This window comes from Acinetobacter geminorum (assembly GCF_013009345.1).
Classification (GTDB): Bacteria; Pseudomonadota; Gammaproteobacteria; order Pseudomonadales; family Moraxellaceae; genus Acinetobacter; species Acinetobacter geminorum.
This window is the reverse complement of record NZ_JABELE010000001.1, coordinates 288,356-346,026: the sequence shown is the minus strand read 5'-3', so window position 1 is coordinate 346,026 and position 57,671 is coordinate 288,356. Positions and strand designations below refer to the sequence as shown.

At 38.6% G+C, this 57,671-nt stretch carries 60 protein-coding genes (2 of these 60 running past the window's edge); 25 read left to right on the top strand and 35 right to left on the bottom strand.

The features are described from left to right. The 5 genes in view from HJG58_RS01620 to ppx are tightly spaced (at most 21 nt apart) and all read right to left on the bottom strand, a layout consistent with a single transcriptional unit that may run on beyond the window. Positions 1-46: the beginning of a YggT family protein gene (locus tag HJG58_RS01620; protein ID WP_003655065.1), read on the bottom strand. The gene continues 524 nt to the left of window position 1, outside the view; only the first 46 of its 570 coding nucleotides appear in the window; its start codon is at positions 44-46; its stop codon lies beyond the left edge, outside the window. Between the two features lie 21 nt (positions 47-67). Beyond that, complete coding sequence (gene proC / locus HJG58_RS01615; protein ID WP_170247688.1) at positions 68-904, bottom strand: pyrroline-5-carboxylate reductase; 837 nt, start codon at positions 902-904, stop codon at positions 68-70. Further along, complete coding sequence (tilS, locus tag HJG58_RS01610; protein WP_170247687.1) at positions 879-2,279, bottom strand: tRNA lysidine(34) synthetase TilS; 1,401 nt, start codon at positions 2,277-2,279, stop codon at positions 879-881. The genes proC and tilS overlap by 26 nt, the downstream gene beginning before the upstream one ends. Beyond that, positions 2,216-3,037, bottom strand: coding sequence for an acetyl-CoA carboxylase carboxyltransferase subunit alpha (locus HJG58_RS01605; RefSeq protein ID WP_005066304.1), 822 nt, complete (start codon positions 3,035-3,037; stop codon positions 2,216-2,218). Before HJG58_RS01605 ends, tilS begins: the two co-directional genes overlap by 64 nt. A gap of 18 nt (positions 3,038-3,055) precedes the next feature. After that, positions 3,056-4,576, bottom strand: a complete 1,521-nt coding sequence (ppx, locus tag HJG58_RS01600) for an exopolyphosphatase (protein ID WP_170247686.1) — start codon at positions 4,574-4,576, stop codon at positions 3,056-3,058. Positions 4,577-4,852: 276 nt separating this feature from the next. On the opposite strand from ppx, the gene trxA reads away from it, so the two are divergent. Together trxA and rho are read left to right on the top strand one after the other, a co-directional pair. Then, complete coding sequence (gene trxA, locus HJG58_RS01595) at positions 4,853-5,179, top strand: thioredoxin (protein ID WP_002054512.1); 327 nt, start codon at positions 4,853-4,855, stop codon at positions 5,177-5,179. Positions 5,180-5,501: 322 nt separating this feature from the next. After that, the gene (gene rho / locus HJG58_RS01590) at positions 5,502-6,770 is read left to right on the top strand and encodes a transcription termination factor Rho (protein ID WP_002117304.1); all 1,269 of its coding nucleotides are present in this window, start codon (positions 5,502-5,504) and stop codon (positions 6,768-6,770) included. A 190-nt stretch (positions 6,771-6,960) separates the two neighbouring features. Here the strand turns inward: rho and HJG58_RS01585 are convergent, their stop codons facing one another. Then, on the bottom strand, positions 6,961-7,086 hold the full coding sequence (locus HJG58_RS01585; protein ID WP_170247685.1) for a hypothetical protein: 126 nt from the start codon (positions 7,084-7,086) through the stop codon (positions 6,961-6,963). 94 nt (positions 7,087-7,180) lie between these two features. Here HJG58_RS01585 and HJG58_RS01580 point away from each other — a divergent pair, with 94 nt between their 5' ends. After that, positions 7,181-7,420: a hypothetical protein gene (locus tag HJG58_RS01580; protein ID WP_086264983.1), complete on the top strand. Its 240-nt coding sequence runs from the start codon at positions 7,181-7,183 to the stop codon at positions 7,418-7,420. Positions 7,421-7,560: 140 nt separating this feature from the next. Here HJG58_RS01580 and HJG58_RS01575 read toward each other — a convergent pair whose 3' ends face one another. The 3 genes from HJG58_RS01575 to pheS are packed head-to-tail and all read right to left on the bottom strand — an operon-like array spanning position 7,561 to position 11,248. Continuing rightward, positions 7,561-7,857, bottom strand: a complete 297-nt coding sequence (locus tag HJG58_RS01575; RefSeq protein ID WP_000126166.1) for an integration host factor subunit alpha — start codon at positions 7,855-7,857, stop codon at positions 7,561-7,563. After that, entirely contained in the window at positions 7,854-10,235 is a 2,382-nt protein-coding gene (gene pheT / locus HJG58_RS01570) for a phenylalanine--tRNA ligase subunit beta (RefSeq protein WP_170247684.1), read from the bottom strand. The genes HJG58_RS01575 and pheT overlap by 4 nt, the downstream gene beginning before the upstream one ends. A gap of 32 nt (positions 10,236-10,267) precedes the next feature. Continuing rightward, positions 10,268-11,248, bottom strand: a complete 981-nt coding sequence (pheS, locus tag HJG58_RS01565) for a phenylalanine--tRNA ligase subunit alpha (RefSeq protein WP_002117277.1) — start codon at positions 11,246-11,248, stop codon at positions 10,268-10,270. A 158-nt stretch (positions 11,249-11,406) separates the two neighbouring features. Here pheS and HJG58_RS01560 point away from each other — a divergent pair, with 158 nt between their 5' ends. Beyond that, entirely contained in the window at positions 11,407-12,399 is a 993-nt protein-coding gene (locus HJG58_RS01560) for a hypothetical protein (protein ID WP_170247708.1), read from the top strand. Positions 12,400-12,402: 3 nt separating this feature from the next. Here the strand turns inward: HJG58_RS01560 and HJG58_RS01555 are convergent, their stop codons facing one another. The 5 genes from HJG58_RS01555 to HJG58_RS01535 all read right to left on the bottom strand — a co-directional run bounded on the left by HJG58_RS01555 (position 12,403) and on the right by HJG58_RS01535 (position 14,378). Further along, positions 12,403-12,906, bottom strand: coding sequence for a GNAT family N-acetyltransferase (locus tag HJG58_RS01555; RefSeq protein WP_170247683.1), 504 nt, complete (start codon positions 12,904-12,906; stop codon positions 12,403-12,405). A 57-nt stretch (positions 12,907-12,963) separates the two neighbouring features. Next, entirely contained in the window at positions 12,964-13,521 is a 558-nt protein-coding gene (locus HJG58_RS01550) for an NADAR family protein (protein WP_170247682.1), read from the bottom strand. Between the two features lie 91 nt (positions 13,522-13,612). Continuing rightward, positions 13,613-13,972 carry a 50S ribosomal protein L20 gene (rplT, locus tag HJG58_RS01545; protein ID WP_000124858.1) on the bottom strand — a complete coding sequence of 120 codons (360 nt, stop codon included), beginning with the start codon at positions 13,970-13,972 and terminating at the stop codon, positions 13,613-13,615. Positions 13,973-13,983: 11 nt separating this feature from the next. Then, positions 13,984-14,178: a 50S ribosomal protein L35 gene (gene rpmI, locus HJG58_RS01540; RefSeq protein ID WP_002054552.1), complete on the bottom strand. Its 195-nt coding sequence runs from the start codon at positions 14,176-14,178 to the stop codon at positions 13,984-13,986. Continuing rightward, on the bottom strand, positions 14,166-14,378 hold the full coding sequence (locus HJG58_RS01535; protein WP_032062463.1) for a hypothetical protein: 213 nt from the start codon (positions 14,376-14,378) through the stop codon (positions 14,166-14,168). The genes rpmI and HJG58_RS01535 overlap by 13 nt, the downstream gene beginning before the upstream one ends. Before the next feature lie 38 nt (positions 14,379-14,416). Here HJG58_RS01535 and nreB point away from each other — a divergent pair, with 38 nt between their 5' ends. After that, positions 14,417-15,667, top strand: a complete 1,251-nt coding sequence (nreB, locus tag HJG58_RS01530) for a nickel resistance MFS transporter NreB (protein ID WP_032062465.1) — start codon at positions 14,417-14,419, stop codon at positions 15,665-15,667. A 40-nt stretch (positions 15,668-15,707) separates the two neighbouring features. Here nreB and HJG58_RS01525 read toward each other — a convergent pair whose 3' ends face one another. From HJG58_RS01525 to thrS, 4 genes are all read right to left on the bottom strand, one after another. Next, positions 15,708-16,136, bottom strand: coding sequence for a YqaA family protein (locus tag HJG58_RS01525; protein ID WP_170247681.1), 429 nt, complete (start codon positions 16,134-16,136; stop codon positions 15,708-15,710). Positions 16,137-16,189: 53 nt separating this feature from the next. Next, positions 16,190-16,810: a glutathione S-transferase N-terminal domain-containing protein gene (locus HJG58_RS01520; RefSeq protein WP_170247680.1), complete on the bottom strand. Its 621-nt coding sequence runs from the start codon at positions 16,808-16,810 to the stop codon at positions 16,190-16,192. Between the two features lie 227 nt (positions 16,811-17,037). Then, entirely contained in the window at positions 17,038-17,589 is a 552-nt protein-coding gene (gene infC, locus HJG58_RS01515) for a translation initiation factor IF-3 (protein WP_075383312.1), read from the bottom strand. Between the two features lie 5 nt (positions 17,590-17,594). Next, the gene (gene thrS / locus HJG58_RS01510) at positions 17,595-19,517 is read right to left on the bottom strand and encodes a threonine--tRNA ligase (RefSeq protein WP_002117224.1); all 1,923 of its coding nucleotides are present in this window, start codon (positions 19,515-19,517) and stop codon (positions 17,595-17,597) included. Positions 19,518-19,911: 394 nt separating this feature from the next. Between thrS and HJG58_RS01505 the strand changes: the two genes are divergently transcribed. Then, positions 19,912-21,549, top strand: a complete 1,638-nt coding sequence (locus HJG58_RS01505; protein ID WP_170247679.1) for an acyl-CoA synthetase — start codon at positions 19,912-19,914, stop codon at positions 21,547-21,549. Between the two features lie 43 nt (positions 21,550-21,592). Here the strand turns inward: HJG58_RS01505 and yjgA are convergent, their stop codons facing one another. The 9 genes from yjgA to mazG all read right to left on the bottom strand — a co-directional run bounded on the left by yjgA (position 21,593) and on the right by mazG (position 28,227). Next, positions 21,593-22,129 carry a ribosome biogenesis factor YjgA gene (yjgA, locus tag HJG58_RS01500; RefSeq protein WP_002117241.1) on the bottom strand — a complete coding sequence of 179 codons (537 nt, stop codon included), beginning with the start codon at positions 22,127-22,129 and terminating at the stop codon, positions 21,593-21,595. Positions 22,130-22,131: 2 nt separating this feature from the next. Next, positions 22,132-22,401 carry an HPr family phosphocarrier protein gene (locus HJG58_RS01495; protein WP_000567533.1) on the bottom strand — a complete coding sequence of 90 codons (270 nt, stop codon included), beginning with the start codon at positions 22,399-22,401 and terminating at the stop codon, positions 22,132-22,134. Then, on the bottom strand, positions 22,398-23,249 hold the full coding sequence (gene rapZ, locus HJG58_RS01490; RefSeq protein WP_002117179.1) for an RNase adapter RapZ: 852 nt from the start codon (positions 23,247-23,249) through the stop codon (positions 22,398-22,400). The genes HJG58_RS01495 and rapZ overlap by 4 nt, the downstream gene beginning before the upstream one ends. Positions 23,250-23,272: 23 nt before the next feature. Further along, complete coding sequence (gene panC / locus HJG58_RS01485; RefSeq protein WP_170247678.1) at positions 23,273-24,121, bottom strand: pantoate--beta-alanine ligase; 849 nt, start codon at positions 24,119-24,121, stop codon at positions 23,273-23,275. Positions 24,122-24,124: 3 nt separating this feature from the next. Then, positions 24,125-24,934: a 3-methyl-2-oxobutanoate hydroxymethyltransferase gene (gene panB / locus HJG58_RS01480; protein WP_002117298.1), complete on the bottom strand. Its 810-nt coding sequence runs from the start codon at positions 24,932-24,934 to the stop codon at positions 24,125-24,127. A 45-nt stretch (positions 24,935-24,979) separates the two neighbouring features. Further along, a complete protein-coding gene (gene folK / locus HJG58_RS01475; protein ID WP_086264972.1) occupies positions 24,980-25,462 on the bottom strand; it encodes a 2-amino-4-hydroxy-6-hydroxymethyldihydropteridine diphosphokinase in 483 nt (160 codons plus the stop codon). Beyond that, a complete protein-coding gene (gene pcnB / locus HJG58_RS01470; RefSeq protein WP_086264971.1) occupies positions 25,459-26,922 on the bottom strand; it encodes a polynucleotide adenylyltransferase PcnB in 1,464 nt (487 codons plus the stop codon). The genes folK and pcnB overlap by 4 nt, the downstream gene beginning before the upstream one ends. A gap of 125 nt (positions 26,923-27,047) precedes the next feature. After that, entirely contained in the window at positions 27,048-27,452 is a 405-nt protein-coding gene (locus tag HJG58_RS01465) for a ComEA family DNA-binding protein (protein WP_170247677.1), read from the bottom strand. Further along, entirely contained in the window at positions 27,421-28,227 is an 807-nt protein-coding gene (gene mazG / locus HJG58_RS01460) for a nucleoside triphosphate pyrophosphohydrolase (RefSeq protein ID WP_170247676.1), read from the bottom strand. The genes HJG58_RS01465 and mazG overlap by 32 nt, the downstream gene beginning before the upstream one ends. 112 nt (positions 28,228-28,339) lie before the next feature. On the opposite strand from mazG, the gene HJG58_RS01455 reads away from it, so the two are divergent. The 5 genes from HJG58_RS01455 to HJG58_RS01435 all read left to right on the top strand — a co-directional run bounded on the left by HJG58_RS01455 (position 28,340) and on the right by HJG58_RS01435 (position 33,107). Next, positions 28,340-29,113: an SDR family oxidoreductase gene (locus HJG58_RS01455; protein WP_170247675.1), complete on the top strand. Its 774-nt coding sequence runs from the start codon at positions 28,340-28,342 to the stop codon at positions 29,111-29,113. A gap of 468 nt (positions 29,114-29,581) precedes the next feature. Next, positions 29,582-30,946: a COG3014 family protein gene (locus tag HJG58_RS01450; protein ID WP_133480842.1), complete on the top strand. Its 1,365-nt coding sequence runs from the start codon at positions 29,582-29,584 to the stop codon at positions 30,944-30,946. A 19-nt stretch (positions 30,947-30,965) separates the two neighbouring features. After that, positions 30,966-31,376: a YcfL family putative periplasmic lipoprotein gene (locus tag HJG58_RS01445; protein WP_170247674.1), complete on the top strand. Its 411-nt coding sequence runs from the start codon at positions 30,966-30,968 to the stop codon at positions 31,374-31,376. A 53-nt stretch (positions 31,377-31,429) separates the two neighbouring features. Further along, complete coding sequence (lpoB, locus tag HJG58_RS01440; RefSeq protein WP_046812598.1) at positions 31,430-32,032, top strand: penicillin-binding protein activator LpoB; 603 nt, start codon at positions 31,430-31,432, stop codon at positions 32,030-32,032. 70 nt (positions 32,033-32,102) lie between these two features. Further along, the gene (locus tag HJG58_RS01435; protein ID WP_170247673.1) at positions 32,103-33,107 is read left to right on the top strand and encodes a CsgG/HfaB family protein; all 1,005 of its coding nucleotides are present in this window, start codon (positions 32,103-32,105) and stop codon (positions 33,105-33,107) included. A 40-nt stretch (positions 33,108-33,147) separates the two neighbouring features. Here the strand turns inward: HJG58_RS01435 and HJG58_RS01430 are convergent, their stop codons facing one another. The 4 genes from HJG58_RS01430 to cysM are packed head-to-tail and all read right to left on the bottom strand — an operon-like array spanning position 33,148 to position 38,649. Further along, positions 33,148-35,454 carry a RelA/SpoT family protein gene (locus HJG58_RS01430; protein ID WP_002117181.1) on the bottom strand — a complete coding sequence of 769 codons (2,307 nt, stop codon included), beginning with the start codon at positions 35,452-35,454 and terminating at the stop codon, positions 33,148-33,150. Positions 35,455-35,484: 30 nt separating this feature from the next. Next, the gene (gene rlmD, locus HJG58_RS01425) at positions 35,485-36,876 is read right to left on the bottom strand and encodes a 23S rRNA (uracil(1939)-C(5))-methyltransferase RlmD (RefSeq protein ID WP_170247672.1); all 1,392 of its coding nucleotides are present in this window, start codon (positions 36,874-36,876) and stop codon (positions 35,485-35,487) included. Between the two features lie 9 nt (positions 36,877-36,885). Next, a complete protein-coding gene (locus HJG58_RS01420) occupies positions 36,886-37,704 on the bottom strand; it encodes a 3'-5' exonuclease (protein WP_005066255.1) in 819 nt (272 codons plus the stop codon). Positions 37,705-37,716: 12 nt separating this feature from the next. After that, positions 37,717-38,649, bottom strand: a complete 933-nt coding sequence (gene cysM / locus HJG58_RS01415; protein ID WP_002117176.1) for a cysteine synthase CysM — start codon at positions 38,647-38,649, stop codon at positions 37,717-37,719. A 172-nt stretch (positions 38,650-38,821) separates the two neighbouring features. Between cysM and HJG58_RS01410 the strand changes: the two genes are divergently transcribed. From HJG58_RS01410 to HJG58_RS01385, 6 genes are all read left to right on the top strand, one after another. Continuing rightward, entirely contained in the window at positions 38,822-41,629 is a 2,808-nt protein-coding gene (locus tag HJG58_RS01410) for a GacS-like sensor histidine kinase (protein ID WP_086264969.1), read from the top strand. A gap of 93 nt (positions 41,630-41,722) precedes the next feature. After that, the gene (locus tag HJG58_RS01405) at positions 41,723-42,511 is read left to right on the top strand and encodes a crotonase/enoyl-CoA hydratase family protein (RefSeq protein WP_019767978.1); all 789 of its coding nucleotides are present in this window, start codon (positions 41,723-41,725) and stop codon (positions 42,509-42,511) included. 12 nt (positions 42,512-42,523) lie between these two features. Next, positions 42,524-43,390: an NAD(P)-dependent oxidoreductase gene (locus HJG58_RS01400; RefSeq protein WP_170247671.1), complete on the top strand. Its 867-nt coding sequence runs from the start codon at positions 42,524-42,526 to the stop codon at positions 43,388-43,390. A 16-nt stretch (positions 43,391-43,406) separates the two neighbouring features. Further along, positions 43,407-44,201 (top strand): hydroxypyruvate isomerase family protein, encoded by a 795-nt coding sequence (locus HJG58_RS01395; protein ID WP_033849301.1) that lies wholly within the window; start codon positions 43,407-43,409, stop codon positions 44,199-44,201. An 81-nt stretch (positions 44,202-44,282) separates the two neighbouring features. Then, positions 44,283-44,684, top strand: a complete 402-nt coding sequence (rsfS, locus tag HJG58_RS01390) for a ribosome silencing factor (RefSeq protein ID WP_001047580.1) — start codon at positions 44,283-44,285, stop codon at positions 44,682-44,684. 208 nt (positions 44,685-44,892) lie between these two features. Next, positions 44,893-45,714, top strand: a complete 822-nt coding sequence (locus tag HJG58_RS01385) for an SDR family NAD(P)-dependent oxidoreductase (RefSeq protein WP_170247670.1) — start codon at positions 44,893-44,895, stop codon at positions 45,712-45,714. A 54-nt stretch (positions 45,715-45,768) separates the two neighbouring features. On the opposite strand, the gene HJG58_RS01380 is transcribed toward HJG58_RS01385, so the two are convergent. Genes HJG58_RS01380 through HJG58_RS01370 form a run of 3 tightly spaced genes read right to left on the bottom strand, consistent with a single transcriptional unit; the run spans position 45,769 to position 48,689 of the window. Further along, positions 45,769-47,223, bottom strand: coding sequence for an NAD(P)(+) transhydrogenase (Re/Si-specific) subunit beta (locus HJG58_RS01380; RefSeq protein ID WP_170247669.1), 1,455 nt, complete (start codon positions 47,221-47,223; stop codon positions 45,769-45,771). A 12-nt stretch (positions 47,224-47,235) separates the two neighbouring features. Next, positions 47,236-47,550 (bottom strand): proton-translocating transhydrogenase family protein, encoded by a 315-nt coding sequence (locus HJG58_RS01375; protein ID WP_000230434.1) that lies wholly within the window; start codon positions 47,548-47,550, stop codon positions 47,236-47,238. Positions 47,551-47,561: 11 nt separating this feature from the next. Continuing rightward, the gene (locus HJG58_RS01370) at positions 47,562-48,689 is read right to left on the bottom strand and encodes a Re/Si-specific NAD(P)(+) transhydrogenase subunit alpha (RefSeq protein WP_032052909.1); all 1,128 of its coding nucleotides are present in this window, start codon (positions 48,687-48,689) and stop codon (positions 47,562-47,564) included. Positions 48,690-48,929: 240 nt separating this feature from the next. On the opposite strand from HJG58_RS01370, the gene HJG58_RS01365 reads away from it, so the two are divergent. The 6 genes from HJG58_RS01365 (at position 48,930) to ptuB (ending at position 55,258) form a co-directional block, all read left to right on the top strand. Next, the gene (locus HJG58_RS01365; protein ID WP_170247668.1) at positions 48,930-49,856 is read left to right on the top strand and encodes a DMT family transporter; all 927 of its coding nucleotides are present in this window, start codon (positions 48,930-48,932) and stop codon (positions 49,854-49,856) included. 68 nt (positions 49,857-49,924) lie between these two features. Further along, on the top strand, positions 49,925-50,335 hold the full coding sequence (locus tag HJG58_RS01360; RefSeq protein WP_170247667.1) for a RidA family protein: 411 nt from the start codon (positions 49,925-49,927) through the stop codon (positions 50,333-50,335). A gap of 15 nt (positions 50,336-50,350) precedes the next feature. Beyond that, positions 50,351-51,541: an MFS transporter gene (locus HJG58_RS01355; RefSeq protein ID WP_170247666.1), complete on the top strand. Its 1,191-nt coding sequence runs from the start codon at positions 50,351-50,353 to the stop codon at positions 51,539-51,541. A gap of 510 nt (positions 51,542-52,051) precedes the next feature. Continuing rightward, positions 52,052-52,990, top strand: coding sequence for a retron St85 family RNA-directed DNA polymerase (locus HJG58_RS01350; RefSeq protein ID WP_038405439.1), 939 nt, complete (start codon positions 52,052-52,054; stop codon positions 52,988-52,990). Next, positions 52,987-54,594, top strand: coding sequence for a retron Ec78 anti-phage system effector ATPase PtuA (ptuA, locus tag HJG58_RS01345; protein ID WP_170247665.1), 1,608 nt, complete (start codon positions 52,987-52,989; stop codon positions 54,592-54,594). Before HJG58_RS01350 ends, ptuA begins: the two co-directional genes overlap by 4 nt. A gap of 4 nt (positions 54,595-54,598) precedes the next feature. Continuing rightward, positions 54,599-55,258 carry a retron Ec78 anti-phage system effector HNH endonuclease PtuB gene (gene ptuB / locus HJG58_RS01340; protein WP_170247664.1) on the top strand — a complete coding sequence of 220 codons (660 nt, stop codon included), beginning with the start codon at positions 54,599-54,601 and terminating at the stop codon, positions 55,256-55,258. A 5-nt stretch (positions 55,259-55,263) separates the two neighbouring features. On the opposite strand, the gene HJG58_RS01335 is transcribed toward ptuB, so the two are convergent. Continuing rightward, on the bottom strand, positions 55,264-55,665 hold the full coding sequence (locus HJG58_RS01335) for a hypothetical protein (protein WP_170247663.1): 402 nt from the start codon (positions 55,663-55,665) through the stop codon (positions 55,264-55,266). Between the two features lie 632 nt (positions 55,666-56,297). Here HJG58_RS01335 and dusA point away from each other — a divergent pair. After that, positions 56,298-57,335, top strand: coding sequence for a tRNA dihydrouridine(20/20a) synthase DusA (gene dusA / locus HJG58_RS01330; RefSeq protein WP_170247662.1), 1,038 nt, complete (start codon positions 56,298-56,300; stop codon positions 57,333-57,335). Between the two features lie 335 nt (positions 57,336-57,670). Continuing rightward, position 57,671: a 1-nt sliver of a hypothetical protein gene (locus HJG58_RS01325; protein WP_170247661.1), read on the top strand. The gene runs 509 nt beyond the window's last position; just 1 of its 510 coding nucleotides falls inside the window; only part of the start codon is in view: it crosses the right edge, with 1 base visible at position 57,671; its stop codon lies off the right edge, out of view.

The following is a 57,671-nucleotide window of genomic DNA, read 5'->3' as shown; positions in this document are numbered from 1 at the left end:
CGACATTAATTAAAATTCCAAAAATTAGCGCAGAATTTGCACCCATAGTTGTCTTATCCTATTTAAGCTATTTCGCACTGTCACTCAATTCTTGAGCCAATTCTTGACTACGCTTCTGTGCAGCAGCCAATGCAGATTGAATATTTTGGGAGATTTGTGCACGGTCAAAAACTTCAAGTGCAGCTTGAGTTGTGCCATTTGGCGATGTCACATTCTTACGAAGTTCAGAAGGAGTATTTGAACTCGTAATTGCCATTTGAGCTGCACCTAATGCCGTTTGAAGAGTCAACGCAGTTGCAACTTTTTCATCAAGTCCTAAATTTTTACCCGCACGGATCATACTTTCCATGAGATAGAAGAAATATGCAGGACCTGAGCCAGAAACTGCTGTTACCGCATCAATTTGAGCTTCGGAGTTTACCCAAATTGTTAAGCCTGTGGCTGCTAAAATCTGACTTGTTAATTCACGATCCGAAGTACCTACTACATCATTTGCATAGATACCATGCGCACCCGTCTGAACTAGAGCTGGCGTATTTGGCATAACTCGAACAATTCGATTGCTATCAATTAAGTTTGATATCGTTTGGATTTCAGCACCAGCAATAATTGAAATAACCAATTTATCTGATAACAGTCCTTTTAAAGGACGTAAAACAGTCGCCAAAACTTGTGGTTTTACTGCCAGTACAACGACATCAGCATTTTTAATTGCAGCTAGATTATCTTGTGTCACATGGACTTCTTTTTCTTGCAATAATTGACGTATTTGCTCAACAGGATCTGAAACGGTAATACGTGTTGGCGGTAAACCTCTTGAAATGAGCCCGCCAATCAAAGCTTGGGCCATATTACCACCACCAATAAAACAGATATTACTATTTACTGCACTTGTCATAACCATCTTCGCCATTTACCAGATTACAAGAATAAGAAATTAAATCTGGTTGCCATCCTCCTTGCTCACAATACGGAGACTGAGCCAACCAAAATCCTTTCGGTGTAAAAACCCCAAGCATAACATTATCTATGACTAATATTTGAATTGTATGACGAAGCCAAGGCAAAATATGTGCTTCTTGAATTGCTTTTTTTAATGGCCATTGCCCAACACGACCATATAAATGGACCTTTTCACCACCTTGGCGTCGAATTATTTTTAAATTTTTATTTAATAGAAATGCAGCCAAACCCATATTTTTTTGAGTAATTTGAAAATTTCCTGAAGCGCAATCCACTATTTCCCCTAGTTGAAAATGATGCTCTGTCTCGGTTTCAACTGGGTTTAATTTTTCAGCAAGAAAAACTTGTCGACTCAATCTATAAAGATGGTGTTGATAACGGACATAGTAAAACTGGTTCCAGTGTAATGCTGCTTGTGCATCAGACTTGGAATCGATTACTTCATTTTTTAACCGTTCAACCATTTCAAAGGCGGGCCGATATTGCCCATCGCCTTTCATCCAAACCGAAAGTAATTGACGCTGTCGAGCAGAAGATAGTTTTAATAGCTGAGTTAAGTCCAAACATTCTTTCGTACCACAATTTTGCAAATCAACTTTTAAAACTTCTTCTAAAATTTCAGAAGCATCTTGCATCAAGTAACTAGTACGACTAAGTGCTTGCTGCATTTTTGGAAATCGTTTTTGTAAAAATGGCCAAAGTTCTTCACGCGACCATGCCCGATCATAATGAATATCATAATTTGTAGGGTCAACTACATACTCAATCTCAAGTTGAGTAGTCCACTCGGCAATCTGCTCACGGGTTAAATCCAAAAAAGGTCGCCAAATTGTCATATCTACACGATGATCAATAGACTGCATAGCAGCAAGCCCATCAACACCTGCACCTGACAATAAACGCAATATTACCGTTTCAGCCTGATCTTGCTGATGATGAGCGAGCACTAAAATTTCGTTGGCTTGCAAATGTTGTAGATAAGCGTGATAACGTGCCTGACGTGCTTGAGCTTCCAAATTACCCTCAGTAACTTGAACTTTTTGAATGGTATAAGGAATATTTAAACGAGTCGCTTGTTTAGCAACGAGTTCGCCCCACTCTGCACTTTTTGATTGCAGTTGATGATCTATATAAATTACTCGGATCTTATGAGGGAAAATTTGAGACATCAAATGTAGTAGCAGCATTGAATCCATGCCGCCACTACATCCAATAAGAAAAGTACTATTTTCTGAAAACTCTTGAGCCTGTTTTAAGACGCAATGCCTAAATTTTCGCTGCCAAACTTCATTAAACGTTGATAACGTGCTTCGCATCGTTCATTTGCATCCATTGGTAGCAACTCATCCAAAGCTTGCTTCAAAACTACTTTTAGATTTTGCATGACTTGCTCAGGGTCTAAATGAGCCCCTTCGCCTTCATCTACTACATATTCAACAATACCTAGAGATTGTAATTTATCTGCTGTCAAACCTAAAGCTTCACTTGCTTGAGCCGCTTTTTCAGCAGTTTTCCACAAAATAGATGCACATCCTTCTGGTGAAATCACAGAATAAATACTATGTGACAACATAATTACTCGGTCAGCAACACCAATACCTAAAGCACCACCAGAACCGCCTTCACCGAGTACTGTTGCAACAACAGGAACTTTCAAACTTGAAAGTTGAGCAAGGCTAGTTGCAATTGCTTCAGCCTGTCCACGCTCTTCAGCACCAACACCTGGATAAGCACCCATAGTATCAATAAATGTGAAGACCGGAAGGTTAAAGCGCTCAGCCATATCTAATAGGCGTTGAGATTTACGGTAACCTTCTGGATTAGCCATACCGAAGTTGTGCTTTAATTTTTCACGGGTACTACGACCACGGTGTTGGCCAATAACCATTACAGGCTGACCATCAAAACGAGCAAGACCACCTACCATCGCACCATCGTCACCAAACAAACGATCACCATGCAAGGCATCAAACTCTGTAAAGATTTCACCGACATAATCTAGAAACTGCGGACGATCAGGATGACGTGCAATTTGAACCGTTGTCCATGCTTTGGACTGAGTAGCTTTTTTCATAGGTCGAATATTATCCCTTTAATCGATAAATTTTTCCGACTGAATATTCAATTCAATGTCCCAATGCTTAAACTGCTCTTGCTCATCATGCAAGTCGGCAACTAACAATGGCCATTGTTTGGCATCACCAGAAACACTAAGTTGCCATTGTTGATCATTTATGATGGTCAGTTCAATGGCAGGAAGCATCTGATCACTTCGACTATGGTTGAGTAAAACTGCTAGGCGAAGTAATAAACATAGATAAAGTAATTTATTACCACCAGCCTTCAAAATTTCATTTTTTACATCATTTCGCAATTTACGACGGTGGTGAGCGACCAAATGTGAAAGGTGATTTTGATCAATTTGTGAGAAGCCCGGAATATCAGAATGCTGCAATAAATAAGCACCATGACGGTGATAACCACCATGACTAATTGCTAAACCAATTTCATGCAAATAGGCGGCTCGACGCAGTAAGTCACTGTCTTCACTCGTTAAATTAAGGGAATCTGCAACACCATCAAATAATTGTTGTGCTGTATTTACAACTCGTTCTGCCTGTTTCGGATCTGCGTTATAACGCCCCATTAAAGCCTGTACACTGCGATCACGGATATCTTCATGTTTAAAACGACCTAACAGGTCATACATGACTCCTTCACGTAATGCACCATCAGAATATGCCAAACGATCAATTTCCAAAACTTCGAAAACTGCGTACAAAATTGCCAATCCGGCTGGCAAAACTGCTCGTCGATCTTCTCTTAACCCTTCAAAATCAATTTCAGAAATATTTTTAAACTTAAGTAATTTATCTTTGAGTTTATATAAACCTTCTCGAGTAACGTTTTCTTGTTCATCGCTCAAGCCCATATTCACCATAATTTGACGGCAAGCTTTAATCGTTCCACTAGAACCAACGACAGTATCCCAACCTTCCATTTTATACGTTGTTGCAATAGCTGAAAGTTCTTTACGCGCAGCAACTACTGCTTTATCAAAGGCTTTTTGTGTGATTTCGCCATCAGCAAAGTAGGCTTTTGTATAAGCCACACATCCCATTTGCAATGACTCAGTGTAAATAGGTTCAAACTCTTCACCAATAATGAACTCAGTAGAACCACCACCAATATCTACAACCAAACGTCGACCACCATTTGCCATGGTATGCGATACGCCAAGATAAATCAGACGCGCTTCTTCTCGCCCAGCAATAATTTCAATAGGTTTAGGCAAAATTTCTGCTGCTTTTTGAATAAATTCATGACCATTTTTTGCCTGACGCAAAGCATTGGTCGCCACAATTCGTAAGCGATTCGGTTGAACAGAACTTAATCTTCCCACAAAACGAGCCAAGCAGGCTAAGCCTCGTTGCTGAGCGGCTTCTGTTAGGTTTTTATTCTCATCTAAACCAGCTGCAAGCTGTACTTTTTCTGACATCGAAGCAACTTTTTTAACTTCGCCATGATCTACCCGTGCAATTGCAAGGTGAAAACTGTTCGACCCCATATCAATGGCGGCAAGTAATTCTTCATCAATCAGAAAATCAGACATTATTGAACTAAACCCATAACAATTCACGCCTAGAGTAATTCACAAGAATGCAATTGAAAAGCCATTTTCATCAACAATTAGCTGTCATTTAAATTTTTCTATTTATAAGTTGATTGTACAAGTCGATGATGGATATCGTGAGCATCCATTAGACAAATTTAGTTAAGCCTTGAATAATAGCATCAAACCCTTACATTGAACTAAGTAGCTATGTAATACTTATAGAGATAATTTTCTCCTGTAATAGCACTTTTTTCTAAAAATTGGAGCCGTACCATGTCTGCGACTATTGTAAATACAACTGATGATAACTTCCAAGCAGATGTTTTAGATGCTGAAACCCCTGTACTTGTTGACTTCTGGGCAGGATGGTGTGCACCTTGTAAAGCGATCGCGCCTGTGCTTGAAGACCTATCAAGTGAATATGCTGGTAAAGTAAAAATTGTTAAAGTTGATGTGACTTCTTGCGAAGATACAGCAGTGAAATACAACATCCGTAACATTCCTGCTTTACTACTTTTCAAAAATGGTGAAGTTGTAGCTCAACAAATTGGTGCTGTACCTCGCTCTAAACTTGTTAGCTTTATTGATGAAAATGTTTAAGTCAAAATGCTAAAAAAGAAAATACGCTATACTTTTTTATAGCGTATTTTTTTCGCCTATAAATTGACAAATTAGCTAGGCTGGCTTATATTGCATGCTCAAGAGGCACTGAAGGGAATCATCTTCGTCCGGCTTCTTACAAGACACAAACATAAAGATCGCCACTCGGCAACAGAAATTGTTTTTTCACATTTCTCTTCGAAACAATTAATCAGACTTCTGAATTGTTATTGTGTAAATACAATTGCGATAATCTTTTTTGTATGCGAGCGATTTTTCTCCTTTTTAAACCACACTCTACTCTTTCCTAATTCTGACCCTTATGAATTTAACTGAACTCAAGAAAAAACCAATCGGCGAACTAATTAAAATTGCTGAATTTATGGGCCTGGAAGGTATGGCTCGTAACAGAAAGCAAGATATTATCTTTGCCATTTTGAAACGCCATGCGATGAATGGCGAAGAAATTTTTGGTGATGGCGTTCTCGAAATTCTCTCTGATGGTTTTGGTTTTTTGCGTTCTGCCGCAGGTTCGTATTTAGCAGGTCCGGATGATATTTATGTGAGTCCTTCACAGATCCGACGCTTTAACTTGCGTACAGGTGATACCATCACAGGTACTATTCGCCCTCCAAAAGAAGGTGAGCGTTATTTTGCGTTGCTCAAAGTTAACCAGATTAACTACGACACGCCAGAAAATTCTCGTAATAAAATTTTATTTGAAAACTTAACTCCCCTTTTCCCGACCGAACAATTGGTTATGGAATTAGGTAATGGTACGACAGAAGACTTAACTGCTCGTGTCGTTGATTTAGTTGCGCCAATTGGTAAAGGCCAACGTTCTATTATTGTTGCACCGCCGAAAGCGGGTAAAACAATGTTACTTCAAAATATTGCTCAATCGATTGTTAGAAACAATCCAGAAGTATTCTTGATTGTTCTACTCATTGACGAACGTCCAGAAGAAGTAACTGAAATGGAGCGTACTGTTCGCGGTGAAGTTATTGCCTCAACATTTGATGAAGCACCAGCTCGCCATGTACAAGTTGCAGAAATGGTCATTGAAAAAGCTAAACGTCTTGTTGAACATAAAAAAGATGTTGTGATTCTTCTTGACTCTATTACTCGTCTTGCACGTGCTTATAACACAGTAATCCCATCATCAGGCAAAGTGTTAACTGGTGGTGTAGACGCTCATGCATTAGAGCGCCCTAAACGTTTCTTCGGTGCTGCACGTAATATCGAAGAAGGTGGTTCACTTACGATCATCTCTACTGCTTTGATTGAAACAGGCAGTAAAATGGATGATGTAATTTATGAAGAATTCAAAGGTACAGGTAACCAAGAGATTACGCTTGATCGCCGTATTGCTGAAAAACGCGTCTTCCCTGCTATGAATATCAAAAAATCTGGCACACGTCGTGAAGAGCGTTTAATGGATGAAGATAAATTACGCAAAGTATGGATCCTCCGTAAGCTACTTCACCCTATGGATGAATTGGCAGCAATGGAATTCTTACTTGACCGTATGAAAGAAACCAAAACAAATGATGATTTCTTTGATCAAATGAAACGTAAAGCTTCAACTTAAGTAATTAAGCCTTCAAAAAAGCCACTCTTTTGAGTGGCTTTTTATTTGGTTGACAAGCTTTACACAAAAATACATTTTGCTTATTTTTATGTAAAATTATTTATAAGCTTTTGATAATAAATATTTTTGCATAAAAAAGCTTAGTTTTTTTAGTAGCTTACCTCTACCTTTTCCAATATATAGTAGTCAGTTAATTGTTTTTTTCTGTTAAAAAACAGTCTGTTTTTCTCTTTTTCATACGTTTTTTTGACAAGCGACAGTAGTATTTCAGCATGTGCAGTGATAGCATAGCGGCAGACCAGTTAGACTGCTCCATGCGTTGTTACCTAGCTACGTTTTAGGAATAATAAAAGCAAAACAGTCCAACTTAGGTTTTTTTAATCTCAAATCTTTTTTGTGAGAGTGATGCCATGTTATTCAAAAAATTCGCTGTTGCTGCTGCTGTTGCTGCTACTTTAGCTTTCGTTGGTTGTTCTAAGAAAGAAGAAGCGCCTGCTGCTGCTTCTGAAGCTGTAGCTGCTGCTTCTGAAGCTACTGCTGCTGCTTCTGAAGCTGCTGTAGCTGTTGACGCTGCTGCTTCTGACGTTGCTGCTGCTGCTTCTGACGTTGCTGCTGCTGCTTCTGACGTTGCTGCTTCTGCTGCACACTAATCTATAATTTAGATTAGATAAAAAAGAGGACATTTTGTCCTCTTTTTTTATGTTTAAAGTTTAATTTTCTAAGATTAAGCGACCCTATATTGCTGCCCAATAAAATTATGTAAAGCTATCTAAAATATAAAAAAAGCAGATCAATCGATCTGCTCATTTCCAACGCGTTGTCTAAACTTCTGACCCGCTCTGAATGTAACTACACGGCGCGCAGAAATTGGAATTTCCTCACCTGTCTTAGGGTTACGTCCTGGACGTTCGCGTTTATCTCTTAACTCGAAATTACCAAAACCAGAAAGCTTAACCTGCTCCCCTGCAATAAGCGCTTGGCTAATCTCGTCGAAGAACAACTCGACCATTTGTTTTGCTTCACGGCGATTTAAGCTGGTTAACTCACTTAAATGATCAGCCATGTCTGCTTTAGTTAATGCTGTCATGAGGCCCTCAATGTCGCTTGATAAGTGTTTTCCAACACTTGGATTATATTGTCCATACCAGATTTAATTTCAGCATCTTCAAGCGTACGTGAAGGATGTTGCCATAATAGTGCAAACGCCAATGAGCGCTTACCTTCTTCGACACCCTGCCCCGTATACACATCGAATAACCATGTAGAGTCTAAAAGCTCTCCACCAGTTTTTTCGATTAACTGCTGAATATCTCTAACATTTATATTATCAGAGATTAAAAGCGCAATATCACGTCTAATCGAAGGAAAACGTGATAATTCTGTAAAATTAGATACATAAGATTGCAAAACGGCTGTTTGATCAAGCTCAGCAACCCACGTTGTTGTTAAATCAAGCTCATTTTCTAAAGATGGATGCAGATGGCCTAAGTAACCAATTGATTGTCCATCAACTAAAATTTCAGCAGACTGCCCCGGATGCAACCATGCACGCTCAGAACGTACATATTCAACTTTGACACGACCAGCAGCCAAAATCTCTTCTATCTCTCCTTTGAAGTCAAAGAAATCCATTGATTGAGGCTTCACATGCCAAGATTCAGGTTGTTGCGAGCCAACTGCCACTAGAGCTAAAGTCGGAATCTGTTTTAGATCTGCAATACTTTTAGCATTTTGATAATCAAAACGAAGTCCTAATTCAAAGAAACGAACACGACTTTGTTGACGGTTGAGATTATATTGTACGCAAGGGATTAAACTTGAAAGTAGAGTACTACGCATTGCAGCCAAATCACTTGAAATTGGATTTGCTAGCATTAACGGATTTACTTGCGGGTTCAATTGCTTTTCAAGTTTTGCATCAGCAAAACTAAAACTAATTGCTTCTTGATAGCCTAAAGTCACGATAGTTTGGCGTAACTCTGCAATTTCAAAACGGTCTTGATATTTAGCTAATTGAACATCCATGCTTGGTAAGCTAATTTGGATATTGTCATAACCATCAATACGTGCCACTTCTTCAATTAGGTCTTGATAAATAGCCATGTCATAGCGATGTGATGGAGGTACTACACTCCATTCACCTTCAGCTTTAACAGTTACTTCACACCCTAGTCGAGTTAAAGCATCTGCAATGAAATCAGCCGTCACTTGATATCCCAACAATTGGTCTACCTGAGCTTGTTTCAGTTCAATTGCTTCACGTTTTGGTAAAATTTCAGTTTTTTCAGCAACAGTAATTGGACCAAATTCACCACCTGCCAACTCTTGAATAAGCTGCGAAGCACGGTTCATCGCAATTAACGGCAATTCAAAATCTACACCACGTTCATAACGCTGTGAAGAATCGGTATGCAAGCCAAAACGACGAGCACGTCCAGCAATAGCAAGTGGTGCGAAGAAAGCACTTTCTAGGAAAATGTCAGTTGTATCATCAGTTACACTTGATGCTAAACCACCCATAATTCCAGCAATTGCCAAAGCTTTCTGGTCATCAGCAATCACCATGATATCTTCTTGCAATTCAACTTCTTGATCATTAAGGAGTTGTAATTTTTCTTGTGGCTGAGCTTGACGCACTTGTATAGTCCCTTCGATTTTAGCTAAATCGAAAGCATGCATTGGCTGACCCAATTCCATGAGGACATAGTTCGTCACATCAACCAAAATACTGTGCGTGCGAATTCCTGAACGTGCTAAAGCCTGCTCCATCCACTCAGGAGTAGCAGCTTTTACATTAACGTTTTTAATTACACGCCCTAAGTAGCGTGGCGCACCTTCAGTGCTGATCACTACTTTCTTCTCATCAGCAATTGTCGCATCAACTGATTTGATTTCAGGTTCATTCATTTGCAGTTGGTTAATTACTGCAATCTCACGTGCGATACCACGGATACTGAAACAATCACCACGGTTTGGTGTAATACTGATATCGATGACGTTATCATCAAGTTTTAAGTATTCACGGATGTTTACTCCTACTGGAGCATCAGCTGGTAGTTCGAGTAAACCATCGATCTTATCTTCAAGATCAATTTCAGAAGCGCCGCACAGCATACCTTGTGACTCAACGCCGCGAAGCTTACCTTTTTTGATTTTAAAATCACCTGGTAATACGGCACCAATGGTTGCCACAGGTGCTTTCATTCCAGCACGGACATTAGGAGCACCACATACAATTTGCAGAGATTCACCTGTACCAATATTCACTGTTGTTACACGCAGACGGTCTGCATCTGGATGCTGCTCAACTGTTAAAACTTCGCCAACCACGACACCTGTAAATGGTTTAGCCACAGGTGCTAATTCATCAACTTCAAGCCCAAGCATAGTTAACTGATCAGACAATGTCTCACTATCAATTGCTGGATTAACCCATGTACGTAACCAATTTTCGCTAATCTTCATCTTTATAAACCTTTTTTAATCCTGAAAAATTGTTAGGCAAATTGGCGTAAGAAACGCACATCATTTTGATAGAACATACGCAAATCATTAATGCCATAACGCAACATTGCAAAACGCTCTACCCCTAAACCAAAAGCAAAGCCTTTGTATTTATCAGGATCAATACCCGCAGCACGCAATACATTTGGATGTACCATGCCACAGCCTAAAACTTCTAACCAACGTCCACGCTCATCCATGATATCTACTTCTGCACTAGGCTCTGTAAACGGGAAATATGATGGGCGGAAACGTACTTTTAAATCTTTCTCAAAAAATTCATTCAGTAGGTTAATCAATAAACCTTTTAATTCAGCAAAGCTTGTATTCTCAGCCACATATAAGCCTTCGATCTGGTGGAACATTGGCGAATGCGTTTGATCCGAATCACAACGGTAAACACGGCCAGGGCATACGATACGAATTGGCGGCTCACTCGTCTCCATTGTACGAATCTGTACCCCAGAGGTATGCGTACGTAGCAAGTGAGTGGCATCAAAGTAGAAAGTATCGTGCATAGCACGTGCTGGATGGTGACCAGGAATATTTAATGCTTCGAAATTGTGATAGTCATCTTCAACTTCTGGACCGGTTGCAACTGTAAAACCAGCTTTAGTAAAGAACTGGCAAATTCGCTCTTGTACCTGAGTAACAGGGTGGACTGTACCAATACGTTGACCACGGCCCGGCAATGTAATATCAATCGTTTCACTTGCTAGCTTTTGTGCAAGTGCTGCCTGTTGTAGTGCCGCTTGACGTTCTGTTAATGCAGTATTAATTGTTTCTCGAACAGCATGAATCGCAGCACCTTGTACTTTGCGTTCTTCAGGGTCCATTTTCCCTAATGCTTTCGATTGTTCTGCAAGCTGGCTTTTTTTCCCTGTAAATTGCACACGCACCTGATCAAGTGCAACAAGGTCTTGAGCTGCTGCAATGGCAGCAAGCGCTTCTGTGGTCAGGGCTTCCAGTGACATATTAACTCTCAAAGCAACAAATTTAAAAAATATAATAAAACACTGCATTCTAACAGTTTTTCATCGAATTGATGAAGTTTATCCATCATGAAAAATGTATTAGGCAACAAAAAGACAAAACGTATAAGATAATAGCATCGTCAATGAGATCAACTATTATGGCGCTTAATCAGATTTGGAAACAACAACTTACGCTTGTGACATATGGTAATGAATACCTCCGTCAGAATTTAAGCTTTAACCAATGGCGACAACATCATATTTTCGACCATCATAGTTTTCAGTTTCGTGACTTAACTTCTCAGCATTTATTGGCTCAACACTTCCAAGTTTGGCTAGAAGCATTAAAAAAACAAGGCACCTCGAAGCTTAGCTTACATTTATCAAGCCTTCTCAATGAAGAGCAAAATCCGAATAGCAATGTCGAGCTCTTACCTTATACTCATTTTATTGTGAGTCATCAAAACGATAAGAAGTTTGCATGGATTTTTGGCCATGAGCTTGCCGAATGGTATAACAATGATAATGAATTCGAAGCCCCTGCCTCACAAACCTGTGAGCTTCGTTTAGAAACTTTCTGGCGTTTTGAACTCAATGAAAAATTATCAAAAAAAATTGAAGTTGATTTAAAAAATCCGCCATGGCAAGAAATCGCCGATTTTATGGATAGTGAATTATTCCAGAGTAAGTACGCAGCAGGCTTTGAGGAACCAGAATTTCAAAATGCTCTTTTTGATGGTACAAATATTAAAAGCTTAGAACCAAGACTTGCTTTAATTCCAGAAAATTATCCCGCAGATTATGCCCATCAACTTTTATCTCATACTCAAGCATTAGCTGATTATTTAGAACAAAAGAAACGCCTTGCAAATGATCCTTTAGGGGAAGACTTAGACCAAGAGCAACTCATCAATTTAAGAAACTTTACACAAAAAACTGATGATTTGTTTGCCAAGCTTATTGTAAAAGTTGCCAACCATTATCAGACAGCTCAGATGGTGCCTATAGTTAAAGCATCTCCATTTGAGCAATCAAATGAAAATTCACAGCATCTTAAGTCTCACCACCATAAAGGCAATGGTTTAGGCGTTATTAAGCTGATTGTTTTGACGATTATTATTTGTGCTTTGGCTTATTATTTTGGTCTTTAAAGATTAGAGTTTCCATTGATAAAGTAACTCTGTTATTTCGGGGCCGAACTCAGGTAGTTCGGTTTCCCCAATTAATTTAGCTCCCATTTTTTCGTAGAAGAAACGACTTGGATTTTTATTAAAGACTTCTAAGCGAATAAAACTGTATCCTTGATTTAAAGCACATTGGTAGAACTTTTGAAATAACTCACGTCCAATGCTTTGCTTTTGAACTTCTTTTAAAAGATAAAAAGCCATAATTTCAGCAATATTATTCTCTGGATTTAAATGACCATCGAGAAAGCCTTTCACTACTCCATTTTCAGTATAGATAAATAACTTATGATCAGGACTTCTGCTTATCTCTTTCCATAACTGTTCTTTATCTAGTACGTTAAGCTCATTCAATATTTCTTGCTTAATCATACCTGTATAGGTTTCTTTCCAACTCTGTACATGTACTTCTGCAATAGATAATGCATCCTTAAGTGATGCTATACGAATATCCATGTCATTTAATGATTTCAATTCACTTCCCTCACGCCACTACTTTTAAAGTGAAGTATTGATTGGTCTCACACCAACCTACTCAGGTAAAAGTAGTCCTCGAACATGCATTAAAGCAAAACCTAATAAGTTTAGTCCTTGCCATAGAGATGGATCTTGAATATGTGGATGGTCTTGCGCCATACCAATTCCCCAAATTTTATCGACTGGAGATGCTTCAACTAAAATACGATCTTTCGTTGCTAATAAGAATTTTTTCAATTCCGAATGCTGAGAGAATTTAGCAGAGTTTGCTCGCACCACAATGTCAAAACGCTTTTCTTGCCATACTTGTTCATCATAATTACGCACTTTACGACCTAGCTGTTTCGCTTCATTAGGATGTTTAACTTGCAAAATTCGTGCAAAAATTTCTTCATCATTAAATAATTTTGCTTTTTGCGCCATCATATAGTGTTCAGCAGTAAAGTATTCAATACCCTCTACTTCAAATTGCGCAGGAAACCACTGACTAAAACAACTCTTATCAACAACACCAGCTTTCTTAGGAATATGCCCCCAGAAATATAAATATTTGACCTGATGACCTTGCTGTACTTTTTGAATTAAATCATTTAGAAATTTTTCGTCTTTCATCTTTTATCTCTGATTGTTATCTCTTTTTAAAATAGAACCACTAAAAATAAAAAAGACCGCTAAAAAGCGGTCTTTCTTTGAATCTCTAAGCTTATGCAGCTAATGCGCCTTTAGCTTTTTCAGCTAAAGCAGCAAATGCTACTGCATCATGCATAGCGATGTCAGCTAATACGCGACGGTCGATGATCACTTGAGCTTTTTTCAAGCCATCGATCATACGGCTGTAAGACAAACCGTTTTGACGAGCACCAGCATTGATACGCGCAATCCATAGAGCACGGAATTGACGTTTCTTTTGACGGCGGTCACGGTAAGCGTATTGACCAGCTTTGATTACCGCTTGGAACGCTACGCGGTAAACGCGTGAACGAGCACCGTAGTAACCTTTAGCGCGAGCAAGAATTTTTTTGTGACGACGATGAGCCACTACACCACGTTTTACACGAGCCATTTATAATCTCCTTAGATGTATGGGCACATACGACGAACTGAATTCATGTCAGAAACATGAACCATTACACAGCCGCGTAATTGACGGATACGTTTAGCAGATTTTTTGGTCAAAATGTGGCGCTTGAATGCTTGTTTGCGCTTAAAACCGTTTGCAGTCGCTTTGAAGCGTTTAGCTGCACCACGGCGAGTTTTTAACTTAGCCATAGTAACCTCTTTTGGGCACCTGTTCGGCACGATCGCACCATTGCAAAATCGACCTGCAGGTAAGGAAGCGCGTATTTTATAGTATGCTGACTAAAATTAAAACTATTAGTTACTGTTTTTATGATGCAAAGAAAGACTTTTTCGCCTTCCACGGTGTTAGCAATATCAATAATAAATAAAGCACCTGCGCTTTTTTCCATTTATAATACGATCAAATTATCAACATACGATATTCCTAATGCAGAAACATGATGCATTTGCTGCCTTACGCTACAGAGATTTCTCAATTGTTACGATTAATCAATTTTGCTTAACTTTAGCAATTCTGATTCAAGAAATTATTGTTGCTTACTCACTCTATCAAATCACCAAAGATCCTCTGACTCTAGGTTTAATAGGACTTGCAGAAGCCATTCCTTTTATTGCTCTTTCTCTTTGGGGTGGCTATTTTGCAGATCGGTTTAATAAACAGATTATTATGAAAATCTGTTTATTTTTCTCGGTTCCTCTTCCTTTAGTACTATGGTCGCTGTTCCATCTGCATGGTCTAGGTCATATCAGCGTAAATTTCCTTTCATGGGGTATTTATGCTGTTATTTTTGGTTTGGGTACAATTCGTGGCTTTTACAATCCTTCTGCAACGTCTTTAAAACCATTTTTGATACCTCGTGAACTGTATGCAAATGGTGCAACATGGACGACAATCGGTTGGCAAAGTGGTGTAATTATCGGGCCAATGCTTGGTGGTTTCATGCTTGCCTATTTAGGCCGAGAAACAAGCCTATTTAGTGTTGCGGTTTTACTTGCTATTTGTTTTATCTTAATTAACCTATTGCATAAGCGTACTTTCCCTAAAATTGAAACTGCTAATGTTTTAGAAAGTTTAGGAGATGGTTTCCGTTTTATCTGGAAAACCAAAATTGTTCTTTGGGCAATTTCTCTTGATTTAGCTTCTGTTTTATTTGGTGGAGTCATCGCATTATTACCAATTTTCGCAGAAGATATCTTGAAAGTCGGTCCAGAAGGGCTTGGATATTTGCGTGCGGCCCCCTCTATTGGAGCGCTCGTCACTATGATTGCTTTGACTCGCTTCCCGCCAACTCAACATGCATGGCGTAACATGCTACTTGCTGTTGCAGGATTTGGTGTTTTCACGATTCTTTTCGCATTCTCAAACAACATGTGGTTATCACTATTTGCGTTGGCTATGACAGGCGCTTGTGACAGTATTTCAGTTGTGGTTAGACAAACCATTTTGCAAATTTTTCCACCAGAAAATATGCGTGGTCGCGTTGCTGCTGTAAACGGAATGTTTGTTTCATCAAGTAATGAGCTGGGTGCATTTGAGTCAGGGTTGGCAGCTAAATATTTAGGAACGATTGCAGCGACTATTTTTGGTGGTTGTATGACACTTGCAGTGGTCACTTTCTGTTGGCTAAAAACCAATGATCTATTTAAAGTCGATATTACTAAAAGCTCAGAAGACTAATTAAATCGTTTTAATAGAAGCATCTTCGGATGCTTTTATCTTAAATAAAATCTGTAATCACCCAATAAATAAAAATATAGCGTCCTGCTTTAGCAATCAAAACTATAATTAAAAAACGCCAAAAATTTTCTTTGAATAAACCTGCAACTAAAGTAAGTGGGTCACCAATAATAGGTGTCCAACTTAAAAGCAGCGAATAAAACCCATACTTATGATAAAAGCTTTGAGCTTGCTCTAAACGCTTTTCAGAAACAGGAAACCACTTTTTGTGTTTAAACTGCTCTATTTTTAAACCAAGCCACCAGTTCACACACGAGCCCAGTACATTTCCGAAAGTGGCGATAGAAATGAGAAGAAAAGCAGAATATTCTTTTTTTAATAATAAGGTGGCGAGTACAGCTTCTGATTGTAACGGTAATAATGTAGCCGCCCCAAACGCGCTCAAAAAAAGTAAAAAGTAACTTAGCATATTAAATTAGACCAAATCACCTTTCACTTTATTCATTACGCTACCAATAAAAGTTAAATAACTTTAATTGATAGTGCTTTTTGTACCGCAGGACGTGCCGTCAAGCGAACAATATATTCTTGCACATAAGGATAATCCTCTAGCTGAATACCTTGCCATTCATAGCGCAAGATCCAAGGTAAAATTGCCATATCAGCAATCGAGTATTCACCTGCAACAAACTTCTGACCAATAAGCTGCTTATTCAGCACACCATATAAGCGCTTAGTTTCATTTACATAGCGGTCTATCGCGTATGGAATTTTTTCTGGTGCAAAGCGGTTAAAATGATGATTCTGCCCAAGCATAGGCCCTAGCCCACCCATTTGCCACATGAGCCATTGTTCAACTTCAACTCGCTCTTGCTCATCAGTTGGATAAAATAATTCAGTTTTTCGACCTAGATATTGCAGGATCGCACCTGATTCAAATATTGAAATTGGCTCACCACGAGGTCCATCTTGGTCAACAATTGCCGGAATTTTATTATTTGGAGAAATTCTCAGAAAGTCTGGTTGAAATTGATCATTTTCTAAAATATTGATGGGGTAAAGAGTATAATCCAGTCCCATTTCTTCTAAGGCAATTGTGATTTTATGTCCATTGGGAGTTCCCCAATAATAGAGATCAATCATTCTATTTCCTATTCATCGTTATCATGACTGCATCTTGCGTTATAGCATGTTTTAAGAGAAACGATGAGGTTTCCAACACTAAAAAATACATAAAATTCAAGAATTGAATTTCTTTTAAAAGATATAGCAATTGTCTTAAATAAAACTGAACAGAGAAAATTAAATCATCTTTTTTATTATGATAAGGATATAAAAAAGCACTGCTTTTGCAGTGCTTTTTTTGAGTATTACTTTTTCTTTTTAGGTCCAAGTAACATACCCATTTGACGGCCTTCCATTTTAGGTGCTTGTTCCACAACCCCAAACTCAGCGACATCTGCTTCAATTTTTTGTAATTGAGCTAAGCCAAGTTGTTGGTGAGCCATTTCACGACCACGGAAACGTAAAGTGATTTTCACTTTGTTTCCTTCTTCAAGGAATTTCAAAATAGCACGAAGCTTAACTTGATAATCACCAACATCAGTTGCAGGGCGCAGTTTGATTTCCTTCACTTGCACTTGATGCTGTTTTTTCTTCGCATCTTTTTGCTTCTGCTTAAGGTCAAACAAGTGCTTGTTGTAATCCATAATTTTACAAACAGGCGGCTCGGCGTTTGCAACGATCTCAACTAGGTCAAGATCTGCCTCTTCAGCAGCGCGCAGTGCTTCATTTAATGAAACAATTCCTTTTTGCTCACCGTCAGCACCAACGAGGCGTACTTCTTTTGCACGGATCTCGTCGTTAATTGCTGGACGGTTGCTTTTTGCACCTTGTTGTTGGTTACGGTCAGGCTGTTTAATCTTTCTTACTCCACAATATACCGGCCACGTTCGGCGACGGCAGACTTCACTAAGTCAATGAATGCATCTACTGACATAGTACCTAAATTTTTTCCTGAGCGGGTACGCACATTCACTGTACCTTCTTCAACTTCTCGATCACCAAGAACTAATAGGTAAGGAATACGCTCTAGAGTACGCTCACGAATCTTAAATCCGATTTTTTCATTTCTCAAGTCAGAAATAGCACGAAGGCCATTTTCTTTGAGTTTTGCTACGACTTTCTCACAAGCTTCAGCTTGTGAGTCGGTAATATTCATGACACATGCTTGTAACGGCGACAACCAAGGTGGCATGAAACCAGCGTAGTGTTCAATTAGTATACCAATAAAACGCTCAAAACTGCCAAGAATTGCACGATGCAACATCACAGGCTGATCACGATCATTGTCTTCAGTCACATAAGACGCATCTAAACGTTCTGGTAAGTTGAAGTCACACTGAATAGTACCACACTGCCATACACGACCGAGACAGTCTTTCAATGAGAATTCAATTTTCGGACCATAGAACGCGCCTTCACCAGGTTGCAATTCCCATTCCAGACCCGCTGCATCTAAAGCATCTGCTAAAGATTTTTCAGCCATATCCCAAAGCGCATCATCACCCACACGTTTTTCTGGACGTGTAGAAAGTTTCATTTGCACTTCTTCAAAGCCAAAATCTTTATAAACTTCTAAAGTCAGCTTAATAAAGTCAGCAACTTCTTGACCGATCTGTTCTTTAGTACAGAAGATGTGTGCGTCATCTTGTGTAAAGCCACGTACACGCATAATGCCGTGTAAAGAACCTGATGGTTCGTTACGATGACAAGAACCAAACTCTGCTAAACGAATCGGTAGATCACGGTAAGACTTCAAACCTTGGTTGAAAACTTGCACGTGACATGGGCAGTTCATTGGCTTAACGGCATAATTACGATTTTCAGAATGAGTCGTAAACATGTTGTCAGCGTAGTTCGCCGCATGACCTGATTTTTCCCACAATGTAAAGTCTACAATTTGTGGTGTTTTAATCTCAAGGTAACCGTTGTCTTGCTGAACTTTACGCATGTATTGTTCAAGAACTTGGTAAATCGTCCAACCGTTTGGATGCCAGAACACCATACCTGGTGCTTCTTCTTGCATATGGAACAAGTCTAAAGCTTTACCAATTTTACGATGGTCGCGCTTTTCAGCTTCTTCAATACGTTTGATGTATGCAGCAAGCTGTTTCTTATCAGCCCATGCTGTACCATAAATACGTTGAAGCTGTTCATTCTTCGCATCACCGCGCCAGTATGCACCAGAGATTTTAGTGAGCTTGAATGATTTTAAGAATTTGGTATTCGGTACGTGTGGACCACGACACATATCCAAATAATCTTGATGGTAGTACAAGCCCATTTGTGTTTCTTCAGGCATGTCTGCAATCAAGCGTAATTTATATTCTTCGCCACGCGCAGTAAATTCAGCAATAACTTCATCACGTGGTGTCATTTTTTTAACGACATCGTAATCTTGATCAATGAGCTTTTTCATACGCTCTTCGATAGCTGCCATATCATCCAAGGTAAAAGGACGTGGCATCCAGATGTCGTAGTAAAAACCTTCTTCAATGACTGGACCAATCACCATCTTGGCTTCTGGGAAAAGCTGTTTAACAGCATGTCCTACAAGGTGTGCACAAGAGTGGCGAATAATTTCAAGACCTTCCTCATCTTTTGGAGTGATAATTTGTAAGGTCGAATCTTCGGTAATTAAGTCACATGCATCAACTAAGCGATCATTTACACGGCCAGCAACAGTATTTTTTGCTAGACCAGGCCCAATACTTTGGGCAACTTCCATAACAGATACAGCGTGATCAAAACTCTTTTGATCGCCATTTGGCAATGTGATAATTGGCATAAAAAAATCCTTAAGGAGTGATGCCCTATACGAAGGAGCATTTCACCGCGAGATTATGATCGAGGCGAACCTCAAAATATAAAAACGGTGTAAATCAAAGTTAAAAAAACCTGAAAGATTTTACACTTGTTCAAGCAATGTGAAAACCTTTGGGTCCATAAAATCATAAATACATTTTGTTTATCGCGTAAACAGCAATAAATGACTTAAAAAATATATTGAGATGATTTTTAAACATGTTTAACACAAGTGGTTTAAGATGAAGAAAATAGCATTTCTGCTCATTTTTTGACTGGAGGGTATCGTCCTTTAAGACTAAAGCATAAATGCTTTGATTAATATTAAATCATATTTTCAAAGAATGAATTAAAAATAGAACACGGAGTTGTTTCACATGGTTAGTGCTTATGATGAGTTACCACGCACACCCGCAAACTTTGTTGCGTTATCACCTCTACGCTACCTAGAGCGTGCGGCTTATATTTACCCGAATCAAGCTTCGATTATTCATGGTAAACGCCAAATTTCATGGAAAGAAACTTATCAGCGCTGCTGTCAATTTGCATCTCAGCTCAAGCAACTGGGAATTGAGAAAAATGATACGGTATCTGTCTTATTGCCAAATATTCCAGCCATGATTGAAGCGCATTTTGCAGTTCCTATGGCTGGTGCGGTACTTAATACTCTCAATACACGTTTAGATGCAAAAACAATCGCTTTCATGTTGGAACATGCTGAAAGTAAAGTACTGTTGGTTGACCCTGAATTTGTGAATTTGGCAAGAGAGGCCCTCTCACTTATTCCGAATCAACACATTATTGTGATTGATGTAGCTGATACAGAATATGAAGGCGAAAATCAGTTTTTAGGTTCTTTTGAATATGAAGAGTGGATCGCTCAAGGCGATATTAACTTCTCTTGGCATTTACCAGAAGACGAATGGGATGCGATTAGCTTAAATTACACATCTGGCACTACAGGTAATCCCAAAGGCGTGGTCTATCATCATCGCGGGGCTTATCTTAACGCTGCAAGCAATATCTTGGCTTGTGGAATGAAACCGCGTGCTGTGTATTTATGGACACTCCCCCTCTTTCATTGTAATGGCTGGTGTTTTGCATGGAGCATAGCAGCAAGTGGTGGAACCAATATTTGTTTACGCAAAGTTGATCCAGAATTAGTCATGCAATTGATTGCAACCCATAAAGTTGATTATTTCTGTGGTGCGCCTATTGTTCTTTCAATGATTCTTAACTTACCTAAAGAAAAACAAACGAACTTTGATCACCATGTTGAAGTCATGGTTGCCGGGGCAGCTCCACCTGTTGCCATTATTGAAGGGATGCGAAACATGGGGATTAACGTAAACCATGTATATGGCTTAACAGAAACTTATGGACCTTCTGCACTATGCGCTTCTCAATCTGGATGGAATGAGCTATCAATTGCTGAGCAAGCCCAACTTCATTCCCGTCAAGGCGTACCCTACCCATTACAAGACAGCATGCGTGTATTAGATCCCGAGACTATGAAACCTGTACCTAATGATGGTCAAACCATGGGAGAAATCATGTTCCGTGGCAATATTGTCATGAAAGGCTATTTAAAGAATCCTAAAGCGACTCAAGAAGCCTTTGCTGGAGGTTGGTTTCACACGGGCGATCTAGCTGTTTGTCACCCAGATGGTTATGCAAAAATTACTGATCGTTCGAAAGACATTATTATTTCAGGTGGAGAAAACATTTCATCTTTAGAAGTAGAAGATGTGTTGTATAAACACCCTGCTGTATTAACCGCTGCGGTAGTCGCTAAACCCGATGCACGTTGGCAAGAAGTACCATGCGCGTTTATTGAATTAAAGATGGGTACTACAGCAACACCTGAAGAAATTATTGCACACTGCCAAAAAGAATTAGCGCGCTTTAAAGTGCCTAAAGATGTGGTTATTACGGAAATTCCAAAAACATCGACAGGCAAATTACAGAAATTCATTTTGCGTGAATGGGCAAAAGAAAGAGCTGCAAATGTATAAATAAAAAAGCGACGCCTTGAGCGTCGCTTTTTATGGAAGAGCATTAGCCTTGGTCAGACAATAAAGCAATTTGCTGCACATAGTTAACAAATTTACCTTTTGATGCTTCAAGCTCTGCTTCACTCACTTGCTGACTCTTATCACGGTTGATTCTCAACACATGCTGACGCAAGGTGTGACGTTCCGAAGCATTATAAATTTTACTAAATTCATTAATTGCAGGGTCGCCTTGTTCGATCATACGATCAACCCAACGCATCAATTGAGCCTGCTTTTTTGCGCCTTGCTGCGGAGTTAGATAAGACAAAATAACGGTCTCATCTTCATTACGCAATAATTTACCAATACGTTGAAACTGGCGACGACGAGCTTCAAAAGAACTAATGTTCTGTACTTCCATTAACGCATCAATTAAACGTTCATCAACTGGGAGTTTTTGAATCTGTTTAACAGAAAGTTGTGCTAATTGCTCACCTAAAGCAGCCATACGTTGAACTGCTTTTTTCTGTTCTGTTTTACTTGCACGTCCTTCTAAAGAGCCAAAATCTTCTTCAGTATAACGTTGGGGACGACGTGCCACGATTAATCTGCCTCATAAAATTTTGCGGCGAATAACGCCTGTACTTCATTTAATGCCTGCTCTTCGTCGGTACCATCAATGACCAATCGCAAAGTGGTCCCTTTACCTGCACCTAACATCAGCAAAGACATAATATTTTTTGCATCTACTAAATGATCGCCTTTTCCAATTTGGATCGACGAACGAAATTTTGTAGTGACCTCTATCAGTTTTCCTGATGCACGAGCATGTAAACCGAGTTTATTAATTACATCAACAGTTGTGTCTATCATGACCAGTGCTTCATTTCTCTGTGTAAGACCTGAACAGACCATTCTGCCTCAAGTGCTTGTTTTAGTCTATCTACGATATAAACGGAACGATGTTGACCACCAGTACAACCAATAGAAATCGTCATATAGTGACGATGTCCTTCAGCAAATGCTGGAAGCCATTTTTTTAAGAAGTGAAGAATATCATCAAACATTTCGTTTGCTTGCGGACTTGCTTCTAAAAATAGTCTTACTGGCTCATCCAAACCAGAAAAACGTCTCAATTCTAAATCCCAATGCGGATTTGGTAAATGCCGTACATCAAAAACATAATCAGCATCTAAAGGAATGCCATGTTTATATCCAAATGACTGCAATATCACGATGAGCTTATCTGACTGCCCCAATTTAGACAGTAAAATATGCTTTAGATCATGAACACTTTTATCTGTTGTATCAATATGAACCGTAGCGCGGAACTGAATTGGGAGCAGTAACTGCTTTTCTTCATGAATACATTGCAACAGACTTTTAAAACGATTAGCCAATGGATGCGGACGACGCGATGCACTAAAACGTGCAATCAAATCCTGATCTTGCGTAGTCAGATAAATCACATCAACTGTGCCATGTTTTTGTAGTTGCTCAAAAACATGATCGAACTCTTGCATATCTGCACGAGTGCTTCGAACATCCACACCTAATGCCAACTGCTCTAGATTATTTTCATGATCTAGCTTTGCCACAATTTCGGGCAGCAATGCCAAAGGCAAATTATCAATACAGTAATAGCCCAAATCTTCTAACACTTGGAGCGCCGAAGATTTTCCTGAACCAGACTGTCCTGTCACGATAAGTATACGCTTCATGGCATGGCTGTCCTTTGATCTGTTTATTGGGGTGTAAAGGCAACTTCTAAATTATCAATCAAACGAGTTGCACCCAATTTTGCCGCGACGAACAACACAATATCACGATCAAACTGAGTAGCAGGTAACAGATTTGACTGACGAGCTTCGACATAATCCACAACAAACCCATTATCTGTCAACTGAGTTTTGATATCTTCTAAAACTTGTTGTAGATCTTTGCCTTGATGTAAATGCTGCTCAGCTTGCTTTAAACTCTGATAAATAACCGGAGCGACCTGACGTTGCTCAGGACTTAAATAACCATTTCTTGAACTAAGAGCCAAGCCATCTGCTGCACGAACAATTGGCACACCAATTACTTCGAGCGGGATATTTAAGTCTTGTACAAACTGACGAATCACTGCTAACTGCTGATAATCTTTTTGACCAAAGAAAGCATAGTTAGGTTGCACAATATTAAAGAGTTTGGTTACTACCAAAGCTACGCCATCAAAATGCCCAGGACGTGAACTACCACATAAAGCATCAGTAATTTGGCTAACACTTATATTGGTTAAACGTGGCTGAGTACCGTACATTTGCTCAACTGATGGTGCAAAAATAATGTCACAACCGACATCGGCTAATAGACGACTATCTTGTTCTAAAGTACGAGGATAGTTATCAAAATCTTCACCCGGTCCAAATTGAGTTGGATTTACGAAGATACTAACAACCACAACATCACATAACTTTTTCGCTTCACGAACAAGTGTGAGATGTCCTTCATGTAGATTTCCCATTGTTGGGACAAAACCAATAATTTTACGCGCAGCTCTAGCAGGATTTAAAGAAGCTGCAAGACCTTGTATGGTGGTTTCTGTTTTCATGAATTACAGCTCAACGTGGAAAGTATGTTCTTTGGCTGGAAATGACTGATCCTGCACGGCAGCATGAAAAGCTTTAAAAGCGTCTAGGATTGCTGTTTCTCCAGATTGTTCTTTCATAAAGTTACGGACAAAACGCGCAACTCGACCAAAAGTTAAACCAAGCATGTCCTGTACTACAAGTACCTGACCATCAGTCGCATTACCCGCACCAATACCAATCACAGGTGTATTTGGAAATAGTTCAGCAATTTCTTGTCCCAACTGAGCAGGAACACATTCAAGCAATAGAACTGCTGCGCCAGCTTCAACCACTGCCGTACAGTCAGCAATAAGTTGATCAGCTGCTTCACGTGTTTTAGCTTGTAATTTGTAACCGCCAAATACGTGTACAGATTGAGGAGTTAAACCTAAATGTACGCACACAGGTACACCATTACGAGTTAACACTTGTACAGTTTCACTTAGCCAAGCGCCGCCTTCGATTTTGATCATCTGGGCACCAGCTTGCATAACTGTTCTTGCGTTTTGCAAAGCATCATTTAAGGTGGCATAACTCATAAATGGTAAGTCAGTCATAATCAAAGCATGCTGGTTACCGCGACGCACAGCCGCTGTATGATAAGCCATGTCCTCAACAGTTACAGGTAAAGTTGAGTCACGACCTTGAATTGCCATTCCAAGAGAATCACCAATTAAGATTGTATCAATTTCAGCAAGTTCCATTGCTTTTGCCATACTCGCATCGTAACAAGTTAGACAAGAGAACTTACGTCCTTCGGCTTTAAATTTTCTTAAGTCACTTAGACTAATCATGATGGTATCCTCTACAGGAGTTTGCAGAACGTAATAAGTCAGGCTCTAAGCCCAAGACTCATCAGCAAGTACAGTCAGCGTGGGCTGCTGTATGAGTTCTAAATTTTTAAGTGGCTGATCATTAATATGTAAATCAGCGTCTAAATCTAATAAAGGAATTACAACGAAATCTCGCTCTAGAATTCCAATGTGTGGCACAGTTAAGCGCTCATTTTGAATTTTTTTATCACCATATATAAGCAAATCCAGATCTAATGTACGCTCCCCCCAACGACGAAGGCGTACACGACCAGCCTCTTGCTCAAATCGCTGTAACTGGTCTAACAAATCTAAAGGCGTGAGATCCGTATTTAGCTCTGCAACTGCATTTAAATAATTTGGTTGATCTTGAGGGCCCATAGGCGGACTTTGATAAAGTTTAGAAACTTTCACTTCACCTAAAGTTTTAAGCTTAGTAATGGCTTCAGATAAGATTTGGCGTGAATCGCCTAAATTACTTCCTAAACCAATATAGGTCTTCGTTGTCATTGCGTTGGCCCAAAAATAACTTGGCTTAAATCGCGTTGTACTCGCTTACGCTTCAAAATCGGATGGTCGCCCATCACCCCAGCTTCTGAAGCAGTGGCTTTTTCAACGAAACGACCCATCGATTGTTCTTGTCGAGCACGTTCTTTTTTCCCACGACGGCTGCGTGGTTCAGGAATATCAACCAAAGGTTCGATTTCCATCTCAACTTTATTGTTTTCAACAGGTTCAGCAACAGCTTTACGACGGTTTCTAGCCTTCTGACGATTGTACTGGCTAATTGCTGCTTCTTTTTCGTCATTCGACATTTCTTGGTAGGCTTCCCACCAGCTTCCCATTCCTTGCGTAGTGTCATCACCTGACTTTTCACGAAGTAACAAGAAGTCAAAACCAGCTCGGAAACGCGCGTGTCCAGCCAATGCTTCAATTTGCTGTGGTTTCGGATTAAGCAAACGGGTCTGCATTTCCCAAACTTCACGAATAAAAGTTTCTGCAAAACGAGGAATCACTGTGCGGGTTGCTTGACGTTTTAAGACATCTAAACCAGCTTGTGCACGAGCTTCAGCTGGTACCACACCTTTAGATAAATAAAATTCACAACGCTCTAAAAATGGTTGCCACAATAAGACTGCATAGAAAAAAGCAGGGTTAATTGTTTTACCAACCTGAATACGTTGATCTGTATTCTTTGCTGCTCTTAAAATAAATGGAGTGAGGTTAGGCTGAATATCGGCAAAGAGTTGTTTCCAAACACCAAATTCAATCAACATTGGCAAAACACGCGCCAAATGTCCCATTGTAAAGAGCTTCTGAGATTCATCATATAAACGATGCGGAGAAACATCACGCAATAGTTGCGTCATCTCTGCATCAAATATATTGAGAATATCTGAGTCAATTTTGAAATTTAACTTGGCTGCAAAACGTAGAGTTCGCAGCATACGCACTGGGTCTTCTTCGAAGCGCTGTGCCGGATCGCCCAATAAACGTAGAGTTTTATTTTTTACATCATCAATTGCTTTGCAGAAATCAAGCACAATACTCTTACGCGGTTGGTAATATAGCGTATTGATTGAAAAGTCACGGCGAGCAAAGTCTTGTTCGATGGTTCCCCAGTTATTGTCACGTAAAATCATGCCTGAAGCACTGGTGACTGCTTTTTTTGGAGGAGCACGGAAGGTTGCAACTTCAATAAGCTCACGCCCTGAATAGACATGTGCTAATTCAAATCGACGGCCAATGATTCGACAACGTCGACCAAAAACTTCTTTAATCTGGGAAGGTGTTGCATTAGTGACTGCATCGAAATCTTTAGGATTAAGCCCTAGCATTAAATCACGGACACCACCCCCAACAATATAAGCTTCATAGCCAGCTTTAGTCAGGCTATCGATCACATCTAAAATCGAAGAAGGAAGTTGGGCTGTGGACAAACCACATTTTGACGCTCGCAAGGTTTGCAAAAGACGCTGTCTCCTACGTCAGGACGTAAATAACAAGTTGTCGCTAATCATAGCTCTAACGCACACAAAGGGCAATTTGATTCTCTGTAGTTTGCGCATGAAATGATAATTGACAGAAAGATGATTTATAAAGCCAACCGTGTTTTATTCTTTTCAAAAATGGCTGGACCAATACCCTTTACGTTTTTAAATTCATCAATATTTTTAAAGCCGCCATTCTTTTGACGGTATTCTACAATCGCCTGAGCCTTTTTCTCACCAATACCTTTTAGCTTTTGGAGCTCATCAATATTGGCTTGATTCAAATGAATTTGTCCTGATGAATCAGTCATAACTGAGCTTTTTGGACTATTAGAATGAGAGGCGTGTTGCATGCTCAACTTCTGATCATACATCTGCTGTTTAACCTTCCACTCCTTAAAATTTTGATCAAAAGATTGAGCCTGAACTAGCGTTGATGAGATCAGGCTCCAAAATAAAATAATGAAAATATTGTGCTTATTTTTCCAAAGATTCATGCTGAATTGCATGTGTTTTTTCCCCTAACTTTAACTGCCGCTTTGCCTGATTCCACAATTCATCCATTTCAGACAGTGTCATGTCTTCTAATGTTCTTTGCTGTTTTTTCGCTTGATCTTCAATAAAAGCAAAACGGCTTCTAAATTTATGTATTGTTGATAAAAGTGATGCTTCACTTGATATCGCAAGTTTACGTCCAACATTGACTAATGAAAACAGGCAATCTCCAAATTCGTCTTGAATTTCATCAATATTTTGATTTTTTAGGGCCTGCTTAAACTCATCCAACTCTTCTTCTAGTTTTTCATACGCATCTTCTACCGTTTCGAAATCAAACCCAACCTTAGCTACATTTGTTTGAATTTCTTGCGCCTGTAACAATGCTGGCCCATGCTTTATTTCATCTAATCTTGATTGCGGCTTGCCTTGTTTTTCTTGCTGTTTAATTTGTTTCCAAAGCTTACTTACTTGCTCTGGCGTTAAATTATTAAATTGATCTGCCTGAAAAACATGTGGATGGCGGCGTATTAACTTTTCACTTATTGCCTCAACAACATCTTGAAAGTTAAAAGCGCCTTGCTCACTAAACATTTGTGATTGAAACACAACCTGTAATAACAAATCGCCTAGTTCATTTCTAATTTCATTAATATCGCCATGGCGGATGGCCGCCTCGACTTCATATGCTTCTTCAATCGCATATTTAGTCAGTGACATTGGGGTTTGTTGTTGATCCCACGGACATTTTTCACGTAACTCTTGCATGATTTTAAGCAATTTATCCATGGTAACCCTCAAGTTTAAAAAGTCGGTCAGTCAAACTAAGATTTTAATTTGTTATGATCAAAATCAAAGCGATTAAATCAGTCGCACTATTGTACTGACAAAGAGAAAAAAGATGAGATACAGTATTCTGATTAGTGGTGCCGCTCAAGGTATTGGGGCTGAAATTGCACGCGTATTCTACAAACAAGGATATAAAGTAGGCATTTACGATATTAATGAATCGCTTGCTCAGGAACTAGCAAATGACTTAGGCCCCAATGCCCGTGCCGGCTATCTAGATGTAAGTGATTACAGCCAGTGGCAACACATATTAAAAGAATTTACCGAATGGGCTGGTGAACTTAATATCTTGGTAAATAATGCAGGTATTTTATATTCTGGTGCTTTTGAAACGACTGATATTAAAGCTCACCAAAGAACAATAAATATTAATGTAAACGGCGTAATCAATGGCTGTCACGCTGCTCTCCCTTACTTAAAGCAAGCTTCTTTTGCACGCGTCATTAATCTGTCATCAGCTTCTGCAATTTATGGGCAAGCTGATTTGATTTCTTATTCGGCTAGTAAATTTGCAGTTCGTGGAATTACTGAAGGTTTAGATGTGGAATGGAAAAAATATGGTATTCGCGTTTTAGATGTGATGCCGCTATTTGTACAAACTGCAATGGTTAACAATATGGATACAGGCACCATTCAGAATATGGGGATAGATTTAACCCCAAATGATATTGCTCAGCAGGTGCTTACGCTTGTAGAGAAAAAGGCTCATTTCTGGACGCCTACCCATACTCCAGTGGGTATAAAAACCAAACTGCTTTATCAGCTCTCAACTTTAAGCCCTCAGTTTGTAAATCGACTAACCAACATCTATTTATCTAGAAAATAATTTGCAATAAAAAGGCTCTCATTTGACAGCCTTTTTACCAAAACAATTTTATATATATTTATAATACAACAATCGAGAAACACTTTTTTAAGTTACTCTAAATCAAAAGGCTTCAATAAAATACATATCATCACTTATTAATTAAAAAACCTTCAAATAAAAAAGATGAATATTAAAAAAATAAACATATCAATTATTTAAATTTAAGAATCCAATTAATTCTGATTAAAGCGATAAATAAAACTTAAAAGCTAAGATTAAAATTATTATAAAAACTTAATTAGATTATTTTTCAAACAAACAAACACTTAAAATATAAAGCTTCAAAAACCTTTAACGCTATATTAGATAAGGCTTTGCGTTTACTCTTCAATAGAACAAATAAAACTAATAGTTAATAAAATTATTGAAATACTCACTTTACAAAATTATAGTTCGTTTATTTTTGTAAACTTGTGAGTATTTTTTGTGACAGATTTTTCAATAATTAAGCAATCACAACGACACAAAAAAACTCTTCTGGCTATTCTATTTAGCAGTGTTTTACCTACTGCTCAAGCTGGCTTTTTTGATGACTACAATCAAACCGCTCAGAGCTTCCGTGCAAACCTCACGCAACCCATTCCAGAAGAAACTCATAAATTTTTAGAGAAAAAAGCTAAAGGGAGCGATGCTGCACTCTACCTACTTGAAAAAGGTCGCTTACAACAAGCTAATCATCAATATGAAGAAAGTAAGAAATCCTTTGAAGCTGCGTTTGTACTGTTAGAACAAAGAAATAATAAAGCAAAAATCAGTGCCTCAGAACTCGGATTTAAAGCTCTCTCACTTGTAAGTAATGACAGTGTTATTCCTTACAAAATCCCAGAATATGAACAAGTTTTAGCACATGTTTATCAAGCCATAAATTTTATGGCTCTCAATAATCCAGAAAGCGCTGGTGTAGAAATGCGTATCGCCCAACGTATTCAGCGTGAAATTGAACTTGCCCACACGAAGGAAGCTGAAAAAGCTAAAGAAAAAGCTGGTTCCGATCATAATCAGAACTTTGACGAAGCTTTTGCTGGCCTAGATACAATTGCTGGGAAAGTTAAAAATACATATCAAAATGCTTATGCATTTTACATGGCAGCCACTCTTTGGGAAGCATTAGGAGAAGAAAACGATGCTCTCGTTGACTTCAAAAAAGCTTATGAATTGCAGCCTAATGACTTCATCAAAAATGATGTTAAACGCTTAGACATGTCTTCAGGTAAAAAATCTCAACAATATCCAGTTGTAATTTTCTTAGAGCAAGGCCTAGTACCTCAAAAAATACCCAATACATTTGCATTGCCTACTCCAAACGGCCTGATCAATGTTTCATTTGCTAGCTACAACCCTTCTACTTATAAAAGCCCTACTAGTCTTCAGGTACTTGTAAATGGTAGACCTATGACTAGCACCTCTACCTTAACTGATATAGGTGCATTAGCTGTAAAAACATTAAAAGAAAATGTAGCTGCCAATATGACATCGCAAATTGCGCGCACAACAGCAAAATATATGGTCCAAAAAGAACTTGGGAATCACCTAGGGGCTATTGGTCAAATTGCTGGGAACATCTACAACACAGCTTCTGAAAAAGCCGATGTTCGTGCGTGGAATACTCTACCAAGTAATGCTCAAGTTGCCCGTCTCACTTTGCCAACAGGCACTCATACTATCCAACTAAAAAATGGCTATATGACTCAAGAACTCAATATTGATGTGAAACCAAATCAAACTGTGTTTATTCATGGCATAGAAGCAAATCAAGAAATTTTAACCGATAGTTTTGCTATTACTCATTAATGATTAAAGGATATTCAAAATGAAAAAGGCCGTAATTTATTTGAGCCTACTCTCAATTGCATCTGCGTTTTTTACAGGTTGTACAGCTCCAAATGCTATGCAAACAAAAACTGACATTACCACAGGTCAGAGTACTGTCCGCACTCAAACTAACAACCCGATTTTAGCTACCCGGATTGGTGTTAGTCGCGTCAACATGACGTCTTTAGGCGATATTAAGCGCGCATCCCTTGCTCTAAAAAATGGTTGGTTCTATGCCCAAGACTTCCAATACAAAATTGTATGGTTTGATGCGGAAGGAACTGAAATTAATCCAGAAGGCGCAATTTGGAAACCTATTAGCTTACAAGGTCGTGAAGTTAAAACTGTTCAGTCAGTTGCACCTAACCCTAGTGCAGTCGATGTATTGATTTACATGAAAAAAGATTAAGTTTTTAAACCTAAATTCACAACATTATTTAAAGATAGATACAGGACATTTTAATGAAAATTAAATCACTATTCATGATTACAGCAATGAGTAGCGCTGCACTTTTTTCTGGTTGTGCTTCACAAACAGTTAGCTATGGTGATGCGCAATCTGTTGAAACTTTAACAAAAGATTTTGGTTCTACAGATTTACAGCAAATTGCGACAAAAATGGTGGATGACATGCTTGCCTTCCCACCAATTATTGATATGACAAAAAATCGTCGTCCTGTTTTATTTGTTGATAAAATTAAGAACAAATCTCAAGAGCATATCGATACAGAGTCTATTACCGATACGATTCAAAACCGTCTAATCAATTCAGGAAAATTCCGCTTTGTAGACATGACTTCTGTGGGTGCAGTAGCAGACCAGATGGCTTATCAACAACGTAGCGGAATGGTAGATAAACGCACTGCCGTAAAATCCGGCACACAGATTGGTGCTGAGTATATGCTGAATGGTAATTTATCTAGCATCGTTAAAAACTCGGGCGGCAAGAGTGATGTTTACTATAAATTCACTTTAAAACTACTGAATTTAAAAACTGGAATCGTTGAATGGACCAGTGAAAAAGAAATTCGCAAATCTGCAAAAAAATCTACATTCGGCTTATAAGCTTTTCTAAATAATCCTTTATAGCATGGCAATTATTAATTGCTATGCTCTATAAATAAAAAGAGCCTTTATGAGAAAAATATTTTGCGCAGTACTATTAAGTCTTACTGCCACCTCAAGTTTTGCCGCGCTACAAGAAGTGATGAAAGAAGCTTCAGGTAGTGGACCAACCCAGCAACAAGCTATTGCAGAAGCTTTATTAACAGCAGCTCAATCTGTGAATGGAACAAAAGTAAGTTCACAAATGGGGATGGCTGAAGAAGTTAATATGGTTATGACAGATCACCACTGGTCATATCAAGGCAAAAGCTCACCTGTGTTCAGTGTACAAACAGAGTCTTCAGGTGCAATTAACCGTTTTCAAGTGCTTAGTGTTTCTGGTTCAGGTAAAAATTATAAAGCCCGCGTTCGAGCTTATATTAGTAAATATCAATCAAATGTAGCTGATCAACATTTACGAAGAATCGCAGTTTTTCCTTTTCAAGTAGTTGAGTCAAAATTTAACTTAGCATCGGGTGAAGACCCATATGAGTTTGTGCAGGAAGTAGCGGATCTAATTGGTACGCAAATGGCAAATTCACGACAACTAAGTTTAGTAAGTCGAGATTATATTGAAGAGATGGCAAGCGAAAATGCATTCCTCGCTTGGGATGGTGCGCCATCCGAAATGGCAAGAATTGCCCAAAAAGTGGGTGCAGACTATATTCTTGTTGGTAGAATTAATGAAGCCCGCACGGTTCAAGGTCAATCTTTTTACGGCGCAGTTCCAGCCGAACGTGATGCGATTAAATTAAACTGGCGTGTAATTGAAGTAAATACAGGCAAAATTGCAGCAGCTGGTTCTATTAAGCAGCCACCACAAGCAAATGTTGGTAATTTAGTCACACAAGATACCCCACCTTCTAGTACCGAAATTTTCGCAGATCAAGTCGTTAATGATGTATTGCGTGGTTTATCTTTGAAATCAAATCATTACTCTCAAAACGAAGATAGTTTTGATAATGAGGTAAATTCTTCACCATTATCAGATGCAGATCTTCCTTCAGGTTCTAGCGAAAAACCAATTCGCTGGTAAATAAAAAGGCTGTCATTTGACAGCCTTTTTACTTAATTTATTAAACGCCTTGAATCATGCGTCGAGCACTAATAATTCCCGGTTGCTGCTCTAGGCGAGCCAATAAGCGAGAAAGCTGTGCTAAACCTTTAACCTCAATGAGCAACTTCATATTAGCAATACCATCGGCCTCAGAAATTGTATTAACCTGACGAATATTGATTTGGTCAGAGAAAATCACCTGAGTTAAGTCTTTAAGCAGACCACGACGATCATAAGCTTCCACCACAATTTGAACGCTTTGACCACGTGTTGGCTGCATTTCCCAATCAGCTTCAACAGCACGCTCTGGCTCTTGCTTAATCATACGTTGATAGTCAGAACAAATGACTTTATGGATGCTGACACCACGGTTCAAAGTAATATATCCAGCGATTGATTCACCATGCACCGGCTGACAGCACTGAGCGATGTGCAGCTCTACATTATCTAAGCCATCAATTAAAATGCCATGTGCTGATAGCGTATGGCTGGCACGTGGATTTAATGTTGGTTTAAGTACTAGTTCAGGCTCATCCTGATCTAGATGCATTTGGCGGTTCACCTGATTAATCAGGGCATGTAAGCTAATATCGCCACTGACCAGATTCACCAAAATATCGTCGCCAGTCTTCACATTAAAATGTGATGAATAATCATTTAGGTCGATACTTTTTGGGTGAATCGCAAGACGAGCCAACTCTTTATTAAGCAGTTCTCGGCCTACTTCAAGATTCTTACTACGGTCTTGCTGTCTAAACCAATGACGCAACTTGTCACGTGCACGAGAGGTTTTGATATAACCCAGAGAGTTCACCAACCAGTCACGGTTTGGTTCACGATCTTTTTTAGTTAAAATTTCAACCTGTTCACCTGTTTTTAAAGTATAGGTAAGTGGTACATAACGCTGGTTGACCCGCGCTGCATAACACTTATTCCCTACTTCTGTATGCACATGATAGGCAAAATCTAAAACTGTTGAGCCACGCGGCAATTCTTTAATATCACCATCGCGACTGAAAACATAAATCTTTTCAAAGCCTTCAAAGTCTTGTAACTGTTCAAAGCCTTCTGTTTCATCTTCGTTTTGATGTACCGTCGTTTCATTACGTTCTTGATAATGTTCTAAAACAGCACGTAATGAATGCAAACGATGGTTAAAAGAATGGTCGGTATTCTTTGAACCTTCTTTATAGTTAAAGTGTGAACATACGCCTAACTCTGCTTCATCATGCATCTCATGAGTACGAATTTGCACTTCAAGAGATTTATTTTCAGCAATTACAGCTGTATGCAAAGAACGATAACCATTGGCTTTCGGGTTGGTAATATAGTCATCAAACTGGTGCGGAATATGACGCCAGATTTGATGTACGATACCTAAAGAGTGGTAGCACTCTGGCACACTATTGACCAACACACGTAAAGCACGAATGTCATAAAGTTGGTCGAAGCTCAGGTTTTTGCTCTTCATTTTTCGATAAATCGAATAAATGTGTTTTGCACGCCCTGTAATTTCAGCTTCAATGCCGTAAGACGCTAACTCATTTTTCAAACGGTCAATGACGAACTGAATGTAATGCTCACGCTCTAAACGCTTTTCATTGAGTAATGAAGCAATCTCTTTATAACGATCTGGTGCCAAATAGCGAAATGCAAGATCTTCAAGTTCCCATTTAAGCTGAGCAATACCAAGTCGATGTGCCAACGGCGAATAAATAGTAAGAATTTCACGCGCTACACGTTCTTGGCGTTCACGAGAGGAATTTGCAAGCTCTCGCAAAGAATAAGTACGCTCAGCCAACTTAATTAAAACAACACGAACATCTTCGGTCACCGAAATCAGCATTTTATAAATGCCGCTTAAATGTTCTCGTTGATTATTATTAAAGTGATCTTCTAACCGTTTATTTTTTTCAATAAGTTCTGAGAGTTTACCCATTGCCAAAGTACCTTTGACAAGGTTGTAAACTTGCTCCCCGAATTTCTGTTTTACTTCTTCTATATCGGTAATGCCTTCACGCACACTACGATAAAGCATTGCTGCTGATAAAGTATCTTCATCTACATGGAGATGTGCCAGAATGTCGGCCATTCCAACGCCTGTAGCAAAAGTATTGGAACGATGATTAACCGTTGAATCTAACTCTTTTTGCAGGGTTAAATGAGCGACTTTTTCAAGTTGTTCAAGCTCCGCCCCATCTAATATTTCACGCACCCGATCCAACCATGAGGCTAAACCGATTTGCGTTTCGGCGGCATGCTCTACAGTCGTTTCCTCTGACAACTCGGTTAGTTGTTCAGGTAACTGTTCACGTACTGTGACCATACCATTCTCCTCAATATGTAACTCATGTTTTTAATCGTTTATCTCTTGAATTTTTTCAAATAGTGCAATGGATTCAACATGTTCGGTATGCGTAAACATGTCCATCACTGCTGCTTTTTTTAACTGGTAACCATATTGGACCAAAACACCCGCATCCCTTGCCAGTGTAGCTGGATTACATGATACATAAACGATTCTTTTTGCTCCAAAATTTGATACATACTGCATAATTTCATATGCACCAGCACGAGGAGGATCAATCAATAATGCATCAAATCCTTGATTTGCCCAAGAATGATGCGAAAAATCTTTTGTTAAATCTTGTGAAAAGAAGGTTGCTTGCACCAAACTATTGCATCTCGCATTAGCTGTTGCTCGCTGCACCATTTCTTCACTCCCTTCAACACCGACAACCTGACCACTCTCACCAACACATCGTGCTAACGGGAGTGAGAAATTGCCCAAACCGCAAAATAGATCAAGTACCTTTTCACCTGGTTGCAATTGAAGCAATTCACATGCCAATTGAACCATCTGTTCATTTACTGTGGCATTGACCTGAGTAAAATCCAATGGCGAAAAAGCAAAATTTACATTAAACCTTTCTAAGGCATAGTGTAAACGTAAAGCACCTTGTTCATCATCAATACGATGAATGCTTTCAGGACCTTTAGGTTGCAAATACAACTGCCACCCTTTGTGTAACGCAAATTGCTTTAATTGGTTGACATCAGAATTGTTTAATTTTTCTACATGACGAACCAATAAAGAAATTTCATTATCACCTTTTGCTAATTCTACATGACCAATGTGCGCTTTGCCTTTTAGACTTTGGAGTAAAGTGCGTAACTCAGGCAGACTATTTGATAAGTTTTTATCCAAAACACTACAGCTATGGATCGAAGTTAAACGATTACTATGATGTTCGCGAAAACCCATGATTAAGCGATCTGGTTTTGGCAAATAGCGCACGCCTATTCGAGCACGACGACGATAATCACTTTGTAAAGATCGAATCGGTTCTAGCCACTGTTCAGGTTGAATACCTGCAAAATGCTGTAAATGTGACTGGAGTACATTTTGTTTTAAACGGATTTGTTCATCAGGGTGAATATGCTGCATGCTACAACCCCCACAGATACCATAGTGAGGACAAATTGCCTCTATACGATGTGCTGAAGGTTCTCCTAACAACTGCAACATTTCAGCTTCTTCAAGACGCTTCGCTTGATGGGTAATCCGAGCTTTTACAGTTTCTCCTGGCAATGCATAACGAATAAAAACTTTTTTGCCATGCTTATCTGCAGGGTGCTCAGGATGAGAACCATAATGCGCAATTCCACGCCCCTCATGAGAAAGTGTTTCAACCTGAAAAATATATTCAGGCTGTTGAAGGTTGCGAGATTTGGCTTGTTGTTTCAAAGAATGAACCTAAAAATCTGAAGAATTAAAATAGTGAGAAGTAAATTCGGTATGTTTCGAAGTACGTTCCCATACTTCAAGGAAATCGGCTTGCTGTGGCATAGTCTGTAAATATTCAATACTCGAACTGATCCAATGGTTATGCTCATCTGCATTTAATTGGCCTTTTAGTACTAACCAACGCAAATAAATAAACCATGTATTGAGCACATCCCCTTCACAATAGCTCGTCAATTTTAACCACTGTTGATTACGAACATATTCAGGCACATGATAACCCGACTCACCACGCTTACCCGGCAAACCTAAAATACAGGCAATATCGTCAAGCTTTTGAAAATTACGGCCATTAAACATTGCCATAACGTCCATTAAGTCTATATGGCGATGGTGATAACGGTTTTGGTAATTATTAAAACGCTTCTGGCTATCAATCTCGCCTTGATCAAACAGACCGGGGGCAGATAGCCCATGATACATAGCGCGAAATAGGATAACTGGTAAATCAAATTGTGAACCATTCCAGCTTACTAGAGTCGGATGGCGCTTATCAAAAATAGATAAAAATTTCTGTAAAATTTCTGCTTCAGAATATTGTTCTCGACTAAAAGAAAATAATCGAAAACCAGACTCATCGATCCATAAGCCAGAAATACAAACAATTTCATGTAAAGGCAAACGCTGAAAGTCCATACCAGATTCTTGGCGACGGATTTTCGTCAATGCTTGCTCTACATCGGCCTCAGGTAAATCAAGATGATATAAATGCGCACCCGCTTTTAAATCAGTTAAAGTTTCAATATCAAAAACTAAGGTAGGGAAACGCATTATTTCTCTCAATTATGAGTTATCGTCCTGTACTGAAAACAGACCTGTAGACAAGTAGCGATCGCCACGGTCACAGATAATGCAAACAATAACAGCATCCGGATTTTCTTCTGCAATTTTAATTGATGCCCAAACTGCACCGCCTGAAGATGTACCAGCACTAACACCTTCCATACGAGCTAATTTACGCATAGTTTTTTCAGCTTCAATTTGTGGAATATCGATAATACGATCAACACGGCTACTATCAAAAATAGTAGGCAAATATTCTTTTGGCCAACGGCGAATACCGGCAATACTTGATCCGTCTGCTGGCTGTAAACCAACAATTTGAATATCTGGGTTTTGTTCTTTTAAATATTTAGAAACACCCATAATGGTACCTGTTGTGCCCATTGAACTCACAAAATGGGTAATTTTACCGCCTGTTTGTTTCCAGATTTCAGGACCAGTCGTTAGATAATGAGCTTCAACATTATCAGGATTACCAAACTGATTTAAAACGTGCCCCTTACCCTCTTTTTCCATTTGTAAGGCTAAATCACGTGCACCTTCCATTCCTTGCTGTGGTGTCACTTCAATCAGCTCTGCGCCATAAGCCAACATTGCGTCTTTACGCTCTTGGCTCATATTGTTCGGCATAATAAGTTTCATTTTATAGCCGCGCATTGCCGCAACCATAGCCAAAGCAATACCTGTATTACCGCTGGTTGCTTCAATTAATGTATCACCCGGTTTAATTTGACCACGTTTTTCTGCCTGCATAATCATGTTATATGCAGGACGGTCTTTTACAGAACCTGCCGGATTATTACCTTCCAATTTTGCTAAAACTATCGCTTGCGTATGAGAAGCTAATCGCTGCAAACGAACTAGAGGCGTCTTACCTACATAGTGATCTAACAAAAATTCGTCGGCTAAAAAATCAGGTTGTGTATTACTCATGATCAACACCTATATCGAGGTGGGCCTATTGTATGAAAAAATGCTCGGTACTGCACCCATTTCAATATGCTTTTTCATGAAAGCGATTAAAGCTCGGTCATTTATAAAATGCCGTCTGTTTTAAAATAAAGCGTGATAAGATGCCCTACAGAGAGATAAATCTGATGTAGCCATGTCTAATTTCAATAAAACCTTATCGAAACGCTTACGTCTGAATCATGCATATGGACAATTAATTGCTCTTATTTTTGTGCCCATCATGATTTTAACGTGTGTTGGTGCTTTTCTGGTTTTAACTGAAACCTCACATTCAGTAAAACAACAACAGCTACATCATGCCTCAGCAATTTTAGCTCGCTACAATCAAATCGCGATCGATTTATATAAGCTTGTTGAACTAGAGCCCGATGAATATGATCACGCCCAGCACATCATGCAAAGCATGTTTAGTGAAAAAAATCTAAAACGTGCTGCTTTAATTGATAGTAATGGCCAGACCTATTTAAGTATCGGTTATCGCGATAATCGCTACTGGCCAAACTTTACGCAAAGTAGTAATTTTTTTGGTCCAATATCTTATAACCACAACAATATTTATGGACAGCGGATTAGCGACACACCCGGAAAAGCACCTGTCTGGCTCGTCATTGAAATGGATAATCAGCCACTAGAATTGGCACGTTACCGTATTTTGATTGCCCTCGTCATTACTGGCTTAATGACCTTATTGTTACTTTTACTTTGCTTGAATTTTTACTCGCGTCGCTGGATTGCACCGATGTACGAAATTCGCATGCAGTTGCAACGTTTAAATGCAGACACGTTGGACCAGCATATGGTCATTAACAGTACAGGTGAATTACGCTTATTACAGCGAGATATTGCAAACGTTGTTAAACGATTACACTTTAGCTTTTTAGAGTTAAAAGAACACACCGAACAAACCGAAGAAGACTTACGTAGAACGTTAGATACCTTAGAAGTTCAAAACATCACTTATCGTCAAGCACGTGACCAAGCGATTTCATCGAACCAAGCAAAATCAGTTTTCCTTGCCAATATTAGTCATGAACTTCGAACACCTCTAAACAGTATTGATGGCTTTATTCATTTATTACTTCGTCAGCAAAATCTAAATAACGAACAAAACCTTTACCTGCAAACTATTCGCAAATCATCTGCCCATTTATTAGCATTAATTAATGATGTATTAGATTTCTCAAAAATTGATGCCGGTAAGTTAGAGCTTGAAACAGCACCGTTTGATTTAGAAGAAGCTGTCTTTGATGTCATGGATATGCTGTCTCCACTGGCTGCTCAAAAGCATATCGCAATGGCTTTTTATTATGCGGACAATATTCCACAACAAGTGATTGGTGATGCTTTACGCTTTAAACAAATTCTAACTAATTTGATTTCAAATGCGATTAAGTTCACTCCAGATGGCGAAATTATTGTTCGTGTTCGTATGGAACATGATGATATCGGACAATGCCTACTTCATTTTAGTGTTCAAGACAGTGGTATTGGTTTAAGCGGAACTGACCGTAAAAAATTATTTGAATCATTCTCGCAAGGTGATGCATCCGTTACACGTCAATTTGGCGGTACAGGTTTAGGCCTTGCGATCTCTAAACAGCTTGTCCATCTCATGCATGGTCAAATTGGCTTTGAGGATAACCAAGAACGCGCCCCAACAGAAAAGGGCTCGACCTTCTGGTTTACAGCACAATTTGTGGTAGATGAAGATTACGAGATTGAACACCCGCACTTTGAACATTTACAAGTGGTGTCTTATCTTGCCCACCCTGCTACAGCAAGTGTTTTACGTTATTACCTTGAGAACTATCATGTTCCTCATATCGAGACACAATCGATTCTGGACTTATTTAGTCGTTTAAAGCATCTTGATCAAAAAGACAATACATGGCTCATTGTTGACCACAGCGGCGATACTGAAGCGTTATTAAAAGAAATCCGTAGTCGTTATCAAGGCAATTTGGCAGTCTATGGCTATCAAATGACACTTGAGCCAAATATGCTCAATGAATATCGTGCTCGCCCTTTATATCAACCATTAAGTCGAAGCGGACTCATTCAATTATTAAATGATCAGCCTATTTTTGAAGAGGAGCAACAAGATTTTAATGGTCAAGGTTTACACATTCTGGCAGTCGATGACCACTTACCTAACTTAATTGTTTTAGAAGCCTTGCTAGGTGAACTCAACGTTAGAACAACTAAAGCTCTCAGCGGTCAAGAAGCGCTGAACCTGATCCAAGAGCGAATTGACCAGAAGCTTAAACCATTTGATTTGGTATTTATGGATATTCAAATGCCTGTTATGTCAGGTATTGATACAACTCGCGCTATTCGCTCATTAGAGTCGACTTTAGATGGTGAAATGCAGCTTCCAATTATTGCATTAACAGCGCATGCCCTTGCTGATGAAAAGCAAAAACTCCTCAAAGTAGGCATGAATGACTATGTTACCAAGCCAATTCAAATGGAACAAATTATCCAAATTTTAACGCAATGGACCAAAAACAACTTTACATCAAAAGCTCTAGATAAAGACCATCATGTCGTTGCAGAAGCATTAGACCCAGAAATTCTAAACTGGCAACAAAGTTTGCAGCTTGCAGCAAATAAAGAAGATCTTGCTCAAGATTTACTTAAAATGTTAGTTGATAGTTTCCCAACTGAGCTAGACGAAATGCAGCAGCTCATCGAGCTTGAAGACTTCCCTCAACTTGAGCATGTTTTACATCGTCTTTATGGTGCTACCCGCTATGTAGGTACTCCAAAACTGCAACAAGTGACAGGTGATTTTGAGCAATTTATTTCAACACTACGCAAAGAACGCCGTATAGCCGATGAAGGATTTATTGAAGAAGTTATGAGACGCTTTGATGAGTTAGGACTTGTTGTTAAAGAAGTTGAAAGTGCTGCTCATCAAATCTTGGTGATTCCTGACTAGCATATCTACCAACTGGTATGACTGAGCTGTCATGTTTCCAAATTACAGCCATGTTATGCTCCGCTTATCGATAAAAAAATAAGCGGGAATTTCATGGCACTTTTACGTATTGAAAAGAATAATGGCATTGCAACAGTTTATCTAAACCGTCCTGATAAACGTAATGCCATGAGTTTTGCCTTATTAAAAGAACTCGTTTCAACAGCAAAAGCCATTAAAAAAGATAGAGATATCCGCTGTGTGATTTTGACAGGGGAAGCACAAGTTTTTAGTGCTGGAATTGATTTATCTGATCTGAATAATCCGAAAAACTCCGCTTTTGCCATTTGGGAGCTTGTTAAACCTGGCCAAAGTCTATTCCAGAAAGCATTCCTGATTTGGCAAAATTTACCTGTACCTGTGATTGCAGCTCTTGAAGGATATTGTTTTGGTGCCGGAATGCAACTTGCCTTAGCAGCTGATATTCGCATCTCTCATCCAGACACTAAAATGTCGATTATGGAAAGCCGTTGGGGCTTAGTTCCAGATATGGGACTTACTCGCTCATTGAAAGGCTTAATTGGTGTTGACCTTGCAAAAGAACTCACCTTAACAGCCCGTGTTTTTGATGGGAATTATGCAAAAGAAATTGGTCTTGTGACTCATTTAAGCAACTCTCCACTAGAAAAAGCCAATGAAATAGCTGCTGAAATGTTACAACGCTCACCTGATGCCCTAACTGCAGCAAAACGTGTACTTGATGCAATGGAACACCAACCTGAAAAGTCATTACGTCTAGAAAAAATCTGGCAACTTAAATTATTACTTGGTAAAAATAGCAAACTTGCTCGTAAAAAAGACAAACATCCGGAAGTTAATTTTTTACCACGCCAATATAAATAAAGAGCTTAGATTATGAATTTTGATCGTAATACCCCTATTGCTTTTTTAGGTATAGGGCTGATGGGGAGCCGCATGGCAACCCGTCTTATTCAGGCTGGTTTTCAAGTTGCGGTTTGGAATCGAACCCCTTCTGCATGTGAAGAACTGATTGATATCGGCGCACAGCCTTTAGAGCTTTCAGATATTGGTGAGTATCCAATTATTTTAACCTGCCTAGCAGATGACAAAGCAGTAGAAGTAGTATTTGAACAAATTCAGCCTAATTTAAAAGCTAAACAGGTAATTGTTGATTTCTCAAGCTTATCTGTTACTGCAACAAAAACGCTTGCTCAAGCTGCTGCTGCGCATGACGTTATATGGATTGATTCACCCGTATCAGGTGGGACAGCTGGTGCAGAACAAGGCACACTTGTTATTTTTGCAGGTGGTGATGCTCAAACGATTACGGAATTAGCTCCCATTTTTAATGTCTTATCTCAACGTGTAACACGAATGGGTGATATAGGTACGGGTCAAGCCACTAAAATTTGTAATCAACTCATTGTGGCAGCAAATAGTGCTCTTATCGCTGAAGCTGTAGCACTAGCAGACCGAGCTGGTGTAGACACCACATTACTTGCTCCAGCTCTAGCTGGTGGATTTGCCGACTCAAAGCCATTTCAAATACTTGCACCACGCATGGCAACTCATACATTCGAGCCTGTTCAGTGGAAAGTTCAAACATTATCTAAAGATCTTAACAACGCGGTAACATTGGCTAACAATGTTAATTTAGATATCCCTGTTGCACAAAAAGCTCTATTACAGCTACAAACTCACCAAAAAAATGGCTTTGCTGAGAAAGATTTAGCTACTATGATTCAAGTAGTAGAGCAATAATAAACGGAGTTTGTGTATGGGTCGTCTTGCCGTTAACTTATCCATGATTTTTACCGAAGTTTCTTTAATTGAACGCTTCGCATTAGCCCATGCAGAGGGCTTTGAACATGTAGAAATCCAATTCCCATACGAACTTACCATTTCTGAGATTCAAGACCAACTTGAACGTTACAACCTCAATCTCTGTCTAATCAATGTTCCTGCTGGTGATCTTATGCAAGGCGGAAACGGTTTAGCAGGCATTCCCGGCCAAGAGATAGCTTTTCATGAAGCCTTAGAATTGGCCATTAGCTATGCCACTGCTTTAAAAGTTCCTCGTGTTAATATTTTAGCAGGTAAACAACCGCTAGATGCTGACTTACTTCCTTGTTTAAAAACGTTAGCAGCCAATTTAAAACATGCCTGCAACTTATTAAGTGAACATGGTATAGAGCCTGTTTTCGAAATGATTAATGGCACGGATATGCCTCGCTTTTTGGTGCAGAATATTGCACAGGGACAAGAAATGCTAGAAGCAGTCAATCACCCTGCTCTCAAAATGCAATATGACTGCTATCACATGGCCATGATGGGTGAAGATGTACTTGAGGGTTTACAAGAAAATATTAACTTAATTGGTCATATTCAATTTGCAGACTGCCCGGGCCGCCATGAGCCTGATACAGCTCAAATTCCTTATGAACAAATTTTTTCTTGGTTAAAGCAAAGTTCATATCAGAACTACATTGCAGCAGAATATAAACCTGAAAATGCTTCAAATCAGTCGTTTACATGGAAGAAAAAATACTTTTCAGATGATGTAAATATATAAACTGTTACGACTTCTGTTTGAAATTTAGTGAGAAAACCACTATATTAGATAGTGAGTAATTGTCAGGAAAATATACCCTATATGAATTTAGAACCATCGCCCAGCGTGTCTAATTCTCACGATTTCGCAATGAACACCTCAAATAAAGACGTACAAGCTTGTCTCAAAGTCGTCCACGACGCTTTAGTTGATGTAAAAGCAAAAGATATTCTCCAGTTAGATGTTAGCTCAATTAGCAATGTCGCTGATGCTATTGTAATTGCAAGTGGTACTTCTACTCGCCATGTCAAAGCACTTGCTGACAATGTTGCAGAAGAAGCTCGAAAAGCCGGTTTCCGCCCGATTGGCGTTGAAGGTGAACGAGATGCAGAATGGATCTTGATTGATCTCGGCTTTGTTGTAGTACACGTAATGCTACCAACAGCTCGTAAATTCTATGATTTAGAAAGCTTATGGCGTACCGCTCCAGAGTCGGTTGCTTAAAATTTTGCTTTTAAAAAAAGCGGCTCTTTTGAGCCGCTTTTTTTATTTATCTAACATCAATTTTAATGACATTCAAATACGCAGACCCTATCCCCAAAGCACCAATCATCACTTACAACCAATTTTGACATGACAAATTGTCAAATTTGCAGCACTATACAAATTCTTGAAGTCCCCACCAATAAATAGCATAACCGGAGTACAGAAAGTGAAGATATTAATTACAGGTGCTAATACGGGCATAGGTTTCGCGACAGCAGAACAACTTGTTAAACAAGGGCAACATGTGATTTTGGCATGTCGAAATCCTCAAAAAGCGCAAGAGGCACAAAACAAACTACGCTCACTTAACCAAGGACAAGTCGATGTCGTTTCTCTCGACTTAAATAGTCTTGAATTAACTAGAAAAGCTGCCGATGAAATTGCAGATAAATATGGCAACCTTGACGTACTCATTAATAACGCAGGTTTATTTGCCAAAACAAAACAACTGACCCATGAAGGCTTTGAACAACAATTTGGGGTTAATTATTTAGGCCATTTTTTATTAACTCAAAAACTACTTCCAGTTTTACAACAGTCTCCTAAAGCGCGCATTATTCATCTTGCGTCTATTGCTCATTGGGTTGGCTCAATTAAATCCAATAAATTTCGCGCAGAAGGTTTTTACAATCCCCTGTTCTATTATGGTCAATCAAAGCTTGCGAATTTACTATTCAGCAATGCATTAGCAGAACAGTTAGCCGGAAGTTCAATTACCAATAACGCACTACATCCAGGCGGTGTCGCTTCTGATATTTATCGCGACTTACCCAAACCTGTCTATGCGGCGATGAAATTAGGCCTAGTCCCAACCTCAGTTCCAGCAAACCTCATTACAGAAATGGCAACTTCTGAGGCATGGCAGAACCGTAATGGCGAATATGTCAGCGCACATATGCCAGACTGGAAATCATCACATGCTAAAAATCGGCAACTTGCACGTGACCTCTATCAACAATCTATGGACCTTGTAGAAAAATTTCTTTAAAAAAACAGCCCAAATAAAAAACCACCCGAAGGTGGTTTTTTATTTTAAAGCAACTTAGTGGCCTGTACCGTTAATTGCTTTTGTCATATCTTCAACAACTTTCTTGGCATCACCAAAGATCATCATTGTTTTTTCGTTATAGAACAAGTCGTTGTCTAGACCAGCATAACCTGTTGCCATAGAACGCTTAATTACCATAATTGTACGTGCTTTATGAGCTTCAAGAATTGGCATACCATAAATCGGTGAGCTTGGATCATCTTTCGCAGCTGGGTTTACAACGTCGTTTGCACCAATTACAAGTACTACGTCAGTTGCAGGGAAGTCTGAGTTGATCTCATCCATTTCCAAAATGTCTTCATATGCCACGTCCGCTTCAGCAAGTAGTACGTTCATATGACCAGGCATACGACCTGCAACCGGATGGATTGCAAAGCGAACCGTTACACCCTGTTCTTTCAAAAGTTCACACAACTCTTTTACCGCATTTTGAGCACGACCTTGCGCCATACCATAACCCGGTACAATCACAACGCTGTCCGCATTTGACATCAAGAAACCAGCATCATCAGCAGAACCTGAACGGTAGTTACGTTGAACTTGTTCACCTTTATCTGCAGATGCAACTGCTGCACCACCCATTGCCCCACCAAACAATACATTGATGATCGAACGGTTCATTGCTTTACACATGATGTACGACAGAATCGCACCAGATGAACCTACAAGCGAACCAGCAACGATCAACATGTTGTTTTCAAGTGTAAAACCAATACCTGCTGCTGCCCAACCAGAGAATGAGTTAAGAAGTGATACCACTACAGGCATATCACCACCACCCACTGGCGCAATCCAAACCCAACCAAATGCAAGTGCAAGTGCTGTCATTGCCCAGAAAGCAGTCATGTTGCCAGTTGTAAAGAAGTAGAAACCACAAGCCAACATCGCAACAAAGATAAGTGCTTGAACAGGTTTAACCCATGCACCAGAAATTGTTTTAGCCCATTTTTTCGCAGCCAATTTACCATACGCAAACACAGATGCAGTAAAGGTAATCGCACCAACGAAACAACCAACAAACAATTCAAATAAGTGAACCTTACTCATGTGTGCATGTTGTACGCCAGCTGCAGTCAAAGCCGCCTCATTTTGAGCAAACAATGCAGTTAATTGGTTGTTATGTAAAATTGCAGCAATCGCAATTAATACCGCAGCCAAACCCACCAATGAGTGCATAAGCGCAACAGTTTCTGGCATTTGAGTCATTGGTACTGTACGTGCACGTGCGATACCCACGATTGCGCCTAACACCATTGCACCAACGATCATCCAAATGACTGGGTTATTCGCAACAAAGAAAGTCGTTACAACTGCAATCGCCATCGCGATCATACCGTAACGGTTACCTTGAATTGCTGTTTTAGGACCAGACAAACCACGAAGCGTCAAGATAAAGAGGATTGCACCAACAAGGTACAACCAGTTTGCATTTACTTGAATAAATTCCATGTCAAAGCCCTCTTATTTCTTTTGCTTAGGCTTGAACATTTCCAGCATGCGTGCAGTTACTGCAAAGCCACCGAAAATATTAATGCTTGCCAAAAATACTGCAATCGCACCAAGTACGCTCACCACATTCACACTTTGAAATGCAACGTTAGCATCTACACCTAAAACTGGCAGACCTACAGTTTGCAACATTGCACCTACCACAATAATAGATGACAACGCATTGGTTACTGCCATAAGTGGTGTATGCAAAGCTGGCGTAACACCCCAAACCACGTAATAACCTACGAAGATGGCAAGGACGAAAATTGTAATAGTTTCAACCATGAGAAATCTCCTTAACCACGCTTAAGCAGTACTTGACCGCCATGAGTGACCAATAGGGCTTTTTGGATTTCGTCTTCCTGATTAATCGCAAAGTTTTTCTCTTTGTCGAATAGGGTCTCTACGAAATTAAAAACGTTACGCGCATACAATGCAGAAGCTTCTGTTGCTACAGTTGCGGGAATATTTGGAACACCCAAAATTTTCACGCCATTTTCTGTAAACACAGTCTCACCAACCTTAGAGCCTTCAACGTTACCACCAGTTTCAACAGCCATATCTAAAATGACAGAGCCCGGTTTCATCTTGGCAACAGTTTCAGCTTTAATTAAACGTGGTGCATCACGACCTGGTAACAATGCAGTAGTAATCACGATGTCAGCATTAGAAACAGCTTTATCTACAATTGCAGCTTGGTCTTTGATGTATTGCTCACCTGGCATCCATCCATAACCATTTTTAGCGGCATCCGCTGCACGTTGTTGCTCTTCTTCAGACATTGGTACGTCTAACCACTTACCACCTAAAGACTCAACTTGATCTTTTGCTGTAGGACGTAAATCAGTTGCTTCAACAATTGCACCTAAACGTTTTGCAGTTGCAATCGCCTGAAGACCAGCAACCCCAACACCCATGATTACAACACGCGCAGGCTTTACAGTACCCGCAGCAGTCATAAGCATTGGGAACATGCGTTGATATTCAGCAGCAGCAAGTAAAACCGACTTATAACCAGCTAAGTTTGCTTGAGAAGACAACACATCCATGTTTTGTGCACGAGAAAGCGTACGAGGAAGCAGTTCTAAAGCAAAAGCAGACACTTGTTGATTCGCAAACTGATCTAGCTCGGTGTTACGATAAGGATCAAACATTGCTACAACAGCGGTATTTGCTGCAAGTTTCTGAATTTCCGCGCCCTGTGGTGCACGAACTTTCAAAATAATTTGACTACCCGTATAGGCATCATCCGTAATGGTTGCACCGACCTGTTCATAAGCACTGTCAATGTACGCAGCCTTTACACCAGCACCACGTTCAATCACAACGCTATGACCAGCGCTAATCAACTTCTTTACTGTCTCTGGCGTAGCAGCTACACGATTTTCACCGACGACAGTTTCGGTTGGGATTCCGATCTGCATGAGCGTTCCTCAAGCTAATTTCTCATTGTCAAAAACATTGCTAAGCTGCAATGTTTCCCCCATGTGTATTCTTTGTACAGAATTTGGATTCTAATTGAACTTTTTTAAAATACCACCCAATATTTATTTAATAAATACCCATATTTTGAACTGATGATTCACGATATTTGATTTGAGGTGTAACATAGGAAGCTTTTTCTTTTTTTTGCAGACAACAGTCTCTCTTATACAGTCTTGTATATGAAAATTTCTTTATCTTCGTTTCAAATCGGGTCTTTTTTTGCGCTTTGCTCTGCTTTTCTATTCAGTACAAAAGCAATCTTCATTAAACAGACTTATGCCCTTTCTCCATTAGTAGACGCCACAGTCCTGATGGCTTTACGCATGTTAAGCGCTTTACCGTTCTTTCTATTAATTTGCTGGTTTAACAGGCATCATAATCAGGGCATAAAAAAGAAGGATTGGCTAATTTTAATTTTTGCTGGTCTATTAGGCTACTACTTTGCCAGCTGGCTCGATTTTATGGGTCTGATGTTTATTAGTGCTTCACTCGAACGAATTATTCTATTTTTATATCCCACACTCACAGTCATTGTCTCAAGCTTCCTATATAAACAAAAATTAGATGCAAAAAGTTTATTTGCCATTTTTCTTAGTTATGGTGGAACGGTACTGGTTATGCTTCAGGAGCACAACAACGCACCAATTCAGGGCAACTTCTGGTTAGGAACAAGTTTCGTATTTGCAAGTGCCGTGGCTTTCGCCGGATATTTGTTACTGACGCCACCTCTCATTAAGAAATTTGGCTCTTGGAATTTCACAGGGTTGGCCTTAACCGTAGCTTGTATCGGCACATTAACTCATTACGCATTAAGCACACCTCATCCAATTCAACTTCTATTACAACTTCCCTCTAGTGTAATTTGGTATGGCATTGGCTTAGGCTTTTTAGTTACCGTGCTACCCACCGTTATGCTCATGCAAAGCATTGAACGATTAGGTGCCTCTCAATCTGCAATGATTGCTTCAATTGGACCAGTTTTAACGATTTTGCTTGCCGTTGCTTTTTTAAATGAACATCTCAATATGTGGCAATGGGTCGGCTGCCTTCTCAATATTGTCGGTGTCATGATGATTACACTCAGAAAGAAAAGACTAAAACATTAAATTCTCTTGACCTCAACTTAAGTTGAGGTTGGATACTCATCTAAATTTTAATGAACGGTTGAGTTCCAATGAGTCAAGAAACTTTTAAAATCATAAATCCATCAACTTTATATAACCCAACTCCTAACGCTTATAGTCATGTTGCTATAGTGGAAAGCTTTAAGAATATTATTCATGTAGCAGGTCAAGGAGGCGAAAATTCTCAAGGTGAATTAAGCCCAAATTTTGAAGAACAAGCGAACCAAGTTTTTGATAATATTCAACATGCTTTAAAAGCAGCCAATGCAGAGCTTAGCAATATTGCTGTATTGAGAGTTTTAGTTGTTGACCACTCGGTCGAAAAACATCAAATTTTGATTAAAATTATGCAAAATTTATGGAAAAATCATCCTTTTCCTGCCTGTACACTTATTCCTGTGCCGCGCCTTGCGCTAGAACACATGCTTATTGAAGTTGAAGCAACGGCATACACCCAATAAAACTGAGAGAACGTCATGTCTACCCCTGAAGATATCAGTCAAAATAAACCTTTGCTTTGGTTGATGGCAGCAGCATGCGGTTTATGTGCAGGTGTGAATTATTATTGTCAGCCGCTGATTCACTCCATTCAGCAAGAGTTTGCTGTAACTCAGGCACAAGCTGCTTTAACAGTGACATTTGCTCAAGTGTCTTATGCCCTCGGTTTACTATTTATTGTCCCAATGGGTGACATCGTTAATAAAGCCAAAGCTATTCCGTTTTTGATGGTGCTTTGCGCAGTTGGCCTATTTACATCTGCTTTTGCCGTGAACTTACCCATGTTGTGGATCGGTACAATTTTAGCGGGATTGTTTTCCGTTGCCGCCCAAGTCCTCATTCCACTTGCAACCATGACAGTAAAACCGGAAAAAACTGGCGAGATCATTGGTTTTTTAATGAGCGGCTTATTAGTCGGGATTTTACTCTCTACTAGTCTAGCTGGATTATTTTCCAACCTTTTCCACTGGAAAATAGTGTATGTCGTAAGCGGCGTATTAATGCTTCTGTTGGCATTTACTTTAAAAAGTCGCTTGCCTTATGTCTTGCGTATGAAAATGAACTATGGGCAAATCTTTGTTTCCATGGCTCAGCTTTTAAAGCAAGAAAAAAGACTCTTATTAAGAGCACTTACAGGTGCTTTTGCCTTTGCAGCAGTAAGTACCTTGTATTCAACCATCGCATTACTTCTCACCTCAGCACACCATTTACCAGATCTATTTATCGGACTAGTACCTCTAGTCGGTATCTTTGGGGCATTATCAACACGCTATATTGGTAAATATGCCGATCAAGGCTACACAAGATTACTTACATGGATGGGTTGTGGATTGTTCTTGATAAGTTGGATTTGTTTCTACTTCGGACAAACTCTACTTTCTACTTATATTATTGGATTTGCTTTAATTCAATTAGCACTCGCACTCGTTCACACCAGCAACCAGAGCATTATTTTCCGTTTACGTCCAGATGCTAAATCACGTATTAATGCTATTTATATGACCACTTATTTTATTGGCGGCGCAGCTGGTTCAGCATTAGGAATTTTTGCTTGGAATCATGGTGGATGGACCATGACCTGCCTTGCAGGTGTGGGGCTCGTTGTATTTTGTATTTTATTTAGTGTGATTGATGCTTTCTTACAAAAAAAGCAAATGGCCCACTCATAACCTAACTTGTTAAAAATCATCTTTCTACATTCAGCACAAGGGCGGTTATAAATTATGCGGTTAAATGCCACTGTCGATTCAGGGCTAAACCCCGTATAATGCTGCCCTTTCATTAATTTAGCGACTTTTGGGTCTATTGGCTATGCAATCACTTCAATCGTTACAACCTCGTATTTCTGTCGCGCCTATGATGGACTGGACAATTATTTAAATATCAATTGCTTAAAAATTAAATGAAAAAGATGTAAGATTGGTGCAAATAAAATTATGTACCATTTAGATTGAGCTAACTCTCCAGATTAGTATAAAATGTTAATACTCTTTAGCTTTTGACTTTTACTAGTCAAGTCGGGTGCTAAGCCAGACTCTAATTTATTGCGTACACTTTAGGTTGCGAAACAACAGCATCCTAAATTGCGTAGCCTCATTTAGGATGCTGTTGTTCCGCCTCCTTAGTAAAGAGTTAAAAGATCGGGGTTACCCGATCTTTTCATATCAATGGGACAATATATGAGTATTTTAGAGCACTTAATTTCAAATACTTCTTATAGTAGAAAAGATTTGCTTGAGTTTCTTGAAAATGCTCCTCGCAAATATAAAATTTATCATATACCCAAAAGAACATATGGCTTTAGGACGATTGCACAACCTATTCCTGAATTAAAAAATCTTCAGAGAATCACTATTAAATTTTTAGAAAATGAACTACCTATACACAATAGTGCTGCCGCTTATATAAAAGGTAAAAGTATTAAACACAATGCTTTAAGTCATTGTAAAAATAAATATTTCCTGAAGTTAGATTTTGAAAACTTTTTTAATTCTATTAATACTACCGTATTTTGGAAAATGTGGGACTCATACACAAATGTTCAAGTACCTACTCAAGACAAAACATATATTGAGAACCTTTTGTTTTGGCGCCCGAGTAAAACTTCTAAAAAACTAATTTTAAGTATCGGTGCTCCTAGTTCTCCATTTATCTCAAATTTTTGTATGTATGAATTTGATCAAGCTGTAGAAGAAATATGTTTAAAGCATAAGGTCACTTATACAAGATATGCAGATGATCTAACTTTTTCAACAAATACAAAGGGCGTCCTGTTCGACTTTCCGAAATATATAAATTCTATACTATTAGATGTATATGATGGACAATTGAGATTAAACTCTCTAAAAACCAAATTTTCATCAAAAGCTCATAATCGCCATGTTACAGGTGTAACAATTACTAATGATAAAAAAATATCATTAGGACGAGCTCGTAAAAGATATATTAAGTCTCTAATATTCAAATACATTAACTCCAATATTGACTTGGAAGATATATCCAAATTAAAAGGCTTATTGAGCTTTTCATATAGTATAGAGCCTACTTTTATTTTATCTTTAAAATCTAAATACTCTGCTGAAGTAATAGATGAAATTTTTGAGAAGACAAAATCATGAGCAATAGATCTATAGATTACCTGAAAAAAAACCCCAATAAAGGATCATTATTTTCTTTATTTCAATTGCTTGAAAATGAAGGTCTGATAGATTTAGAAAAAGTAAATCTCTCATCAGAACTACTTAAAAATTGCTTGTCTTATGTAACATCAATAAAAGAAGATGAATCGCCTTTCCATAAAATTCATTTAGAAAAGATTCAACTTCATGACTTTAGAAAATTTAGATCAATCGAAGTAAATTTTGATAATGATCTTACAGTTTTAATTGGCTCAAATGGTGTCGGAAAATCTACTATCATTGAAGCAATTACTAAAACTATAAGCTGGATTGGAAATGGATTGATAAAAGAAGGAGATAATGGTCGTCCTATAACTTATGACGATATAAATAATAACTCTTCAAGCTATGCAGAAATTAATTCATATTTTAAATATGGTAAAACTGAATTTTCAGGAAATATTTCTAAAGCTGTTAGAGGCAGAACAGCAAAAAAAGATAGTCATGTTTATGATTTAAAGAAATTTGCGAATATTTTAAGAGCTTTAAATAATATTCAAAAAATTAATCTTCCATTATTTTGTTATTATCCAGTAGAGAGATTAAAAGACTCCCCTAAAATCTCCCTTTTAAAAGATTCTTTAATTATAGATAGATATTATGCCTATAAAGATTCTTGGGACGGAAAGTTAAAGTTAGATGATTTCTTTACTCTTATTTGTATTATTTACAATAAATCAAAGCTAAACAATGATTTAGAAGAAATAAATTCATTGAAAAATAAGTTAGATCAATTAAAATCTATAAATTTCTCTGATTTAGAAATTATTAACCTCTTACAAAAACAGCTAAATGAGTTGAAATCTAAGAATAACTTTGATTCATCTCACTCAGAGTCAGAGTTAGATTTTAAAAAATTTGTAGAGACTATTAAAGAATCTTTAATAAATGATTTATTAGGTATAAAAGATATATCTTTTAATAATTTTTCTGGTCGAACACAAGTTTATTTCCATTTATCAGATGGGAATATTGTTAACTCAAAACAGTTATCACACGGTCAAAAAGTTACTTATTCATTGATTGGAGACATATGTCTTAGACTGTTATTACTAAACCCTAATCTTAAGAATCCATTAAAAGGTCAAGGTATAATTCTTATTGATGAGCTAGAACTACATTTACATCCAAAATGGCAACAGAGAATTCTAGTTTCATTACGTAATACTTTTCCAAATATTCAATTTATAGTCTCTACTCATAGTCCTCAGATTTTATCTACAATAGATAAAAAACATATAAGAATTTTAGAAGAAAATGACTCTATTATTGAGCCTAATTATCAAACTGAAGGGACTCGTAGCTCTGATATTCTTGAACAACTAATGTCGACACACTCTACCCCTGATATTAGAATAAATACTTTATACAATAAATACTTAGCTCTAATTGAACAGAACATTTATGAAACTCAAGAAGCTCAAGAACTAGGGGCGGAATTAGCTAGTCACTATGGAGAGAAACATCCAAAAATACAAGAAATTAAAAGTTTAATTCGATTAAAAGAATTAAAGAATAAAATTGCTAGTAAAAAAATGGACTAATTATATGAAAAAATTAGATCGAAACTCAGTTCCTGAGCCATCTTGTTTAAAAAAATATAAATATGGTCAGGATGATTGGGGTGTTTTATCTCGCAATAAAGCAGAAAATCAAGAAATTTGGGATTCTCTTTTACCGCTTCAATCGGAAAATTGCGCTTACTGTGAAAGTAATTTATCCCATCATAGACATATAGAACATTTTTTTCAAAGAAATACTAATGGTTATGAGCATCTGACTTTTGTTTGGGATAATATTTTCGGCTCATGTTGTAATCCAAATAGTTGTGGAAAATATAAAGATGACAAGTTTAAAGGTGATTTAAGAAAAATTATAAAACCTGATTTAGATGATCCTAATGATTATTTTATTTTTTTAAGAAATGGAAATATTGAAATTAAAGAAGGATTAAATAAAAATGAAAAAATAAAAGCCAAATTAACTTTATCAGCCTTTAACTTAAATGGAGATAGCAAATTAGTAAATAGCAGATCGGCAGCTATAAAACCATATATTAAAGAAGCCGATGAAATATATAGTTTGATCGAAAGTGATGAAAATGCCTTAGAAATTATTAAGGTTTTAATTGATGAGAAAATACAAGAAATTTCGTCTCAACCTTTTAGTACTGCACTCATCCACCTATTTCAATATAACCAATATTAATATACCTATATGCAATATTTATCTAAATAATCTTCTAAGATATGTATATACCCCTCCTCCTCTTTACTATCAATAATCATAGGTAATAAACTCAACATTGGCATATATTCTTCCAAATTATTAGCCTGAATATCTTTTTCAAATTGCTCAATAACACCGTTAGCCAATTGATCAATTCGAAAATACTTATCATTGCCTTCTTGATCCGTAGGATGTTTGACATCTTCCAATAGCCATTCCTGATGAACCTGATCCAAATTTTCTAATTTTAATCGTGTACTTTCATCCTCTCGTCTACAAGTATAAATAGATAACCACATGATTAAATGTAATGGTATAGAGATATTGCCAGAATACCAACGATTATAGAAATACTCAGTTAAATTAATGAGTTCTTCTCTTGTCAACAACCTAATTCTTTTCTTCGATTGTAATAATCTTAAAGTCTCTAAGCCTTATCATCGCTAGCTTTAGCTCCCCAATTCATGCCGAACTAGATGGGCATGTAAGAGTACCGTTTTCATATATTGTAAATCTTGAAGTGCACAGTACTGGTTGCAATAGGTTTAACTCCTACTTCAGGATAACCTTTACAGCGTAAGAACGTATGTTCTGTAAAATGTTCCCATTTAAGATTTTTCAATTTCAACTGACTAATAGACTAGTTTATAAGAAAGCTTATCCTCATCCTCTTAGAACGACCAAAGGCCTCGACTTCTATGAAATATTTTCAAAAGCCTAACTCAGAGTCATACTACTAATTTTTTTAGGATTAAATACTGTATCAGGGTTAATCTCCATTTCATCTTCAAGATTTCTGATCCATTGCTTCGCTAAAATCCGTGTACTAAAAGATCTAGACTCGCTAAAATGCGTGGCATCTTTATGCTTCTTGATTCTAACTTGTGCACGAAAACTCGTACCCTTTTTATCTTTTACGCTCAGTTATCGCTCCCAATTAAATTGCACCATTATTTATAATTAAATTTTTGGTGCACCAATTCGCTAAAACATCACGAAATATGAGAGAAAATGCAACATGCAAATTGTATCTAATGATTTGAAAACAAAAGAAAACAACGGTGTAGCAATGAATCCTCGTATTTCAGTAGCCCCAATGATGGACTGGACTACCAAGGACTACCGATTCTTTGCACGCTTGTTTAACCCAAACGTTGTGCTATACACCGAAATGGTGACTACAGGCGCGATTTTATTTGGCGATGCAAAACGTCATTTAGACTATAGTGCTCAAGAACACCCGATCGTATTGCAACTTGGCGGTTCAAACCCTCAAGAGCTTGCCACTTGCACAAAAATGGCTGAAGACTGGGGCTACGATGAAGTCAACCTCAATGTAGGCTGCCCAAGTGACCGGGTACAGAATAATAAAATCGGTGCATGTTTAATGGCAGAGCCAGACTTGGTTGCTGAATGCATTCACAGCATGCAAAAGGCGGTGAGTATTCCCGTAACGGTAAAGCACCGTATCGGTATTGATGACATGCAGTCTTACGAAGAAATGCTACATTTCGTAGATACTGTCGCTGCAACAGGTTGTACGTATTTCATTGTGCATGCCCGTATTGCGATATTGAAAGGCTTGTCTCCCAAAGAAAATCGAGAAGTCCCTCCTTTACGCTACGAAGATGTATATCGCTTAAAGCAAGAACGCCCACATCTGACTATTGAAATTAACGGCGGTATTAAAACGTTTGCCGAAACTCAAGCTCATTTACAACATGTTGATGGCGTCATGATTGGCCGTGAAGCCTATCACAACCCTTATCTACTTGCTGAGCTTGGCCAACTTTGGAACTTAGAAGCACCAGACCGTTTCGATATTATGGAACAAATGCTGCCTTATATTGAGCAACGTATGGCTGAAGGTGCTCCCCTTTCAATCATTACACGTCATATTTTAGGTTTATTTCAAAACTTACCGGGTGCTCGTAAATGGCGCCAAGCACTAAGTGGTGGAAATGCAAAGACTTTAGCTGATGTTGAAAATGCAATTCAAAACATGCGAGCAGCCATGATTCGCACTGAAGAATATGTAAAAGAGCAGCAGGTTTAAGTTGGCGACGACTTCTTAAATTGTAAGAAAATGTGGCATTTTAAATCAGAGACTTAGATTTTGAGTATATTCGCAAATATTGGAACAAAATATTCAAATTTAAGCTCTGATTAGTTATTTATTTACAATGATATCAATAATTTAAATTTCACTATTTTTAACCGCCTCTTTTGATAAGTATCTTTTCGCTCCAAGGCAGGCACCTCTGGAAAAAAGATACGTTATTACATAACATAAACAAAACTTTTAAGATACGTCTATTAGTATCTCTGAACGCCACAGGTAGGTGGTGATTTTTTTAATATGGATATGGGTAGCACGGTAGAGATTTCACGA

Excerpts from the sequence above, each read along its gene's own strand:
- proC (WP_170247688.1), bottom strand. The coding sequence starts at position 904 with ATGGTTATGACAAGTGCAGTAAATAGTAATATCTGTTTTATTGGTGGT.
- tilS (WP_170247687.1), bottom strand. The coding sequence starts at position 2,279 with ATGCGAAGCACGTTATCAACGTTTAATGAAGTTTGGCAGCGAAAATTT.
- HJG58_RS01605 (WP_005066304.1), bottom strand. The coding sequence starts at position 3,037 with ATGAAAAAAGCTACTCAGTCCAAAGCATGGACAACGGTTCAAATTGCA.
- ppx (WP_170247686.1), bottom strand. The coding sequence starts at position 4,576 with ATGTCTGATTTTCTGATTGATGAAGAATTACTTGCCGCCATTGATATG.
- trxA (WP_002054512.1), top strand. The coding sequence starts at position 4,853 with ATGTCTGCGACTATTGTAAATACAACTGATGATAACTTCCAAGCAGAT.
- rho (WP_002117304.1), top strand. The coding sequence starts at position 5,502 with ATGAATTTAACTGAACTCAAGAAAAAACCAATCGGCGAACTAATTAAA.
- HJG58_RS01585 (WP_170247685.1), bottom strand. The coding sequence starts at position 7,086 with ATGGAGCAGTCTAACTGGTCTGCCGCTATGCTATCACTGCACATGCTG.
- HJG58_RS01580 (WP_086264983.1), top strand. The coding sequence starts at position 7,181 with ATGTTATTCAAAAAATTCGCTGTTGCTGCTGCTGTTGCTGCTACTTTA.
- HJG58_RS01575 (WP_000126166.1), bottom strand. The coding sequence starts at position 7,857 with ATGACAGCATTAACTAAAGCAGACATGGCTGATCATTTAAGTGAGTTA.
- pheT (WP_170247684.1), bottom strand. The coding sequence starts at position 10,235 with ATGAAGATTAGCGAAAATTGGTTACGTACATGGGTTAATCCAGCAATT.
- pheS (WP_002117277.1), bottom strand. The coding sequence starts at position 11,248 with ATGTCACTGGAAGCCCTGACCACAGAAGCGCTTGCTGCCATTGCAGCA.
- HJG58_RS01560 (WP_170247708.1), top strand. The coding sequence starts at position 11,407 with ATGGCGCTTAATCAGATTTGGAAACAACAACTTACGCTTGTGACATAT.
- HJG58_RS01550 (WP_170247682.1), bottom strand. The coding sequence starts at position 13,521 with ATGAAAGACGAAAAATTTCTAAATGATTTAATTCAAAAAGTACAGCAA.
- rplT (WP_000124858.1), bottom strand. The coding sequence starts at position 13,972 with ATGGCTCGTGTAAAACGTGGTGTAGTGGCTCATCGTCGTCACAAAAAA.
- rpmI (WP_002054552.1), bottom strand. The coding sequence starts at position 14,178 with ATGGCTAAGTTAAAAACTCGCCGTGGTGCAGCTAAACGCTTCAAAGCG.
- HJG58_RS01535 (WP_032062463.1), bottom strand. The coding sequence starts at position 14,378 with ATGGAAAAAAGCGCAGGTGCTTTATTTATTATTGATATTGCTAACACC.
- nreB (WP_032062465.1), top strand. The coding sequence starts at position 14,417 with ATGCAGAAACATGATGCATTTGCTGCCTTACGCTACAGAGATTTCTCA.
- HJG58_RS01525 (WP_170247681.1), bottom strand. The coding sequence starts at position 16,136 with ATGCTAAGTTACTTTTTACTTTTTTTGAGCGCGTTTGGGGCGGCTACA.
- HJG58_RS01520 (WP_170247680.1), bottom strand. The coding sequence starts at position 16,810 with ATGATTGATCTCTATTATTGGGGAACTCCCAATGGACATAAAATCACA.
- thrS (WP_002117224.1), bottom strand. The coding sequence starts at position 19,517 with ATGCCAATTATCACATTGCCAAATGGCGATCAAAAGAGTTTTGATCAC.
- HJG58_RS01505 (WP_170247679.1), top strand. The coding sequence starts at position 19,912 with ATGGTTAGTGCTTATGATGAGTTACCACGCACACCCGCAAACTTTGTT.
- HJG58_RS01495 (WP_000567533.1), bottom strand. The coding sequence starts at position 22,401 with ATGATAGACACAACTGTTGATGTAATTAATAAACTCGGTTTACATGCT.
- rapZ (WP_002117179.1), bottom strand. The coding sequence starts at position 23,249 with ATGAAGCGTATACTTATCGTGACAGGACAGTCTGGTTCAGGAAAATCT.
- panC (WP_170247678.1), bottom strand. The coding sequence starts at position 24,121 with ATGAAAACAGAAACCACCATACAAGGTCTTGCAGCTTCTTTAAATCCT.
- panB (WP_002117298.1), bottom strand. The coding sequence starts at position 24,934 with ATGATTAGTCTAAGTGACTTAAGAAAATTTAAAGCCGAAGGACGTAAG.
- folK (WP_086264972.1), bottom strand. The coding sequence starts at position 25,462 with ATGACAACGAAGACCTATATTGGTTTAGGAAGTAATTTAGGCGATTCA.
- HJG58_RS01465 (WP_170247677.1), bottom strand. The coding sequence starts at position 27,452 with ATGCAATTCAGCATGAATCTTTGGAAAAATAAGCACAATATTTTCATT.
- mazG (WP_170247676.1), bottom strand. The coding sequence starts at position 28,227 with ATGGATAAATTGCTTAAAATCATGCAAGAGTTACGTGAAAAATGTCCG.
- HJG58_RS01455 (WP_170247675.1), top strand. The coding sequence starts at position 28,340 with ATGAGATACAGTATTCTGATTAGTGGTGCCGCTCAAGGTATTGGGGCT.
- HJG58_RS01445 (WP_170247674.1), top strand. The coding sequence starts at position 30,966 with ATGAAAAAGGCCGTAATTTATTTGAGCCTACTCTCAATTGCATCTGCG.
- lpoB (WP_046812598.1), top strand. The coding sequence starts at position 31,430 with ATGAAAATTAAATCACTATTCATGATTACAGCAATGAGTAGCGCTGCA.
- HJG58_RS01435 (WP_170247673.1), top strand. The coding sequence starts at position 32,103 with ATGAGAAAAATATTTTGCGCAGTACTATTAAGTCTTACTGCCACCTCA.
- HJG58_RS01430 (WP_002117181.1), bottom strand. The coding sequence starts at position 35,454 with ATGGTCACAGTACGTGAACAGTTACCTGAACAACTAACCGAGTTGTCA.
- HJG58_RS01420 (WP_005066255.1), bottom strand. The coding sequence starts at position 37,704 with ATGCGTTTCCCTACCTTAGTTTTTGATATTGAAACTTTAACTGATTTA.
- cysM (WP_002117176.1), bottom strand. The coding sequence starts at position 38,649 with ATGAGTAATACACAACCTGATTTTTTAGCCGACGAATTTTTGTTAGAT.
- HJG58_RS01410 (WP_086264969.1), top strand. The coding sequence starts at position 38,822 with ATGTCTAATTTCAATAAAACCTTATCGAAACGCTTACGTCTGAATCAT.
- HJG58_RS01405 (WP_019767978.1), top strand. The coding sequence starts at position 41,723 with ATGGCACTTTTACGTATTGAAAAGAATAATGGCATTGCAACAGTTTAT.
- HJG58_RS01400 (WP_170247671.1), top strand. The coding sequence starts at position 42,524 with ATGAATTTTGATCGTAATACCCCTATTGCTTTTTTAGGTATAGGGCTG.
- HJG58_RS01395 (WP_033849301.1), top strand. The coding sequence starts at position 43,407 with ATGGGTCGTCTTGCCGTTAACTTATCCATGATTTTTACCGAAGTTTCT.
- rsfS (WP_001047580.1), top strand. The coding sequence starts at position 44,283 with ATGAATTTAGAACCATCGCCCAGCGTGTCTAATTCTCACGATTTCGCA.
- HJG58_RS01380 (WP_170247669.1), bottom strand. The coding sequence starts at position 47,223 with ATGGAATTTATTCAAGTAAATGCAAACTGGTTGTACCTTGTTGGTGCA.
- HJG58_RS01375 (WP_000230434.1), bottom strand. The coding sequence starts at position 47,550 with ATGGTTGAAACTATTACAATTTTCGTCCTTGCCATCTTCGTAGGTTAT.
- HJG58_RS01370 (WP_032052909.1), bottom strand. The coding sequence starts at position 48,689 with ATGCAGATCGGAATCCCAACCGAAACTGTCGTCGGTGAAAATCGTGTA.
- HJG58_RS01365 (WP_170247668.1), top strand. The coding sequence starts at position 48,930 with ATGAAAATTTCTTTATCTTCGTTTCAAATCGGGTCTTTTTTTGCGCTT.
- HJG58_RS01360 (WP_170247667.1), top strand. The coding sequence starts at position 49,925 with ATGAGTCAAGAAACTTTTAAAATCATAAATCCATCAACTTTATATAAC.
- HJG58_RS01355 (WP_170247666.1), top strand. The coding sequence starts at position 50,351 with ATGTCTACCCCTGAAGATATCAGTCAAAATAAACCTTTGCTTTGGTTG.
- HJG58_RS01350 (WP_038405439.1), top strand. The coding sequence starts at position 52,052 with ATGAGTATTTTAGAGCACTTAATTTCAAATACTTCTTATAGTAGAAAA.
- ptuA (WP_170247665.1), top strand. The coding sequence starts at position 52,987 with ATGAGCAATAGATCTATAGATTACCTGAAAAAAAACCCCAATAAAGGA.
- ptuB (WP_170247664.1), top strand. The coding sequence starts at position 54,599 with ATGAAAAAATTAGATCGAAACTCAGTTCCTGAGCCATCTTGTTTAAAA.
- dusA (WP_170247662.1), top strand. The coding sequence starts at position 56,298 with ATGCAAATTGTATCTAATGATTTGAAAACAAAAGAAAACAACGGTGTA.